Source organism: Mesorhizobium sp. Root552 (genome assembly GCF_001427285.1).
Lineage (GTDB): Bacteria > Pseudomonadota > Alphaproteobacteria > Rhizobiales > Rhizobiaceae > Mesorhizobium.
The window spans coordinates 337206-393944 of the sequence record NZ_LMFV01000012.1; the positions used below are offsets into that span (position 1 = coordinate 337206).

At 63.6% G+C, this 56739-nt stretch carries 54 protein-coding genes (2 of these 54 running past the window's edge); 39 read left to right on the forward strand and 15 right to left on the reverse strand.

Going from position 1 to position 56739, the window contains the following annotated elements; all coding sequences use genetic code 11:
* From ASD50_RS07965 to ASD50_RS07985, 5 genes are all read left to right on the forward strand, one after another.
* A protein-coding gene (locus ASD50_RS07965; RefSeq protein ID WP_082549533.1) for a phytoene desaturase family protein crosses the window boundary here: on the forward strand, positions 1-1084 show its 3' portion. The gene continues 482 nt to the left of window position 1, outside the view; the window shows 1084 of its 1566 coding nt (coding positions 483-1566); its start codon lies off the left edge, out of view; it ends in the stop codon at positions 1082-1084.
* The gene (locus ASD50_RS07970; protein WP_056238529.1) at positions 1081-1566 is read left to right on the forward strand and encodes a MarR family winged helix-turn-helix transcriptional regulator; all 486 of its coding nucleotides are present in this window, start codon (positions 1081-1083) and stop codon (positions 1564-1566) included. Before ASD50_RS07965 ends, ASD50_RS07970 begins: the two co-directional genes overlap by 4 nt.
* 31 nt (positions 1567-1597) lie before the next feature.
* A complete protein-coding gene (locus ASD50_RS07975) occupies positions 1598-3751 on the forward strand; it encodes an indolepyruvate ferredoxin oxidoreductase subunit alpha (RefSeq protein ID WP_056238533.1) in 2154 nt (717 codons plus the stop codon).
* Positions 3748-5322, forward strand: a complete 1575-nt coding sequence (locus tag ASD50_RS07980) for an indolepyruvate oxidoreductase subunit beta family protein (protein WP_056238535.1) — start codon at positions 3748-3750, stop codon at positions 5320-5322. Before ASD50_RS07975 ends, ASD50_RS07980 begins: the two co-directional genes overlap by 4 nt.
* A gap of 282 nt (positions 5323-5604) precedes the next feature.
* Positions 5605-6132, forward strand: a complete 528-nt coding sequence (locus ASD50_RS07985) for a MarR family winged helix-turn-helix transcriptional regulator (protein WP_056238539.1) — start codon at positions 5605-5607, stop codon at positions 6130-6132.
* On the opposite strand, the gene ASD50_RS07990 is transcribed toward ASD50_RS07985, so the two are convergent.
* Complete coding sequence (locus tag ASD50_RS07990; RefSeq protein ID WP_056238542.1) at positions 6110-6349, reverse strand: hypothetical protein; 240 nt, start codon at positions 6347-6349, stop codon at positions 6110-6112. The two genes, ASD50_RS07985 and ASD50_RS07990, sit on opposite strands and share 23 nt — an antisense overlap.
* Between ASD50_RS07990 and ASD50_RS07995 the strand changes: the two genes are divergently transcribed.
* From ASD50_RS07995 to pcaF, 8 genes are read left to right on the forward strand one after another with little or no spacing between them, the layout of a single operon-like run.
* Positions 6348-8672: a bifunctional salicylyl-CoA 5-hydroxylase/oxidoreductase gene (locus tag ASD50_RS07995; RefSeq protein ID WP_056238546.1), complete on the forward strand. Its 2325-nt coding sequence runs from the start codon at positions 6348-6350 to the stop codon at positions 8670-8672. The two genes, ASD50_RS07990 and ASD50_RS07995, sit on opposite strands and share 2 nt — an antisense overlap.
* Complete coding sequence (locus tag ASD50_RS08000) at positions 8669-9448, forward strand: SDR family NAD(P)-dependent oxidoreductase (protein ID WP_056238547.1); 780 nt, start codon at positions 8669-8671, stop codon at positions 9446-9448. The genes ASD50_RS07995 and ASD50_RS08000 overlap by 4 nt, the downstream gene beginning before the upstream one ends.
* A gap of 4 nt (positions 9449-9452) precedes the next feature.
* On the forward strand, positions 9453-10295 hold the full coding sequence (locus ASD50_RS08005; RefSeq protein WP_056238551.1) for an enoyl-CoA hydratase family protein: 843 nt from the start codon (positions 9453-9455) through the stop codon (positions 10293-10295).
* Positions 10296-10298: 3 nt separating this feature from the next.
* Positions 10299-11486: an acyl-CoA dehydrogenase family protein gene (locus ASD50_RS08010; RefSeq protein ID WP_056238552.1), complete on the forward strand. Its 1188-nt coding sequence runs from the start codon at positions 10299-10301 to the stop codon at positions 11484-11486.
* An 11-nt stretch (positions 11487-11497) separates the two neighbouring features.
* The gene (locus tag ASD50_RS08015; RefSeq protein ID WP_056238554.1) at positions 11498-12685 is read left to right on the forward strand and encodes an acyl-CoA dehydrogenase; all 1188 of its coding nucleotides are present in this window, start codon (positions 11498-11500) and stop codon (positions 12683-12685) included.
* 11 nt (positions 12686-12696) lie between these two features.
* Positions 12697-13134: a RidA family protein gene (locus ASD50_RS08020; RefSeq protein ID WP_056238557.1), complete on the forward strand. Its 438-nt coding sequence runs from the start codon at positions 12697-12699 to the stop codon at positions 13132-13134.
* A 7-nt stretch (positions 13135-13141) separates the two neighbouring features.
* On the forward strand, positions 13142-15088 hold the full coding sequence (locus ASD50_RS08025; protein ID WP_056238561.1) for a 3-hydroxyacyl-CoA dehydrogenase NAD-binding domain-containing protein: 1947 nt from the start codon (positions 13142-13144) through the stop codon (positions 15086-15088).
* A gap of 2 nt (positions 15089-15090) precedes the next feature.
* On the forward strand, positions 15091-16296 hold the full coding sequence (gene pcaF, locus ASD50_RS08030) for a 3-oxoadipyl-CoA thiolase (RefSeq protein WP_056238566.1): 1206 nt from the start codon (positions 15091-15093) through the stop codon (positions 16294-16296).
* Positions 16297-16305: 9 nt separating this feature from the next.
* Here pcaF and ASD50_RS08035 read toward each other — a convergent pair whose 3' ends face one another.
* The 5 genes from ASD50_RS08035 to ASD50_RS08060 all read right to left on the reverse strand — a co-directional run bounded on the left by ASD50_RS08035 (position 16306) and on the right by ASD50_RS08060 (position 24080).
* Positions 16306-18756: a GcvT family protein gene (locus ASD50_RS08035; RefSeq protein ID WP_056238567.1), complete on the reverse strand. Its 2451-nt coding sequence runs from the start codon at positions 18754-18756 to the stop codon at positions 16306-16308.
* A complete protein-coding gene (locus ASD50_RS08040) occupies positions 18753-19658 on the reverse strand; it encodes a phosphotransferase (protein ID WP_244484455.1) in 906 nt (301 codons plus the stop codon). The genes ASD50_RS08035 and ASD50_RS08040 overlap by 4 nt, the downstream gene beginning before the upstream one ends.
* Entirely contained in the window at positions 19655-21676 is a 2022-nt protein-coding gene (locus ASD50_RS08045; RefSeq protein WP_082549534.1) for an ABC transporter permease, read from the reverse strand. Before ASD50_RS08045 ends, ASD50_RS08040 begins: the two co-directional genes overlap by 4 nt.
* Positions 21677-21898: 222 nt before the next feature.
* Positions 21899-22912, reverse strand: coding sequence for a quaternary amine ABC transporter ATP-binding protein (locus ASD50_RS08050; RefSeq protein ID WP_056238570.1), 1014 nt, complete (start codon positions 22910-22912; stop codon positions 21899-21901).
* A 202-nt stretch (positions 22913-23114) separates the two neighbouring features.
* Positions 23115-24080 carry an ABC transporter substrate-binding protein gene (locus ASD50_RS08060; RefSeq protein WP_082549537.1) on the reverse strand — a complete coding sequence of 322 codons (966 nt, stop codon included), beginning with the start codon at positions 24078-24080 and terminating at the stop codon, positions 23115-23117.
* A gap of 242 nt (positions 24081-24322) precedes the next feature.
* Between ASD50_RS08060 and ASD50_RS08065 the strand changes: the two genes are divergently transcribed.
* From ASD50_RS08065 to ASD50_RS08100, 8 genes are all read left to right on the forward strand, one after another.
* Positions 24323-25117 carry a DeoR/GlpR family DNA-binding transcription regulator gene (locus ASD50_RS08065; RefSeq protein ID WP_056238836.1) on the forward strand — a complete coding sequence of 265 codons (795 nt, stop codon included), beginning with the start codon at positions 24323-24325 and terminating at the stop codon, positions 25115-25117.
* A gap of 111 nt (positions 25118-25228) precedes the next feature.
* A complete protein-coding gene (locus ASD50_RS08070) occupies positions 25229-25813 on the forward strand; it encodes a cupin domain-containing protein (RefSeq protein WP_056238575.1) in 585 nt (194 codons plus the stop codon).
* 154 nt (positions 25814-25967) lie between these two features.
* Complete coding sequence (locus ASD50_RS08075) at positions 25968-27179, forward strand: acyl-CoA dehydrogenase (protein WP_056238577.1); 1212 nt, start codon at positions 25968-25970, stop codon at positions 27177-27179.
* Positions 27180-27242: 63 nt separating this feature from the next.
* Positions 27243-28634 carry an aspartate aminotransferase family protein gene (locus ASD50_RS08080; protein ID WP_056238580.1) on the forward strand — a complete coding sequence of 464 codons (1392 nt, stop codon included), beginning with the start codon at positions 27243-27245 and terminating at the stop codon, positions 28632-28634.
* A gap of 56 nt (positions 28635-28690) precedes the next feature.
* Complete coding sequence (locus ASD50_RS08085; RefSeq protein ID WP_082549538.1) at positions 28691-29740, forward strand: ABC transporter substrate-binding protein; 1050 nt, start codon at positions 28691-28693, stop codon at positions 29738-29740.
* 348 nt (positions 29741-30088) lie between these two features.
* Positions 30089-31156: an ABC transporter ATP-binding protein gene (locus ASD50_RS08090; protein WP_056238592.1), complete on the forward strand. Its 1068-nt coding sequence runs from the start codon at positions 30089-30091 to the stop codon at positions 31154-31156.
* A complete protein-coding gene (locus ASD50_RS08095) occupies positions 31153-32328 on the forward strand; it encodes an ABC transporter permease (RefSeq protein WP_056238838.1) in 1176 nt (391 codons plus the stop codon). The genes ASD50_RS08090 and ASD50_RS08095 overlap by 4 nt, the downstream gene beginning before the upstream one ends.
* Positions 32328-33122: an ABC transporter permease gene (locus tag ASD50_RS08100; RefSeq protein ID WP_056238594.1), complete on the forward strand. Its 795-nt coding sequence runs from the start codon at positions 32328-32330 to the stop codon at positions 33120-33122. The genes ASD50_RS08095 and ASD50_RS08100 overlap by 1 nt, the downstream gene beginning before the upstream one ends.
* Before the next feature lie 10 nt (positions 33123-33132).
* On the opposite strand, the gene ASD50_RS08105 is transcribed toward ASD50_RS08100, so the two are convergent.
* The 5 genes from ASD50_RS08105 to ASD50_RS08120 form a co-directional block, all read right to left on the reverse strand.
* Positions 33133-33849 (reverse strand): helix-turn-helix transcriptional regulator, encoded by a 717-nt coding sequence (locus tag ASD50_RS08105; RefSeq protein ID WP_056238600.1) that lies wholly within the window; start codon positions 33847-33849, stop codon positions 33133-33135.
* Between the two features lie 75 nt (positions 33850-33924).
* A complete protein-coding gene (locus ASD50_RS08110) occupies positions 33925-34332 on the reverse strand; it encodes a hypothetical protein (RefSeq protein ID WP_056238602.1) in 408 nt (135 codons plus the stop codon).
* Between the two features lie 119 nt (positions 34333-34451).
* The gene (locus tag ASD50_RS23500; RefSeq protein WP_164480441.1) at positions 34452-34625 is read right to left on the reverse strand and encodes a hypothetical protein; all 174 of its coding nucleotides are present in this window, start codon (positions 34623-34625) and stop codon (positions 34452-34454) included.
* A 90-nt stretch (positions 34626-34715) separates the two neighbouring features.
* Positions 34716-36482, reverse strand: a complete 1767-nt coding sequence (locus ASD50_RS08115; protein WP_056238841.1) for an SLC13 family permease — start codon at positions 36480-36482, stop codon at positions 34716-34718.
* A 120-nt stretch (positions 36483-36602) separates the two neighbouring features.
* Positions 36603-38510: a propionyl-CoA synthetase gene (locus ASD50_RS08120; protein WP_056238607.1), complete on the reverse strand. Its 1908-nt coding sequence runs from the start codon at positions 38508-38510 to the stop codon at positions 36603-36605.
* A gap of 170 nt (positions 38511-38680) precedes the next feature.
* On the opposite strand from ASD50_RS08120, the gene ASD50_RS23505 reads away from it, so the two are divergent.
* A complete protein-coding gene (locus ASD50_RS23505; RefSeq protein ID WP_156464971.1) occupies positions 38681-38842 on the forward strand; it encodes a hypothetical protein in 162 nt (53 codons plus the stop codon).
* Between the two features lie 15 nt (positions 38843-38857).
* Here ASD50_RS23505 and ASD50_RS08125 read toward each other — a convergent pair whose 3' ends face one another.
* Complete coding sequence (locus ASD50_RS08125) at positions 38858-39613, reverse strand: sulfite exporter TauE/SafE family protein (protein ID WP_056238613.1); 756 nt, start codon at positions 39611-39613, stop codon at positions 38858-38860.
* Between the two features lie 331 nt (positions 39614-39944).
* Between ASD50_RS08125 and rplS the strand changes: the two genes are divergently transcribed.
* From rplS to ASD50_RS08155, 6 genes are all read left to right on the forward strand, one after another.
* Positions 39945-40484, forward strand: a complete 540-nt coding sequence (gene rplS, locus ASD50_RS08130) for a 50S ribosomal protein L19 (protein ID WP_056238617.1) — start codon at positions 39945-39947, stop codon at positions 40482-40484.
* A 76-nt stretch (positions 40485-40560) separates the two neighbouring features.
* On the forward strand, positions 40561-41379 hold the full coding sequence (locus tag ASD50_RS08135; RefSeq protein WP_056238619.1) for a class I SAM-dependent methyltransferase: 819 nt from the start codon (positions 40561-40563) through the stop codon (positions 41377-41379).
* A 107-nt stretch (positions 41380-41486) separates the two neighbouring features.
* Positions 41487-42284, forward strand: a complete 798-nt coding sequence (locus ASD50_RS08140) for a transporter substrate-binding domain-containing protein (protein WP_056238623.1) — start codon at positions 41487-41489, stop codon at positions 42282-42284.
* A gap of 72 nt (positions 42285-42356) precedes the next feature.
* Positions 42357-43175, forward strand: coding sequence for an amino acid ABC transporter permease (locus tag ASD50_RS08145; protein WP_056238626.1), 819 nt, complete (start codon positions 42357-42359; stop codon positions 43173-43175).
* A gap of 73 nt (positions 43176-43248) precedes the next feature.
* Complete coding sequence (locus ASD50_RS08150; RefSeq protein WP_056238629.1) at positions 43249-43884, forward strand: class I SAM-dependent DNA methyltransferase; 636 nt, start codon at positions 43249-43251, stop codon at positions 43882-43884.
* A gap of 71 nt (positions 43885-43955) precedes the next feature.
* Positions 43956-44504, forward strand: a complete 549-nt coding sequence (locus ASD50_RS08155) for an MgtC/SapB family protein (protein WP_056238631.1) — start codon at positions 43956-43958, stop codon at positions 44502-44504.
* A 3-nt stretch (positions 44505-44507) separates the two neighbouring features.
* Here ASD50_RS08155 and ASD50_RS08160 read toward each other — a convergent pair whose 3' ends face one another.
* On the reverse strand, positions 44508-45221 hold the full coding sequence (locus tag ASD50_RS08160; RefSeq protein WP_056238634.1) for a hypothetical protein: 714 nt from the start codon (positions 45219-45221) through the stop codon (positions 44508-44510).
* A 195-nt stretch (positions 45222-45416) separates the two neighbouring features.
* On the opposite strand from ASD50_RS08160, the gene ASD50_RS08165 reads away from it, so the two are divergent.
* The 6 genes from ASD50_RS08165 (at position 45417) to ASD50_RS08180 (ending at position 52127) form a co-directional block, all read left to right on the forward strand.
* Positions 45417-45974 (forward strand): MarR family winged helix-turn-helix transcriptional regulator, encoded by a 558-nt coding sequence (locus ASD50_RS08165; protein WP_056238637.1) that lies wholly within the window; start codon positions 45417-45419, stop codon positions 45972-45974.
* Between the two features lie 184 nt (positions 45975-46158).
* Positions 46159-46821, forward strand: coding sequence for a hypothetical protein (locus ASD50_RS22980; RefSeq protein WP_156464972.1), 663 nt, complete (start codon positions 46159-46161; stop codon positions 46819-46821).
* Between the two features lie 979 nt (positions 46822-47800).
* Positions 47801-47929: a hypothetical protein gene (locus tag ASD50_RS24055; RefSeq protein WP_274533312.1), complete on the forward strand. Its 129-nt coding sequence runs from the start codon at positions 47801-47803 to the stop codon at positions 47927-47929.
* A 69-nt stretch (positions 47930-47998) separates the two neighbouring features.
* Positions 47999-49423, forward strand: a complete 1425-nt coding sequence (gene leuC, locus ASD50_RS08170; protein ID WP_056238640.1) for a 3-isopropylmalate dehydratase large subunit — start codon at positions 47999-48001, stop codon at positions 49421-49423.
* Positions 49424-49621: 198 nt separating this feature from the next.
* The gene (locus ASD50_RS08175; RefSeq protein ID WP_056238643.1) at positions 49622-50827 is read left to right on the forward strand and encodes a sensor domain-containing diguanylate cyclase; all 1206 of its coding nucleotides are present in this window, start codon (positions 49622-49624) and stop codon (positions 50825-50827) included.
* A 67-nt stretch (positions 50828-50894) separates the two neighbouring features.
* Positions 50895-52127 carry a sensor domain-containing diguanylate cyclase gene (locus ASD50_RS08180; protein ID WP_056238648.1) on the forward strand — a complete coding sequence of 411 codons (1233 nt, stop codon included), beginning with the start codon at positions 50895-50897 and terminating at the stop codon, positions 52125-52127.
* Here the strand turns inward: ASD50_RS08180 and ASD50_RS08185 are convergent.
* On the reverse strand, positions 52111-52464 hold the full coding sequence (locus ASD50_RS08185) for a hypothetical protein (protein ID WP_056238649.1): 354 nt from the start codon (positions 52462-52464) through the stop codon (positions 52111-52113). The genes ASD50_RS08180 and ASD50_RS08185 overlap by 17 nt on opposite strands.
* 202 nt (positions 52465-52666) lie before the next feature.
* Here ASD50_RS08185 and ASD50_RS08190 point away from each other — a divergent pair, with 202 nt between their 5' ends.
* The 5 genes from ASD50_RS08190 to ASD50_RS08210 all read left to right on the forward strand — a co-directional run bounded on the left by ASD50_RS08190 (position 52667) and on the right by ASD50_RS08210 (position 56719).
* On the forward strand, positions 52667-53059 hold the full coding sequence (locus ASD50_RS08190) for a hypothetical protein (protein WP_056238654.1): 393 nt from the start codon (positions 52667-52669) through the stop codon (positions 53057-53059).
* Between the two features lie 222 nt (positions 53060-53281).
* Positions 53282-53686, forward strand: coding sequence for a succinate dehydrogenase, cytochrome b556 subunit (sdhC, locus tag ASD50_RS08195; protein ID WP_056238658.1), 405 nt, complete (start codon positions 53282-53284; stop codon positions 53684-53686).
* 2 nt (positions 53687-53688) lie between these two features.
* Positions 53689-54084 carry a succinate dehydrogenase, hydrophobic membrane anchor protein gene (sdhD, locus tag ASD50_RS08200; RefSeq protein ID WP_056238659.1) on the forward strand — a complete coding sequence of 132 codons (396 nt, stop codon included), beginning with the start codon at positions 53689-53691 and terminating at the stop codon, positions 54082-54084.
* 3 nt (positions 54085-54087) lie between these two features.
* Complete coding sequence (gene sdhA, locus ASD50_RS08205) at positions 54088-55926, forward strand: succinate dehydrogenase flavoprotein subunit (protein WP_056238665.1); 1839 nt, start codon at positions 54088-54090, stop codon at positions 55924-55926.
* A 13-nt stretch (positions 55927-55939) separates the two neighbouring features.
* Complete coding sequence (locus ASD50_RS08210; RefSeq protein ID WP_056238668.1) at positions 55940-56719, forward strand: succinate dehydrogenase iron-sulfur subunit; 780 nt, start codon at positions 55940-55942, stop codon at positions 56717-56719.
* Here ASD50_RS08210 and ASD50_RS08215 read toward each other — a convergent pair.
* A protein-coding gene (locus tag ASD50_RS08215) for a hypothetical protein (protein ID WP_244484456.1) crosses the window boundary here: on the reverse strand, positions 56688-56739 show its final stretch. Its footprint extends 596 nt past the window's final position; the window shows 52 of its 648 coding nt (coding positions 597-648); its start codon lies beyond the right edge, outside the window; it ends in the stop codon at positions 56688-56690. The two genes, ASD50_RS08210 and ASD50_RS08215, sit on opposite strands and share 32 nt — an antisense overlap.

Sequence of the window (56739 nt, forward strand, 5' to 3'; positions counted from 1 at the left end):
GCGTGGCCTTCGCGGCCTCGTCGATTATTTTGGAACGGCGCTTGCGCCGGCGCGCGGCTGGCTGGAAGCCGGCTACGCGTCGCCGCAAATCCAGGCGCTTTATGCACCGTGGACGCTGCATTGCGGCCTTTCGCCCGAAGACACCTATTCCGCCCAGATGGGCAAGGTCGTCGCCTTCGCGCTGGAAGCGGCGGGTGCGCCCATCGTCAAGGGCGGAGCCGGCAAGGCCGCAGCCGCCTTCCGCGCCTTGATCGAGGAGAATGGCGGGGAGGTCAGGACGGGTGCCGATGCCGAGCACATCGTGGTTCGCGGCGGCAGGGCGGTCGCTGTCAGGCTGGCTGGAGGACAGGAAATCGAGGCTGCGAAATCGGTTATCGCCTCAGTTGCGCCGGGCCAGCTCTACGGCCGTCTTCTCGGCAGCGACGCGCCGGCTCCGGCGCGCGAGGCAACGCGCGTCTACCGTCATGGCCGTGGCGATTTCCAACTCCACTATGCCCTCGATCATGCGCCGCGCTGGCGCGCGAGCGGGTTGGAACAGGTCGCGCTCATTCATCTGACCGACGGTATCGATGCCGTTTCCAAGTCGCATAACGAGGCAACGCGCGGCATGCTGCCCGAAACGCCGACGATGTGCGTCGGCCAGCCGGCGGCGCTTGATCCGTCGCGCTGTCCTGAAGGGAAAGCGATCCTGTGGATACAGGTGCCGGACGCACCGCGCGCCATCAAGGGCGATGCGGCCGGTATGATCCCAACGCAAGGCACGTGGGATGAAGTGACACGCGAGGCTTTCGCGGACCGTATCGAGGCCATCCTCGCCAATCATATCGAAGGGTTCCGCGAAACCGTGCTGGCGCGGCGGGCATATTCGCCGGCAGATCTCGAAGCTATGAACGTCAATCTCGCCGGCGGCGACCCTTACGGCGGCGCTTGCACCATCGACCAGTTCTTCGTATGGCGTCCGTTCCCCGGTTCCGTCAATTATCGCACCGCGGTGCAATCTCTCTATCACATCGGGGCCTCCACCCATCCGGGTCCGGGCCTTGGTGGCGGGTCGGGCTTCCTCGTTTCCAAGGAGCTGCGATGAACGACCATACGATCATAGGAGATCAGGCAGAAGGCCCTCGCCTCGGCGAGATCGGATTGCAGCAGTTCGCGCCCTATCTGATGAACCGCATCATGGGGCGCTACAATGCCTCACTGCGGGAGGATCTCGCCAAGCTTGGCCTCACCACGCCGAAGATGCGGGCGCTGGCAGTGCTTTCGGTCATCGAAGGGCCGACGATCTCGCAGCTTGCGGTCTATGCCGTGGCCGAGCAGTCGACGCTGAGCCGGGCGCTTGATTCGCTCGAGGCCGACGGGCTGGTGCGACGCATTGCCGACCCAAGCGACAATCGCGCCACCCGCGTTTCCATCACCGAGGCCGGACGCGCTGCTTTCGAGCAAATGTGGCCGACGATGCGCGACAGCTACGCGCGCATGTTCAAAGGTATCGACGTCGCGGAGCGGACCGCCTTCGTGGCGACGCTTCAGAAGATGCTCCGCAACATCCGCAAGCACGATTTCTGAAGCGCAGGCATGTATCTGAGGAGATGACCCAATGGCCGAGAGATCATTCGCCAAAGAGGTGAAGAAGCTCAAGCTCGGCGCTGGCGAAGAATTCACCGGCGAAGGCATCCTCGCCATTACCAAGGCCCTGTTGCAGTGCGGCGTCGGCTATGTCGGCGGCTATCAGGGCGCACCGATCAGCCATCTCATGGACGTCCTGGCCGACGCGCAGGAAATCCTCGGCGAACTCGGCGTGCATTTCGAGGCGAGCGCGTCCGAAGCAACCGCCACCGCCATGCTGGCGGCTTCCGTGCACTATCCGATCCGGGGTGCCGCGACGTTCAAGTCCACCGTCGGCACCAATGTCGCGTCCGACGCGCTGGCCAATCTTGCATCCGGTGGCGTCACCGGCGGCGCGCTCATCATCGTCGGCGAGGATTATGGCGAAGGCTCCTCCATCATGCAGGAGCGCAGCCACGCCTTCGCCATGAAGAGCCAGGTCTGGCTGCTCGACCCGCGGCCGAACCTGCCCTCCATCGTTGCCGCCGTCGAGCATGGCTTCGAACTGTCGGAGGCGTCGAACACGCCGGTCATGCTGCAAGTGCGCATCCGCTGCTGCCACGTGCATGGCTCGTTCGTTGCTAAGGACAACCAGCGCCCGGCCATGACAGTGGCGGACGCGTTGGAGAATCCGCGCCGCGACACGCAACGCATCGTTCTGCCGCCGGCCTCCTTCCTGCACGAGAAGGAGAAGATCTCCAAGCGGCTGCCGGCTGCTATCGACTACATCAAGCGCCACAAGCTCAACGAGACGTTCGGCGGCTCCGGCAAGGTCGGCATCGTCATGCAGGGCGGCATGTATAACGGTGTCATCCGCGCGCTGCAGCGGCTTGGCCTCGCGGACGCGTATGGCGACACTGAAGTGCCGCTGCATGTGCTCAACGTCACCTATCCGCTGGTCGAGGACGATCTGGTCGGATTCTGCGCCGACAAGGATGCGGTGCTTGTCATTGAAGAAGGCCAGCCCGACTATCTCGAGCAGGCGCTGGGCGCCATGCTCTACAAGGCGGCTGCCACCGTCAGGCTTGAAGGCAAGGGCGTGTTGCCGATGGCCGGCGAATATACCGGCCAGGTCATGCTGGACGGCATCGGCGCGTTCCTGCGCCAGCATGCCAGCGACATGCTGGCACCGGAGGTCCGCGCGCCCAACGTGCCCGCGCCGCCGCTCTACGACGACCTCGCCAAGACCGTTCCGGCGCGTCCGCCCGGCTTCTGCATCGGCTGCCCCGAGCGGCCGATCTTCGCCGCCACCAAGCTGGTCGAGCAGGAACTGGGCAATCACCACATCGCCTCGGATATCGGCTGCCACCTGTTCTCGATCATGCCGCCCTTCGAACTGGGGGCCACGACGATGGGGTACGGCCTTGGCCCGGCCTCGGCATCCGCCTTCAATTCGCCGGACGCCAAGCGCCGTTCGATCTCCTTCGTCGGCGACGGCGGCTTCTGGCACAACGGCCTGACCTCGTCGATCGGCAACGCCGTCTTCAACAAGAACGACGGCGTCATTGTGGTGGTGGACAACTACTACTCCGCCGCCACCGGCGGCCAGGATATCCTGTCGTCGCGCGCAACCAACCGCACCAAATCGACCAGGCATCCAATCACCGAAGCGATCAAGGGCATGGGCGTCAACTGGGTGCGCCACATCGAGCGCACCTATGACGTCGGCGCGATGCGTGCTGCGCTGAAGGAGGCGCTGACCACCGACGAGAAGGGGCCGAAGGTGATCGTCGCCTCTTCCGAGTGCATGCTGAACCGCCAGCGCCGTGAAGCGCCCTTGAAGGCCAAGGCGGCGGCCGAAGGCAAGCGCATGGTCAGGACCAAGTTCGGCGTCGACGAGGACGTATGCACCGGCGATCACGCCTGCATGCGGCTTTCCGGCTGCCCGTCGCTGACGGTCAAGCATCTCGATGATCCGCTGCGAGACGACCCTGTGGCCGCCATCGATGAAAGCTGCGTCGGCTGCGGCAATTGTGGCGAGGTCGCTGATGCCGCGGTGCTTTGCCCCTCTTTTTATCAGGCCGACGTGGTGTCGAACCCGACTGGCTGGGATCGCTTCCGCTTCAACCTGCGGCAAGGCGTGATTTCGGCCTTGCAGCACTGGCGCGAACGTCGCCGCCCTGTCTTCGGGGAGCAGGCGGCATGAAACTCGGACTACCGGAAGGGCCAGATTCCATCGGCGGCATCATCAAGATCTGCATTCTGGCGGTCGGCGGGCAGGGCGGCGGCGTGCTGTCCGGATGGGTGACGGACGTGGCGCAGCGCTCCGGGTGGCACGTGCAGTCAACCTCGGTCGCTGGCGTGGCGCAGCGTACCGGCGCCACCATCTACTACGTCGAGATGATGCCGCGCGACCCGGCCCGGCCCAACGATTTCCCGGTCCTGTCGCTCAGCCCTTCTCCCGGCGACGTGGATATACTTATCGCCGCCGAGCTAGCCGAGGCAGGCCGCGCGGTGCTGCGCGGATTCGTGACACCGGAGCGCACGGCGCTTATCGTTTCCAATCATCGTATGCTCGCGGTATCGGAAAAGATCGTGCCGGGTGACGGGCGCGCCGATTCCGAAACCGTGATCCGCCGCGCCGGCGAGGCAGCGCGCCGCATCGTCCATTTCGACATGGAGACGTTGGCCCGGCAGGCCGGCAGCGTCATCTCCGCCAGCCTTTTCGGTGCGCTAGCCGGTTCGGGCGAACTGCCGTTCCCGCGCGAGGCGTTCGAGGCCACCGTCAGTTCCGGCGGCAAGGGCGCGCGCGCCAGCCTTGCCGCCTTCGCGCTGGCCTACGACCGCGCCGCTGGCGTTCCCGCCGCGGCAACTACGGATGTCGTCGAGGAGGCCAAGGGAGAGCACGGCACCGTCATTCCGCCGCGATTTGCGCAAGCGTGGCAAGCGCTGCTGCGTCGCACAGCCGCGTTGCCGCAGCCGGTGCGCGACATGGCCGATCCCGGCCTGCGCAAGGTGGTCGATTTCCTCGATCTTGCCTATGGCGAGGAATATCTGTCGCAAGTCGAGCGCATAGCCGCCACCGATACCGAAGCGGAGGGCTTCGCCTTTTCACGCGAGGCGGCGAAATACATCGCCAATGCCATGGTCTATGACGACATCATACGCGTCGCCGACCTGAAGACCCGTTCGGCGCGCGGTGATCGCGTCCGCCGCGAGGTGCATCTCGGCGACAGCCAGACACTCGCCACTACGGAGTATTTCCATCCGCGCATGGAGGAGCTTTGCGGCGTGCTGCCAGCCGGTCTTGGTGCGGCCATCGAGGCTCGGCCGAAGCTGATGAAGACGCTGAACCGTTTCGTTGATCGGGGCCGGCGCATCCGCACCGACACCATCCACGGTTTCGGCATGTTGTGGGTCATCGGTGGCCTGCGCCGTTTCCGCCGCCGCCTTTTGCGCCACAAGGTCGAGGCCGCCCATATGCGCGAATGGCTGGCGCTGGCCGAGACCGAGCGGGCGGGCAATTACGCGCTGGGCGTCGAAGTGCTGAAGTGCCGCCGGCTGATCAAGGGTTATTCGGACACGCATGTTCGCGGCCACTCCAAATTCGACCGGGTGCTCGCCTGTCTTTCATTACTGAAGGGCCGCACTGATGCCGCCGACTGGCTGCGCCGCCTGCGCGAAGCGGCTTTGGCGGATGCCGATGGCGTCATGCTGGATGGTGCGATCAAGACCGTGCGCTCCTTTGCAGAAGCTCCGGCTGCCAATGTCAGCTAAAAAATCAGAAGGCCAGTTTCCCATGTGCTGCCGAGCGGCTCTTGCCCTGTCCAAGGCATGCTTTTTATGCTTAAAATATATTCGCGCCGAATACGGCGTTTTGGTCCGGGTGTGGAATGGCGTACCAGACCGGGTCGTGCCACCGGTCGGGCATCTGCGGCATCACGTCATGGTGACGATTGTGCCCGGTAAACTATCCGCTTTCGACAAGGTTTGTCGTGGCGCTACCGAATACGCAGGCAACATCCAGCGGTTTCGACTGTGTGAAGGTTGAGGGATTTCATGAATTCGGAAAGCAGCACAAGCGGCGTTTCGCTCGATTGGGTTGATGGTGAAACCAAGGTCGAGGAAGCGCCGCACGACCATGGCGACGAAACCCGGCTGTGGCTTCGCCTGCTGACCTGCACGACGCTGGTCGAAACCGAAGTTCGACGGCGACTGCGCGAGGAGTTCGACTTCACCTTGCCGCGCTTCGACCTGCTCGCCCAGCTTGAGCGGGCAGAAGACGGCATGGTGCTTGGCGAGGTCTCCAAGCGCATGATGGTGTCGCCCGGCAACCTGACCGCCCTTGTAGAGCGGCTGGTGGAGAGCGGCTATGTCAGCCGCACCGTGTCGCCGAAGGATCGGCGTGTGCAGATCATCGCGTTGACCGAGGCTGGCCGCGCCGCGTTCCGGAACATGGCCGACCGCCATGGCGAGTGGATCGGCGACATGTTCAAGCAACTGTCCGCCCGTGACGGTGCCGCGCTGATGAAGGAACTCGGCAAGCTGAAGAACTCGATCCGGGCTACGCTTTCCAATCCGCAATAGCAGCCTTCGCCGGAGCCTTGGTCCGGCTGGTTGCGTTGCCGGGTTCATCCGCTTTCCACCGCTGCTGCACTCTCGTCCAGGGCTTTGGGGTGGCGACAATCGTTTCCGAAAAAACTTTAAGCTTGAAGTTTTTTTCGATTGAGGCCATTCTGATTTCAAGGGAACAGGCGTGTTCGGCCAGATGCCTTGAATGCTCCATCCCCAGGAGGTCTATCATGCGCATTGTCTGCATCGGGGGCGGTCCGGCCGGTCTCTACTTTGCCCTGCTGATGAAGAAGCAGAATCCCGCCCATCACGTCACCGTCGTCGAGCGTAACCGGGCATTCGACACCTTCGGCTGGGGCGTGGTGTTCTCGGACCAGACCATGCAGTCGATGCGGCAATGGGACCCCGCGACCGCCGCTACGATCGAGGATGCGTTCAATCACTGGGACGATATCGAGCTGGTTTTCAAGGGCCGCAAGATTCGCACCACCGGCCATGGCTTCGTCGGCATCGGCCGCAAGAAGATGCTCAACATCCTGCAGGAGCGCTGCATCGAGCTTGGCGTCGAGATGGTGTTCGAGCATGAGGCAACCGGCGACGAGGAATTCGCCGATGCCGATCTGGTCATTGCCGCCGACGGCGTGAATTCACGCATTCGCGCCAAATATATCGACATCTTCAAGCCCGACATGGTGATGCGGCCGAACCGCTATGTGTGGCTCGGCACCGACAAGCGCTTCGATGCCTTCACCTTCGATTTCCGCAAGACCGAGCACGGCTGGTTCCAGGCGCATATCTACCGCTTCGACGCCGACACCTCGACCTTTATCGTCGAGACGACTGAGGACGTTTTCAACGCACACGGCCTTGGCGAGATGAGCCAAGACGAGTCGATCGCGTTCTGCGAGAAGCTGTTTGCCGAAACGCTCGACGGCCACAAGCTCATGAGCAACGCGCGCCACCTGCGCGGCTCGGCATGGCTGAATTTCGGGCGTCTCATCTGCGAGCGGTGGAGCCACTTCAACGGCAACAGCCATGTCGTGCTGATGGGCGATAGCGCCCACACCGCGCATTTCGCCATCGGCTCCGGCACCAAGCTCGCGATCGATGACGCCATCGAGCTGACCCGGCAATTCGATATTCTTGGCCATGACGCCGGCAAGATCCCGGCTGTGCTTGCCGCCTACGAGGAGGTGCGCCGCGTCGATGTCGCGCGCATCCAGAACGCCGCGCGCAACGCAATGGAATGGTTCGAGGTGGTTGGCAAGCGCTATGCCGACACGCTGGAGCCGGAACAGTTCATGTATTCGATGCTGACCCGTTCGCAGCGCATCAGCCACGAGAACTTGCGCCTGCGCGACAAGACATGGCTGGAGAATTACGAGCGCTGGTTTGCCGAGCGGGCGGGCATCGATCCAGCGCCGAACGGCGCGGTGCCGCCGCCGATGTTCACGCCCTACACGATACGGAACCTGACGCTGCACAACCGCATCGTGGTCTCGCCGATGGCGATGTATTCGGCCAAGGACGGACTGCCGGACGATTTCCACCTCGTCCATATCGGCGCGCGCGCCATGGGCGGTGCGGCGTTGATCTTTCCGGAGATGACCTGCGTGTCGCCGGATGCACGCATCACTCCCGGATGCCTCGGCCTGTGGAACGACGAGCAGGCGGATGGCTTCAAGCGCATGGTCGATTTCGTCCATCGCGAGACGCCCGCCAAGATCGGCATCCAGCTCGGCCATGCCGGTCGCAAGGGCGCGACCAAGGTGGCGTGGGAAGGCACCGACCAGCCGGTAGAACGCGACGGCTGGCCGTTGATTTCAGCATCCGCCATTCCCTATCTCGACCACTCGGACATGCCTAGGGAAATGACCCGCGAGGATATGGACCGCGTCATCGCAGATTTCGTTTCGGCAACGCAACGATCCATGGAAATTGGCTTCGATATCCTAGAACTGCATGCCGCGCACGGTTATCTCTTGTCCTCGTTCCTGTCGCCGCTGACCAATTTGCGAACGGACGACTATGGCGGCAGCCATGAGAACCGGGCGCGTTTCCCGCTGGAAGTCTTCCGCGCCATCCGCGCTGCATGGCCGGCGGAAAAGCCGATTTCGGTGCGCATCTCCACGACCGACTGGCATGAGGGCGGCAACACGCCCGACGATGCCGCAATCTTTGCGCAGATGTTCAAGGATGCCGGGGCCGACCTGATCGACTGTTCGTCGGGCCAGGTCGTCAACGACGACCATCCGGTCTATGGCCGACTGTGGCAGACGCCCATGTCGGACAAGATCCGCAACGAGATCGACGTGGCGACCATCGCGGTCGGCGCCATCTCGGAAGCCGATCATGCCAACTCGATCATCGCCGCAGGGCGCGCCGATCTGTGCGCCGTGGCGCGGCCGCAACTGGCTGACCCGTCCTTCGTGCTGCACGAGGCGGCGAAGATCGGCTATGGCGGGCTCGCCTGGCCGAAACAGTACCGCACGTCGCGTGCGCAGTATGAGAACAATCTGGCCCGCGCGGCCGCCGAAGCAGCGGGCAAGCGATGAGCGCGCCCCGGCACGCTTTCGTCACCGGAGCCGGCACCGGCATTGGCCGCGCCATAGCCGTGGCGCTGGCTGCGAAAGGCCTTGCCGTTTCGCTGGTGGGACGACGTGCCGCGCCGTTGCAAGAGGTGGCGGCAGAGATCAAGGCTGCCGGCGGGCATGGCTTCGTCGTGGACGGGTTGGACGTCACCGATGCCGCCGCCATCGAGCAAGGCATCGCCCGCGCCATCCAAAAATTCGGCGACGTGTCGGTTCTGGTCAATTCTGCCGGCGAAGCGCCTTCCGCTCCGTTCGAAAAGACCAGTCTCGAGGTCTGGAACCACGTTCTCGCACTCAACCTGACCGGCACCTTCCAGGTTACGCAGGCCTTGCTGCCGTCGATCCGCCGCGCCGGCAAGGGCCGCATCGTCAACATAGCCAGCACGGCGGGGCTGACCGGCTATCCTTACGTGTCCGCCTATTGCGCGGCCAAGCATGGCGTCGTCGGGCTGACGCGGGCGCTGGCGCTCGAACTGGCGCGGTCCGACATCACCGTCAATGCGGTGTGTCCCGGTTTCACCGATACGCCCTTGCTGGACAGCGCCGTGGCGACGATCACCGGCAAGACCGGGCGCACGGCGGACGAAGCTCGCGCAAGTCTGGCCAAGGCCAATCCGCAAGGCCGCCTAGTGACGCCGGATGAGGTGACCGACACGGTGTTGTGGCTGGTGGGCGAGGGCGCAAGCGCCATCACCGGGCAGGCCATCGCCGTTGCCGGTGGTGAAGTGATGGGAGGCTGAGAAGATGACCAATGCAATGCAGGCCAAGCGCCGTCCGTTCAAGGGCCACAAGGCCAGCCATTTCCTGTTCGAGACGGATGAGGATGGCCGCGTTGCCACCATCACGCTCAACCGGCCCGAGAAGAAGAACCCGCTGACCTTCGATTCCTACGAGGAGCTGACCGACCTGTTCCGTTCGCTGCAGCGGGCTAGCGACGTGCGCGCCGTGGTGCTGACCGGCGCGGACAACAATTTCTCCTCCGGCGGCGACGTGTTCGAAATCATCGAGCCGCTGACCACCATGAAGATGCCGGACCTCATCGCCTTCACGCGCATGACCGGCGATCTGGTCCGCCAGATCAGGGCCTGTCCGCAGCCGATCATCGCAGCCGTCGACGGCATCTGCGCCGGGGCCGGCGCGATCCTCGCCATGGCCTCGGACTACCGCATCGCCACGCCCGAAGTGAAGACCGCCTTCCTGTTCACGCGCGTCGGGCTCGCAGGCGCCGACATGGGTGCTTGCGGCATCCTTCCGCGCATCATCGGCCAGGGCCGCGCCGCCGAGCTTCTGTTCACCGGGAGGGTGATGACGGCGGCTGAAGGCCATGCCTGGGGTTTCTACAATTCCCTTGCCGAGCGCGGCGCGCTGCTTGGCGACGCACAGAAGTTCGCTCGCAACCTCGCCGACGGGCCGTGGTTCGCCCATTCGATGACCAAGAAGATGCTCGACCAGGAATGGGGCATGGGCATCGAGGAGCTGATCGAATCGGAGGCGCAGGCGCAGGCGATCTGCATGGCCACCGGCGATTTCCGCCGTGCCTTCGAGGCCTTCGCCGCCAAGGCCAAGCCGGCCTTCAAGGGAGACTGAGCCATGGTCGCCGACAGCTCGCCGCAACTCTCGCGCAACCATCTCGACTGGCCGTTCTATGGCGAGGAACATCGTGCGCTGGCAGCGGAGGCCGACGCTTTCATAGCCGGCAAAGGACTAGGCACGATCGACCATCACGACGCCGATTCGGCCTGCAAGGCGTTGGTCGCAAAACTCGGCGCAGGCGGCTTCCTGCGCCATTGCGTGCCGCAAGCCTATGGCGGCGTCGCGCAAGCCATCGACAGCCGTTCGCTGTGCGTCATGCGCGAGACGCTGGCCTATGCCGATGGGCTGGCCGACTTCGCCTTCGCCATGCAGGGTCTTGGCACCGGCGCGATCAGCCTGTCGGGAACCGACGCGGTCAAGCAGGCAGTGCTGCCCAAAATCGCCAAGGGCGAGCTGATTTCGGCCTTCGCGCTGACCGAGCCCGAGGCCGGTTCGGATGTTGCCGCCATGGCCTGCGCCGCACGGCGCGACGGCGACGCCTATGTGCTCGACGGCGAGAAAATCTTCATTTCCAACGGCGGCATCGCCGACGTCTACACCGTCTTTGCCCGCACCGGCGAAGCGCCCGGCACGCGCGGCATTTCGGCCTTCGCCGTCTTTGCCGACACGCCCGGCTTCTCAATCGTCGAGCGCATCGACACCATCGCGCCGCATCCGCTGGCGCGTATCCGTTTCGACAATTGCCGCATCCCGGCCGCGCAGCTTCTTGGGCAACCCGGCGAAGGCTTCAAGATCGCCATGCGCACGCTCGATATCTTCCGGCCTTCGGTGGCTGCTGCTGCTCTCGGCTTCGCCCGCCGCGCGCTGGACGAGGCGCTCGCCCATGCCAAGGCGCGAAAAATGTTCGGCGCGACGCTTGCCGATCTGCCGACCGCGCAAAGCACGCTGGGCGAAATGGCAACGGCAATCGATGCCGCCGCGCTTCTGGTTGCCCGCACGGCATGGCGGCGCGACGTGCAGAAGCTGCCGGCCACGCGTGAAGCGGCCATGGCCAAGCTGACGGCGACCGAAAACGCGCAGTGGGTCATCGACCAGGCACTGCAGATGTTCGGCGGTCGCGGCGTGCGCGTCGGCGAGATCGTCGAGCGGCTCTATCGTGAAATCCGGGCGTTGCGCATCTACGAGGGCGCAACCGAAGTGCAGAAACTCATCATCGGCCGCGAGCTGATGAAAACCGCGAAATAAGGAAAATCCGTATGCACGGCTCGAAGGCCCTTTTCGACTGGCAGGATCCGTTCAACCTCGATGCGCAGCTCAGCGAGGACGAGCGCATGGTGCAGGCAACCGCGCGCGCCTATGCTCAGGATAGGCTGGTGCCGCGCGTGCAGGAAGCGTTTCGCCATGAAAAGACCGATCCGTCGATCTTCGCCGAGATGGGCGAGCTTGGCCTGCTTGGACCGACGGTGTCGGAAGACTATGGCGGGGCGGGCCTCAATTACGTTTCCTACGGCCTGATCGCGCGCGAGATCGAGCGTATCGACAGCGGCTACCGTTCGATGATGAGCGTGCAGTCGTCGCTGGTGATCCTGCCGATCTACACGTTCGGCAGCGAGGACCAGAAGCGCAAATATCTGCCCGGCCTGATCGCGGGCACCAGGATCGGCTGCTTCGGCCTCACAGAACCGGACCACGGCTCCGACCCTGGCTCGATGGCGACCCGCGCCCGCAGGACCGAGGGTGGCTACCTGCTTTCCGGTGCCAAGACCTGGATCTCCAATTCGCCGATCGCCGATGTCTTCGTGGTCTGGGCCAAGACAGAGGATGGCGTCATCCGCGGCTTCATCCTGGAAAAGGGCTGGAAGGGCCTGTCGGCCCCGGCAATCCACGGCAAGGTCGGCCTGCGCGCCTCGATCACCGGCCAGATTGTCATGGACAGCGTGTTCGTCCCGGCTGAAAACATGTTGCCCGACGTCAGCGGCCTCAAGGGTCCGTTCACCTGCCTCAACTCGGCCCGCTTCGGCATTGCCTGGGGCGCGCTGGGCGCTGCCGAATCCTGCTTCGAGACGGCGCGGCAATATGTGCTCGACCGCAAGCAGTTTCGCCGGCCGCTCGCCGCCAACCAGCTCATCCAGAAGAAGCTCGCCGACATGCTGACCGACATTTCGCTCGGCCTGCAGGGCTGCCTGCGGCTTGGCCGGATGAAGGACGAGGGCAATCCGCCGGTCGAGCTCACCTCGATCCTGAAGCGCAATTCCTGCGGCAAGGCGCTGGAGATCGCCCGCACCGCGCGCGACATGCTGGGCGGCAACGGCATTTCGGACGAGTTTCCGGTCGCTCGCCACCTGGTCAATCTCGAAGTGGTCAACACCTATGAGGGCACGCACGACGTGCACGCCCTGATCCTCGGCCGCGCCATTACCGGCATCGCCGCTTTCTCGAATTGAACGGAATTGCCATGAGCATCCCCAAGCCCTCCCATCATCCATCTCCCGCAACGCCGCATCGCGTGTTGCAGCCGGAAGGCTGGGCCAAGCCCATCGGTTATTCGAACGGCATCGAGGCGCGTGGGCGCACACTCTTCGTCGGCGGCCAGATCGGCTGGAACGGCCAGTGCAAGTTCGAGGTGCACGACTTGCCTGGCCAGATCCGGCAGACGCTTGAAAATGTTCTGGCGATCCTGCGCGAAGGCGATGCCGGACCCGAACACATCACCACGATGACCTGGTACGTTACCGACCGCAAAGCCTACTCGGCATCGCTGAAGGAAATCGGCGCTGCCTGGAAGGCCACGATGGGCCGCAACTTCCCGGCCATGGCCGTGGTCGAGGTTTCCGGCCTTGTCGAGGACGAGGCGCTGGTCGAAATCCAGGCCACCGCCGTGGTTCCGGATTGAACCGCATATGAGCGTCACCCTCATCCGCGACGGTAGTGTCGGTGTAATCCTCATCGACAATCCGCCGGTCAATGCTGCCTCACATGCCGTGCGGACGGGATTGATGGAAGCGCTTGCCGAGGCAAATGACGACCCGGACGTGCAGGCGATCGTGCTTGCCTGCGCCGGCAGGACCTTCGTCGCGGGGGCGGATGTCAAGGAATTCGGCCAGCCGCCGCGCGCGCCTTTGCTGCCGGAAGTGGTCAACGCCATCGAGGCGTCGCCAAAGCCGGTGGTCGCAGCGGTGCATGGCACGGCTCTTGGCGGCGGCTTCGAACTGGCGCTTGGCGCGCATGCCCGCATTGCCTCGGCCGACGCGCAATTCGGCCTGCCTGAAGTCAAGCTCGGCATCATTCCCGGCGCCGGCGGCACCCAGCGCCTGCCGCGGCTCATTGGCGTTCCGGCGGCGATGGAAATTGCAGCCAGCGGACGCCGCCTCAGTGCCGCCGAGGCCGTAAAACTGGCTGTGGTCGAACGCATCGCAACGGGCGATCTCGTCGATGATGCAAAGACCTTGGCGCGCGAGCTCATCGGCCAGCCGGTGCGCCGTACGGGCGAACTTGCCGTACCTGCCTTTGACGTCGATGCGGCGGACAAGCAGCTTGCAGCTATCGAGAAGAAGGCGCGCGGGCAGGTGTCGCCGGGCCGGGCTGCGCGCATGGTTCTGCGTGCAGGCAGCACTTCGCTGCAAGAAGGCTTGGCTGAAGAACGCGCCGCTTTCCGGGAGCTTGTCAGTTCCGAACAATCGGTGGCGCTGCGCCATGTCTTTGCCGCCGAGCGCCAGGCGGCCAAGGTTCCGGGCATCGAAGGCGTCGAGCCGCGCCCCGTCCGCATCGTCGGCGTAGTCGGTGCCGGCCTGATGGGTGCAGGCATTGCCGTATCGTTTGCGGATACCGGCTTTTCCGTGGTCGTCGTCGAGCGCGATATGGCCGCGCTCGAAGCCGGTCAGGCGCGCATCCGCGACATCTACCAGCGCATGCTCAAGTCCGGTCGCATCGGCGAGGCGGCGATGACAGAGCGGCTGTCGCGCCTGTCCTATTTCGACGAGCGCAAGGCGCTTGCCGCTTGCGATCTGGTCATCGAAGCGGTGTTCGACGATCTGCAAGTGAAGCAGGAACTGTTTGCCTCGCTGTCCGGCATCGTCCGTCCTGACGCCATCCTTGCCACCAACACCAGCTATCTCGATCCGGACGTGATTGCAGGGGTCGTTACGGGGCCTGAACGCCTGATTGGCCTGCACTTCTTTTCGCCGGCAAACGTCATGCGGCTGGTCGAGGTGGTGCGCACCGCCAAGCTCGCGCCCGACGTGCTGGCGACCGGCCTTGCCGTCGCCAAGAAGCTCGGCAAGCTCGGCGTCGTCAGCGGCGTCTGCGAAGGCTTCATCGGCAACCGCATCTTCACTGCCTATCGCCGCGAGTGCGATTTCATGCTGGAGGATGGAGCACTGCCGCAGGACATCGACGCAGCGCTGGAGGGTTATGGATTCCCGATGGGTCCCTATGCGGTCAACGATATGGCTGGCCTCGATATTTCCTGGGCACGGCGCAAGCGCAATGCCGCAACCCGCGATCCTTCCGAACGCTACGTCGTCATTGCCGACCGGCTGTGCGAGGCCGGCCGTTTTGGCCGCAAGACGGGTAAGGGCTACTACACCTACGAAAGCGGCGAAAAGGCCGTTGATCCTAAAGTAACGGCACTGATCGAAGCGGCGTCGCGTGAAGCCGGCATCGAGCGCCGGTCTTTTTCGGCGTCCGAAATCGTCGAGCGGGTCATGACTGGAATCGTTGCGGAAGGCCGCAAGATTCTTGCCGAAGGCATCGTGCTGCGCGGCTCCGACATCGACCTGGTTTTGATCAACGGCTACGGCTACCCGGCCTGGCGCGGCGGGCCGATGTTCCAGGCGGGAGTGGAGTGAACATGAACAGGCCTGCTTATCTCGTCGCCGGGGTCCGCACCCCCATCGGCCGCTATGGCGGGGCGCTGTCGGCGGTGCGCACCGACGATCTCGCCGCCCATCCGATCAAGGCGCTGCTGGCCCGCTTGCCGAACCTGCCGCCGGAGGCGATCGAGGAGGTGGTTCTGGGCTGCGCCAACCAGGCCGGCGAGGACAACCGCAATGTTGCGCGCATGGCTACGCTTTTGGCCGGCCTGCCGGAAAGCGTCGCCGCCACGACCGTCAACCGCCTGTGCGGCTCCGGCCTCGATGCGGTCGGTTATGCCGCACGCGCGGTGCGGCTCGGCGAGGCCGATCTGGTCATTGCCGGCGGCGTCGAATCGATGTCGCGCGCGCCCTTCGTCATGCCGAAAAGCCAGACCGCATTTTCGCGCGCCGCCGAAATCCACGACACCACCATTGGCTGGCGTTTCGTCAACACGGTCATCGAGAACCAGTACGGCGTCGACTCGATGCCGGAGACTGCCGAGAACGTGGCTGCGGAATTTGCCATAGCGCGCGCCGATCAGGATGCGTTCGCGCTGCGCAGCCAGCAGCGTGCGCTGGCGGCGGAGGCAAACGGCCGGCTGGTCAGGGAAATCGCCCCAATCGACGTGCCGGCAGGCAAGGGCACCTTCGTCACCGTCGACAAGGACGAGCATCCGCGCGCGACCTCGCTGGAAAAGCTGGCATCCTTGCCCGCACCCTTCCGCAAGGGCGGCAGCGTCACCGCCGGCAACGCATCCGGCGTCAACGATGGTGCAGCGGCGCTGCTGGTCGCCTCCGAAGCCGCCGTCGAGCGCTATAACCTTACGCCTCTGGCGCGGATTGTGGGCATGGCGACGGCAGGCGTTCCCCCGCGCATCATGGGCATCGGCCCGGTGCCTGCCGTGCAGAAGCTTCTTGGCAGGCATCAGCTCGCCATTGGCCATATCGACCTCATCGAATTGAATGAAGCCTTCGCCGCGCAGTCGCTCGCCTGCCTGCGCCAGCTTGGCTTGCCCGACGATGCGGCGCATGTGAACCCGAATGGCGGCGCCATTGCGCTCGGCCATCCGCTCGGCATGTCGGGTGCGCGGCTTGCCTTGACCGCGGCAATCGAGCTTGCCGAACGCAAGGCAAAGCGCGCGGTAGCGACGCTGTGCATCGGCGTCGGTCAGGGCATCGCGCTGCTTCTCGAAGCGCCCTGAACCGTCCGGTCAGGCTTTCACCTTGTCGCCAGCCGGATCGTAAAGCGGCTCCATGTGCAGGCGCGCCGGCACCTTCTCGGTAGCGACCACGAGTTCGTAGTTGCCCGATGCGAGGAAATCGTCCGACACGCCGCCTTCGTTGCGGACATAGCCGTAACCGATGTTCTTCCCAACCGTGTAGCCATAGCCGCCGCTGGTCAGGTAGCCGACCGGCTGGCCGTCGCGCAGGATCGTCTCGCGGCCGACCAGCACGATGTCCCGGTCCGCCACCGTGAAGCCGGAAAAGCGCTTCTTCGGCACTGCGCCATTCACTGCCTGCAACGCACGCCGGCCGAGGAAATCGGTGTTCTTCTTCAGCTTCACCGCCCAGCCGAGCCCGGCCTCCAGCGGCGTGTCGTTGGGGGTGATGTCGGAACCCCAAGCGCGGTAGCCCTTCTCCAGCCTCAGTGATTCCAGCGCGCGATAGCCGACCGGGCGAATGCCGTGCGGCTTGCCCGCCGTCAGCGCGTCGAACACCTCGCCGGTCGCCTCGATCGGTACATGCAGTTCCCAGCCCAGTTCGCCGACATACGTCACGCGCAGCGCCCGCACCTTGTGTCCAGCGATATCGATCTCGCCAACATGGCCGAACGGGAAGGCGGCATTGGAAACATCGGCCTTCGTCACCTTGGCCAGCACATCGCGGGCCTTCGGTCCCATCAGCGACAGCGTGCCAAAAGCCTCGGTGACGTCCTTGACGCTGACCTCGGCATCCTTGGCGATGTGGTCCTTGATCCATGACAGGTCATGGGTGCGGAAGCCGGTGCCGGTGACGATGTAGAATTTTTCCTCTGCCAGCCGCGCCACGGTCAAATCAGCCTCGATGCCGCCGCGCGTGTTGAGCAACTGCGTGTAGGTCAGCCGCCCGGCCGGCTTGCTGACATCATTGGCGCAGATCCAGTCCAGCGCCTTCAGCGCATCCGGGCCGGTGAGTTCGTACTTTGCGAAGGACGACTGGTCGAAGATGCCGACCGCATCGCGCACATGGCGGTGTTCCTCGCCAACAGGGCCGAACCAGTTCTGGCGGCCCATCGAATAGAGGTCTTTCGCTTCCATGCCTTTCGGCGCAAACCAGTTCGGCCGCTCCCAGCCGAGCTTGGAGCCAAACACCGCGTTGTGGGCCTTCAGCCGCTCATAGAGCGGCGAGACGATGCGCGGTCGCCCGCTTTCATACTCCTCATGCGGAAAGCCGATGGTGTAGTGCTTGCCATAGGCCTCCAGCGTGCGGTCGCACACCCATTTGCGGTCGCGATGCATTTCGGAAAAGCGGCGGATATCGACGACCCAGAGATCCAGCGGCGCTTCGCCGTCCACCACCCATTGCGCCAGCACCCAGCCCGTGCCGCCGCCCGACGCGATGCCGAAGGCGTTGAAGCCAGCGCCGACGAACATGTTGGAACATTCCGGGGCGGAGCCGAGGATGAAATTGCCGTCCGGCGTGAAGCTCTCCGGCCCGTTGATCATCTGCTTGACGCCGACATTGGCCAGCGCCGGCACACGCTCGACCGCCTGCGTCATGTGCTGCTCGAAATGGTCGTAGTCGTCGTCGAACAGGCGGAACTCCCATTCGTCGGGCACGTCGCCGCCGGCCAGCCCGGTTGCCCAGGCCTGCGGGTTGGGCTCGTAGCCGCCCATCACCAGCCCGCCGACCTCCTCCTTGAAATAGGTGCGGCGGTCGGGGTCGCGGATGGTCGGCGCGTCGGTCGCCAGCCCGTCGATCTTTTCGGTGACGATGTACTGGTGCTTGACCGGCTGCAGCGGCACGCTGATGCCGGCCAAGGCTCCCACCTGCCGCGCCCACTGGCCCGCACAGTTCACCACCTTGTCGCAGGCGATGTCGCCCTTGTCGGTCTTCACCGCTGTTATGCGGCCGTCCTTCATGTCGAAACCGGTGACGCGCACGCCTTCGTGCAGCTTCGCGCCATGCATGCGCGCACCCTTGGCGAGCGACTGCGTGATGTCGGAAGGGCTCGCCTGTCCGTCGGTCGGCAGCCAGCTTGCGCCGACGAGGTCGCCTGTTTCCATCAGCGGCCACATGCGCTTGACCTCGTCCGGCGACAGGAGATGCATGTCCATGCCGAAGCTTTTCGCAGTCGTCGCCAGCCGCTTGAACTCGATCCAGCGGTCGGCATTGGTGGCGAGGCGCAGGCACCCGGTCATCTTCCAGCCGGTCGCCAGCCCCGTCTCGGCCTCCAGCCCCTTGTAGAGTTCGACCGAGTATTTCAGCACGCGCGTGATCGAGGCCGACGAGCGCAACTGGCCGACCAGCCCGGCGGCGTGCCAGGTCGAACCCGAGGTGATGCGGCCCTGTTCCAGCAGAACGACATCGGCCTTGTGGTCGCGGGCGAGGTGATATGCCGTCGAACAGCCGATGATGCCGCCGCCGATGACAACGATTTCGGCATGGGTGGGCAAGGTCATGATTGGGGCTTTCCGTATCTGGTTCGATAGGTGTCGAGCGCGGCTTCAAGCCGGGCCAGGTTTTCGGCCGTGTAGGCGCTGTAGTCGACGCCCGGCGCGTCGAGATGCAGTTCGGAGACCATGCTCCACATCGCCTCGCGTAAAAGCGAGGCGCACTGCATGGCGGCATGCGAGCGCAGCAGCGCGGCATCCGGCGCATGGCCGAAATAGATCGCCAGCAACTCGGCGGATTCCTGTTCCGACATGCCGGCGTTCGAGGCCGCACCGGCAAGGTCGAACATCGCGGTATTGAAGCCGGCATATTCGAAGTCGATCAGCCACAGCCGTTTGCCGTCGTCCATGAAGTTTGCCGGCAACAGGTCGTTGTGGCCGAAGACGATCGGCAGCGGCGCTTGCGCGCGCTCCAGATCGTCGGCAAGGTCGAGGTAGGCCGGCAGGTCGCCGGTGAAACGGCTTTTGCCCGTCTCGAGCGTGCGGGCATAGTCGCGGATCACGTGGAAGACCCAGAACATGAAGCCCGGCCCGGTGACATGGCGCGGCATTTGCTCATGGAAGGCGCGCACCAGCGGCGCGATACGGGCGATGTTCTGGCGCACATCTTCTGCGCCATAGGTCCGCGCCTCGATGAAGGCGCAAACGACGATGCCGTCCTGCGCATGTTCGACGCGCGGCCCGAAACCTGCTTCATGGGCGGCGCGCGCGGTCATCAATTCACGCTCGCGCAACACATGATGGAACAGGAAGTCGCGGCCGAGCCTCGCGACATGCCTGCCGCTTGCGTCGGTCACGAGAAAGTTCTCGTTGCTGAGGCCGCCATCCAGCGGCGTGATCTCGATCGCTCCGTTCCAGAAGGGCAGGGCGCGGATGCGGTCCTGGGCGCTGATCTTTGCCGCGTCCGTCATGCCAGGCCGAGCCTCTGCTTGATGCGCAACGCACCTGCCGAAATCAGCCGGTCGGCGATGATGGCGATGAAGGCCACCGCAAGGCCGGCGACGATGCCGCGCCCGGTGTCGGCCTTGGTCAGCGCGATATAAACCTCCTGCCCAAGGTCGCGGGTGCCGACCAGCGCCGTGATGACCAGCATCGACAGCGCGAACATGATGGTCTGGTTGAGGCCCAGCATGATCTCGGGGAGCGCGAGCTTCAGCTTGATCTTGGTCAGCAGCTGCCACGGCGTGCAGCCCATTGCCTCTCCGGCTTCGATCAGGCGCGGATCGACCTTCTGCAGCCCCAGCACGGTGTAGCGGATGGCAGGCGCCACCGCATAGGCGACGATGGCGATCAGCGCGGTGAAATCACCGACGCGGAACAGCATCACCGCCGGCATCAGGTAGACGAATGACGGCAGCGTCTGCAGCGTGTCGATCACCACCTGCACCCATTGCCACAGCCGCGCGCGTTCGGCGGCAAGAATGCCGACCGGAATGCCGATCAGCGAAGCGAAGATGACGGAAATGCCGCACAGGTAGACGGTGATGGTCGCCTTCTCCCACTGGCCGGTCGCGGCGATGAAGAAGGCGAGAGCGCCGACCAGTGCCGCAAGCTTCGCCCCGCCCAGCCGCCAGCCGGCAAAGGCCAGGAAAAGTGTGACGCCAAGCCACGGCAGGCCGCCGAGCATGCGCTTCAACGGCACCAGCACGTTGAGCAGCACGATGTTCTTCAAACCCTCCAGCGTGTCGAAGAAATTGACGTTGATCCAGCGCACAACCTCGTCGAAGAAGCCGCCGGTCGAGACCTCAAGGCTTTCCGGGTAATGTTGCAGCGCCGGCACGACCAAACCTATCACCCCAGTCGCGATGACGATCGCCAGCGCAGCAAAAGTATAGGGATGGCGCTGCAGGACGTTTCCCGCCTGCAGGGCGGCCCCTTCGCTGCCGGCCTTGATGGCATAGGCCTGCGACAGCCGGTCGAGCGCCACCGCCAGCGCCACGATTGCCATGCCGGCTTCCAGGCCCGCGCCGATGTCGAGGCGGCGAAGTGCCGCCAGCACATCGAAGCCCAAGCCACCGGCACCGATCATCGAGGCGATGATGACCATGTTGAGCGACAGCATGATCACCTGGTTGACGCCGACCATAAGGCTGTCCTTGGCCGAAGGCACCAGCACGCGCCATGTCATCTGCCTGCGCGTGCAGCCGATCATCTTGCCGAGTTCGAGGATTTCCGACGGCACCGAGCGCAGCGCCAGTATGGTGATGCGCGTCATCGGTGGCATGGCGTAGATGAGGGTGGCCACCACAGCTGCGGTCGGGCCGAAGCCGAACATGAACAGGATCGGCACCAGATAGGCAAAAACCGGTATCGTCTGCATCAGGTCGAGCAGCGGCGTCAGCGCGCGTTCGAAGCGCGGATAGCGATAGGCGAGGATGCCGAGCAGCAGGCCGCCGACGACACCGAGCGGCACTGCAACCAGAATGGAGGCCAGCGTCACCATGGCGCTGTTCCACTGGCCGAACACGGCAAGGAAGCCGAAGCAGATCGCAACCAGCAGCGCCAGCCTGCGCCCGCCGGCGTGGTAGCCCATCAGCGTGACGATGGCGATGACGGCAGCCCAGGACAAGGGCGGAAGGATCTCGACCGCGCCCGATCCCTGTCCCGACAGGAACCCGGTCGAAAGCAGGCTCAGCGCAAACTGGTAGGGAAGGTCGATCAGGCGGGCAATGAAGCGGGTCAGGTCGGTGAAGGTGAACAGGCCGAAGCTCGCACTGTCGAGCAGCCATTTCATCGCATTGCTGATCCAGCGCTGCGCCGGCACCTGCCAGGCGCGCGGATAGTCGAATGCCCACTTGGCCAGCGGTTGGCCGTACTGCCAGAAAAGCACAAACGCCGCCCCGGCAACCAGCCACGGCCACGACAGCGCGCCGCCGTCGAGGCGCGGGGCAATCGGGCGGTGCGTGCTGTCGGCGGCGGGCGTGGTCATGCGACACCGCATGTTGCTTGAGTTTGAAAGTCGCGCCCTGCCTTACCCCCCTCTGTCCTGCCGGACATCTCCCCCTCAGGTGGGGAGATCAGCAATTTCGACCCTTGCGCTTCTCCCGGTAGCCTGACGGTTGGCGAGGCTCGCCATGCCAGCCAATCTCCCCCCTTGAGGGGGAGATGTCCGGCAGGACAGAGGGGGGTGTAGAGGGCGGCGATCAAGCTTCTACCCCCGCATCATCAGGGCAACGACATCGGCACGTTCCAGGACGCCAACAGTCGCGCCGCCGGCATCGACGACACGCAGCCGTTCCGTCTTGTCGTCGAACAAGGGTGCGGCCTCGGCAATGGTGGAGCCTTGCGAAATCGACGCCCCGTTCAGTGCCTTGCCCTTGGCGGGTTTCATGGTGCTTGCCACCTTCACCACCTTGGCTTTCGGCACGTTGCGGGTGAATTCGGCGACATAGGCCGTCGCCGGGTTCAGCACGATGTCTTCGGGCGAACCGATCTGGACCACCGCGCCGTCCTTCATGATCGCGATGCGGTCGGCCAACCGGATGGCCTCGTCGAAGTCGTGGGTGATGAAGACGATGGTCTTCTTCAACACGGATTGCAGGCGCATGAACTCGTCCTGCATCTCGCGCCGGATCAGTGGATCGAGTGCGGAAAAAGGCTCGTCCAGGAACCAAAGTTCCGGTTCGACCGCCAGCGAACGGGCGATGCCGACCCGCTGCTGCTGCCCGCCGGACAGCTCGCGCGGGAAGAAATGCTCCTTGTCGGCCAAGCCAACGAGTTCGATCATCTTGCGGGCACGTTCCTCCCGTGTCGCGCGGTCCACGCCCTGCACTTCGAGCGGGAAGGCGACGTTGGCCAGCACGGTGAGGTGCGGCAGCAGCGCGAAATTCTGGAACACCATGCCCATCTGGTGGCGGCGGATCTCGATCATGCGCCGGTCGTCTGCCTCGAGCAGGTTCTCGCCGTTGAACAGGATTTCACCTGCCGTCGGCTCGACAAGGCGCGACAGGCAGCGCACCAGCGTCGATTTGCCGGACCCCGACAGGCCCATGATGACGAAAATCTCGCCGGCGCGGACATCGAGGTTGACACCCCGCACCGCGCCGACGAGACCCCGCGCGCCCAACTCTTTCAGCCCTGCGTTGCCGCCCGTTTCCTGCAGGAATTCCTTTGCCCCGGCGCCGAACACCTTCCAGACATCGCGACAGACAAGTTTCGGGGTCATAGGGTTTGCCAACCCTTGAGCAGACCCCCCTCTGGCCTGCCGGCCATCTCCCCCTCAGGTGGGGAGATCAGCAATTTCGACGCTTGCGCCTTTCCCAAGAGCCTGGCGGTTGGCGAGGTCCGCAACGCCAGCCAATCTCCCCCCTTGAGGGGGAGATGGCCGGCAGGCCAGAGGGGGGTGTTCAAGCGCATGCGCCCAACGCCTACTTCTTGATCCACTCGGACCAGCGCGCCTCGTTGGCGCCCATCCATTCGGCCACCACGTCCTCGACCTTCTTGCCGTCGAGATCGACCTTGGTGATCATCTGGCCCATCTCGTCATTGTCGATGGTGAAGGCTTTGATCGCCTTGTAGGCACCGGGCCACTTGACCTTCACGCCGGCCCAGCCGACCTTCCAGATTTCGCCAAACGGCTTGCCGCAGTCATAGGCCATGTCGGGGTTCGAGCCCGAGGCCGGGTCGGTGTAGCATTCCTTGGTGTATTCGGGGAATTCGACCCATTCGCCCTTGTATTTCGCCGTCGCCCAGTGCGGCGCGTAAATCCACAACAGGATCGGCGCCTGGCGCTGGTAGGCGCTTTCCAGTTCGGCAAAAAGCGCTGCGTCGGTGCCGGCATGGATGACCTCGAACGGCAGGTCGAGCGCCTCGACGCGTTCGTCGTCAAAACCGCCCCACGTCACCGGCCCGCCAAGGTAGCGGCCCTTCGGCGCGGTCTCGGCGGTCGAGAAAGCCTCGGCGCACTTTTCGTCCTTCAGCGCTTCCCAGTTGGGCAGGCCGGGGCATTTCTCCTTCATGTATTCGGGGAACCACCACTCTTCCTTGGCCTTCATGCCGGTCGGGCCGAAATTCTCCACCTTGCCGGTCGCGGTTGCCGCATCCATGGCGTCGCGGCCTGTGGTTTCCCACATTTCCATCGCCACATGCAGGTCGCCGCTTTCCAGTCCGGCAAACTGGGCCAGATAGTCGGCCTGGACGTATTCGACGTTGTCGCCGGCCTTCTTCAGCACCTCGCCCATGATCTGGGTGGTGATGAGCTGGCCGGTCCAGTCATGCAGCGTCAATTTAATGGGGTCGGTGGAGTCCTGCGCCATCACCGGCGTCATGGACAGCGTAGCGCCAAGGGCAAGTGCCCCGAGCGCGGTCGTGGTCATGCGAATGCGCGAAAACATGTCGAGCCTCCTGCTCACCCTCTGAACTTTGTCGTTGGTGTGCCTCAGGTCGTTGCCATCTCCCGCAGCAAGCGCCTCAGGTTCGTCACTTCCGCAGTGTCACGCGGCATGCGCCGGCTTGTCAACGTGGATTTGTGGTTTTCTGTGTTGATTTGCCTGATTTATGTGGCAATCGCTTGCATGTCATTGTCAGATTGCCATAAAAACAGTCACATTAATGGTTGTTCGAGCGCGGACCTGCGATGATCCATTCCAAGCGTCATGGTGAAATCCTGCGCCTTCTCGGCGACGAGGGCACGGTGACCATCGCCAGCCTTGCCGAACGGCTGGGCGTTTCGCTGGAAACGGTGCGCCGCGATGTCAAGCCGCTCACCGACGACGGCATCGTGGTCAAGATGCATGGTGCCATCGGCCTGCCGGCAATGACCGCCGAAGCGCCCTTCGAGCGGCGCATGCGCGAAAACGCCGAAGCCAAGCGCACCATCGCGCGCATGGTGGCGGCGACCATCCGCGACGGCGAATCCATCATGCTCGATACCGGTACGACGACCAGTTTCCTGGCTCGTGAACTGCTTGGCCACCGGCGGCTGACAGTGGTGACCAATTCCTCCGACATCGCGCGCACGCTCGCCACGGTCAACGGCAACAAGGTCTACATGGCCGGCGGCGAACTGCGCAGCGATTCAGGCGCCGCCTTCGGCATCTCGGCCATCGAATTCGTCAGCCGTTTCAGCGTCACCCACGCCATCATCTCGGCGGGCGCCATCGACGAATCGGCCGGCGTGATGGACTACGACCTCGCCGAAGCGGAATTTGCCCGCATGGTGCTGTCGCGCGGGCAGCGCTCGATGGTCATCACCGACAACAGCAAATTCGGCCGCCAGGGTCTCGTCCAGGTTTGCGACCTGTCCGGTTTTGCCGAACTTGCGACCAACCAGGCGCCGCCGCGCGACATAGCGGACGCGCTCGCCTCAGCCGGTGTGCGTCTTGTCGTGGCCGAGGCCGAACCCGCTGGAGCCGGCAGCCGCGCGGGCTGAGCGGCGGCCGGTATTTCCGGCCTGTACAACCGATTTTCGCCTCTTCCATTGCGGCAAAGTGTCAGATATTTTGCGCAAAGTTGAACAAGTCTTGGCGAGCCCGGCAACCGCATGGCAGAGAATTTCGACGTTGGTGCGCGCCTCAAGGCGCTGAGGGTGGGGGCTGCGCTTTCGCAGCGCGAGCTTGCCGCCCGGGCCAATGTCCCGCATGCGCAGATCTCGATCATCGAGAAGAACAAGTCGAGCCCGTCGATCGCGACGCTGCGCAAGATACTCGGTGGCCTCGATGTCTCCATGTCCGATTTCTTCGAGGACGACCAGCGCAAGAAGTTCGGCCCGTTCTTTGGCGTCGACGACCTCAAGGACCTGACCTCGCGCGTTACCGCGCGGGCCATAGACAATGGCGAAGGCCGGCTGACGCTGCGCCAGGTCGGCGATGCGCGCGCCTACAATCTGCAAATCCTGCACGAAGTCTACGAACCCGGCGCCGATACCGGCGAGGCCATGTTGCAGCATTTCTCGACCGAGGGCGGCTATGTCGTCGAGGGCGAACTGGAGTTGACGGTCGGCGACGAGGTGCGGGTGCTGAAGGCTGGCGAATCCTACCTGTTCGACAGCCGCGTGCCGCACCGCTTCCGCAACCCGTCCACCGGCATCACGATCGTCATCTCGGCCTGCACGCCGCCCTATCTATAGCGAAAATTCGCTCAATATATTGAGCGGTATGTTGCGCAGAATTTTGAACGATGCTAACACCCATCGCAGGGATATGATGACCACAGGAGGAGCCGGCCCGCACGGGTGAAGGCTTTGTCCGGTATCTCTTGCGGCAGCTCAGGAGGCGACTGCATTGACCGCTCGGCACGGCAAGACATCTTCACATACGGCAGCCTTCGTCTGGGACGATCCCTTCCTGTTCGAGCAGCAGCTCACGGAAGACGAGCGCATGGTGCGCGATGCGGCGGCGGCGTTTGCCGCCGACAAGCTCGGCCCGCGCATCGAAGACGCCTATATGGAGGAAAAGACCGATCCCGCCATCTTTCGCGAGATGGGCGATGCCGGCCTGCTCGGCATCACCATTCCGGAACAATATGGCGGGCTTGGCGCGGGCTACGTCACCTATGGCCTCGTCGCCCGCGAAGTCGAGCGCGTCGATTCGGGCTACCGCTCGATGATGAGCGTGCAGTCTTCGCTGGTCATGTATCCGATCCATGCCTACGGCTCGGAGGAGCAGCGCAAGAAATATCTGCCGAAGCTCGCTTCCGGTGAGTGGATAGGCTGCTTCGGCCTGACCGAGCCGGACGCCGGCTCCGATCCGGGCGGCATGAAGACCCGGGCCGAAAAGACCGCGTCGGGCTATCGCCTCAACGGTTCCAAGATGTGGATTTCCAATGCCCCCATCGCCGACGTGTTCGTGGTGTGGGCAAAGTCGGCGGCGCATGACAATCAGATTCGCGGCTTCGTGCTCGACAAGGGCATGAAGGGGCTGTCCGCGCCGAAAATCGGCGGCAAGCTGTCGCTTCGCGCCTCGATCACCGGCGAAATCGTGCTCGACAATGTCGAGGTCGGCGAAGAGGCGCTTTTGCCCAATGTCTCCGGCCTCAAGGGTCCGTTCGGTTGCCTCAACCGCGCCCGCTATGGCATTTCCTGGGGCGTCATGGGTGCGGCGGAAGATTGCTGGCACCGCGCGCGCCAATACGGCCTCGACCGCAAGCAGTTCGGCAAGCCGCTCGCCGCCACGCAGCTCTACCAGAAGAAGCTCGCCGACATGCAGACCGAGATCGCGCTTGGCCTGCAAGGTTCGCTGCGCGTCGGCCGTCTCATGGACGAGGGCAAGATGGCGCCGGAAATGATCTCCATCGTCAAGCGCAACAATTGCGGCAAGGCGCTCGACATTGCCCGCCAGGCCCGCGACATGCATGGCGGCAACGGCATCCAGATCGGCTACCACGTCATGCGCCACGCGCAGAACCTGGAAACCGTCAACACCTACGAAGGCGCGCATGACGTGCACGCGCTCATCCTCGGCCGCGCCCAGACGGGCATCCAGGCGTTCTTCTGACAACCACTCCCGATGCCGGCCACACCTCCCTTGGCCGGTCAACCGACTGACTGGAAACGTACAATGACCACCAAGCCCAATTCGATCGAAGCGCGCGACATCGCCTACCACCTTCACGGCTACACCAATGGCCGCAAGCACCAGCAGGTCGGTCCGCTGGTGATCGAAAGCGGCGAGGGCGTCTATGTCACGGACGTTCACGGCAAGCGCTATATCGAGGGCATGGCCGGCCTGTGGAGCGTGGCGCTCGGCTTCGGCGAAAAGCGCCTTGTCGACGCTGCTACCCGCCAGATGGCGAAGCTGCCCTTCTACCACACCTTCACGCACAAATCGCACGGCCCGGTTGTGGAGCTTGCCGAGAAGCTGGTGACGATGGCGCCCGCACCGATGAGCAAGGCCTTCTTCACCAATTCCGGCTCCGAAGCCAACGATACGGCGATGAAGCTGATCTGGTACCGTTCCAACGCGCTCGGCCAGCCCCAGCGCAAGAAGATCATCAGCCGCAAGCGCGCCTATCACGGCGTCACCATCGCTTCCGGCAGCCTCACCGGCCTGCCCAACAATCACCGCTCCTTCGACCTGCCGATCCAGGGCATCCTGCACACGGCAAGCCCGCACCATTGGCGCGACGCGCAGCCGGGCGAGAGCGAAGAGGCCTTCGCCACCCGCCTTGCCGGCGAGCTTGAGGCGCTCATCCTTGCCGAGGGGCCGGAGACCATCGCCGCCTTCTTCGGCGAGCCGGTCATGGGCGCCGGCGGCGTCGTGGTGCCGCCGCGCACCTACTGGGCCAAGATCCAGGCCGTGCTGAAGAAGTACGACATCCTGTTCCTTGCCGACGAAGTCATCTGCGGCTTCGGCCGCACCGGCAACATGTTCGGCTGCCAGACCTATGACCTGAAGCCGGACATGATCGTCTTGTCCAAGCAGTTGTCGTCGTCCTACCTGCCGATCTCGGCCTTCCTCGCCAACGACCGCGTGCTCGACCCGATCCTCGACGAAAGCGAGCGCATCGGTACGCTCGGCCACGGCTTCACCGCCGGCGGCCATCCGGTTCCGGCGGCTGTCGCGCTGGAAACCATCAAGATCATCGAGGAGCGCAACCTGGTCGGCCATGCGGCCGAGATGGGCGAGCTTCTGCTCGAAGGCCTGCGCAAGCTCGAAGGCCATCCGCTGGTCGGAGAGGTCCGCGGCGTCGGCCTGATCGCGGCGATGGAACTGGTGACCGACAAGGCCACCAAGTCGGCGCTTGAAGCGCCCGGCGTGCTGGGCGGCATTTTCAATGCCGAGCTGCAGGAGCAGGGCATCATCTGCCGCAACATGGGCGACGCCATCGCGCTCTGCCCGCCGCTGGTCATCCAGCCGAACGAGGTTCGCTCGATCCTCGACAAATTCGCCAGTGCCCTTGACACCGTTTCGCGCAAGATTTTCGATGGTGCGACCGAGAAAGTGGCCTGACGTCAGTCATCCGGCAGGGCCGGATTCTCGCAACTACAGATAAAGGGGAAGCGAAAATGCGCAAACGGGTAGGAATTCTGGCAATGGGCGGCTTGCTGGCCGTTGGCCTCGGCATGGCGATGCCAGCTGCGGCCCGCGACCTGACCGTGGTGTCATGGGGCGGCAATTATCAGGACGCGCAGCGGGAAATCTATTTCAAGCCTTTTGCCGAAAAGACCGCCAAGCCGCTGCTCGACGAGGCCTGGGATGGTGGCATCGGCGTGCTGCAAGCCAAGGTCAAGGCCGGCAACCCGAACTGGGATGCCGTGCAGGTCGAGGTCGAGGAACTGGCGTTGGGCTGTGCCGACGGTCTCTATGAAAAGATCGACTGGAGCAAGATTCCCGACAAGGACAAGTTCATTCCGTCCGCGGTAAACGAATGCGGCGTTGGTGCGATCGTCTGGTCTACCGCGATCGCCTATGACACCGACAAGATCGCCGATGGCCCGAAGTCATGGGCGGATTTCTGGGACGTGCAGAAATTCCCCGGCAAGCGTTCGCTGCGCAAGGGTCCGAAGTACACGCTGGAATTCGCGCTGATGGCCGATGGCGTCGCGCCGGCGGATGTCTACAAGGCGCTCGCCACGCCTGAGGGCGTCGATCGCGCCTTCAAGAAGCTCGACGAGTTGAAGGCGAACATCGTTTGGTGGGAAAGCGGCGCACAGCCGCTGCAGCTTCTCGCTTCCGGCGAAGTGGCGATGGCGTCGGCCTACAATGGTCGCATCACCGGCATCAACCGCACCGAGAACCGCCATTTCAAGGTGGTGTGGCCGGGCTCGATCTACGCCGTCGACAGCTGGGTCATCCTGAAAGACGCCGAGAACAAGGACGCGGCGATGGATTTCATCGCTTTCGCCAGCCAGCCTGAGAACCAGGCCAAGCTGCCGCAGCATGTCGCCTACGGTCTTCCCAACATGAACGCCGCTACACAGGTTCCGGCAGACCTCCAGGCTGATCTGCCGACCGATCCGGCCAACATGGAACAGGCCCTGTCGCTCGACGTCGATTTCTGGATCGACAATTCGGAAGCCCTGACCCAGCGCTTCAACGCCTGGCTCGCCCAGTAAAGCGGGCTGGCCCGAACGTCGCTGGACGTTCGCCTTTGACAGAAGGTGCGGGATTTTCCGATCCCGCACTTTCGCTTCCCGATCCGAGGCCGCCTGCACCGGCAGGCAAAGCATGATCCCGAAAAGTGGATGCCGGTTTTCGGACAAGGTCATGCGCAGGCAAAGAGCATGATCCCGAAAAGTGGATACCGGTTTTCGGACAGGGTCATGCTTAGACAAGGAGCATGATCCCGAAAAGTGGATGCCGGTTTTCGGACAGGATCATGCGCAGGCAAAGAGCATGATCCCGAAAAATGGGTACCGTTTTCGGGAAGATCGTGCCTAAACATGTAGGTGGTGTGAGAGCCCTTGGTTCAGTCCAACATCCGCTTTGAACAGGTCAACAAGTCATTCGGCACGCTGCGTGTCGTCGACGATCTCAACCTCGTCATCGAGCAGGGCGAGTTCGTCAGCCTGCTTGGGCCTTCCGGCTCGGGCAAGACGACTATCCTGATGATGCTGGCGGGCTTCGAAGCCCCGACCAGCGGCACAATCTCGCTCGGTTCGCAACGCATAGACCAGTTGCCGCCGCACAAGCGCAACATGGGCGTCGTGTTCCAGAACTATGCGCTGTTCCCGCATATGGACGTGGCTTCAAACGTGGCCTTTCCGCTGGAGATGCGCGGTACCCCGAAGGCGGAAATCGGCGAGCGGGTGACGCGCGTGCTCGACATGGTGCAACTCGGTGCGCTCAAGGACCGCAAGCCCTCCCAACTCTCCGGCGGCCAGCAGCAGCGCGTGGCGCTGGCGCGCGCGCTGGTGTTCGAGCCCTCGGTGGTGCTGATGGACGAGCCGCTCGGCGCGCTCGACAAGCAGTTGCGAGAGCAGATGCAGCTCGACATCCGCGCCCTGCATCGCCGGCTCGGCCTGACCATCGTCTTCGTCACGCATGACCAGTCGGAAGCGCTTACCATGTCCGACCGCATCGCCGTGTTCAATCGCGGCAAGATCGAGCAGATCGGCAGCCCGCGCGAAATCTACGACCAGCCGCATTCGCGCTTCGTGGCGCAGTTCATCGGTGAGACCAATCTGGTCGAGGGCACGCTTGCCGAAAACGGCAAGTCAGGTGCAACCGTGGCCTTGCCCGGCGGCGGCCAGATCCGGGTGCAGCCGTCGGGCGCGCAGTTGGCCAGCCAGAAGATACTGGTTTCCGTGCGGCCCGAGCGCATCCGCCTCGACACCGGCAACAAGGCTGACAACAGCTATTCGGCGACCATCACCGATGCCGTCTATCATGGCGATCACCTGCGCATCCAACTCGACGACGATGCCTTCGGCTTCATCGTCAAGGCCGACCGCAAGCAGGCCGAATTGGCGCCGGGCGACCGCGTTACCGTCTCGTTCTCGGCTTCCGATTGCTGGATGCTGCCGGCATGAGCGAGGCAGCGGCCCGCACCCGGCTCGGCGCGTTGGCGCTTGTCGCGCCGCTGGTCCTGTTTCTTGCGCTGTTCTTTGCCTGGCCGCTCGTCTCCATGCTGAAGGAATCGGTGTCCGATCCCGTCGGGTCGCGCGCCTTTCCGCTCACTGCCGAAGCCGCCGCCGGATGGGACCGCCAGTCGGAGCCGCCGGATGCGCTCAAGCAGGCCTTCGTGGAAGATTTGCGCAACATCGACGACCAGCAATTGCTGGGCGATGCCGTGCGCCGGCTGAACAGCGCGCAGAACGGCTTCCGGACATTGATGGGCAAGACCGTGCGCGCAGCACAGGAACAGAGCGGTCCGCTCGATCTGGCTGCCATCGATGCCAAGTGGACCGATGTGCGCTTCTGGCGTGCGGTGGTGGATTCCACCAACCCCTATACAGACCGCAACCTGCTCGCGGCACTCGACTACCAGCGCGATGCCACCGGCAAGGTGGTGGCGCTTCCCGCGGATGCCTCGGCCAACACCGCGATCCTGATCCGCACCTTGTGGATCGGCGCGGTGGTCACCATCGCCTGCGCGCTGATCGGCCTGCCTTACGCCATGCTGGCGGTGTCGCTGACCGGGTGGAAGCGGCAACTTCTGCTCGGCGCCGTGCTGCTTCCGTTGTGGACATCATTGCTGGTGCGCACCGCTGCGTGGTTCATCCTGTTGCAGGAAAAGGGCCTCATCAATGACACGCTGATCAGCCTCGGCCTCATCAGCGGCCCGCTGCCGCTGATCTTCAACCGGCTTGGCGTGGTCATCGCCATGACGCATGTGCTGTTGCCGTTCATGGTGCTGCCGATCTATTCGGTGCTGCTTGCAATTCCGAAGAACCTGATGCCGGCTGCCGCCTCGCTCGGCGCGCCGCCGTGGCGGGCGTTCCTGCGCGTGCTCTTGCCGCTCAGCCTGCGCGGCGTGGTGTCCGGCTCGCTGCTCGTGTTCATGACGGCCATCGGCTACTACATCACGCCGGCCCTGATCGGCGGGGCGCAGGACCAGATGATTTCCTCTGTCATCGCCTTCTATGCCATCGGCTCGGCAAACTGGGGCATGGCGGGTGCGCTCGGCGCCATTCTTCTGGTGGCGACGCTGGCGCTCTACGCCGTCTACGGCCGCCTGTCCTCAGATCGCGGGGGCCTGTGATGCGGCTTATCGATATTGCGCGATTGGTGTTCGGTGTGCTGGCCGTTGTGTTCCTGATCGCGCCGCTCATCGCCATCCTGCCGCTCGCCTTCACCTCCAGCGTCTTTCTCACCTATCCGATCCCGGACTATTCGATGCGTTGGTTTCGCGAATTGTTCGTGGCCGACGTTTGGCGGCTTTCCATCGTCAACAGCTTGATCGTCGGCACCGGCACGACGATCCTCGCCGGCGTCCTTGGAACAATGGCAGCGCTTGGCCTGCGCAACAGCGGCCTCCTATTGCCAGGCCTGTTCCGCACCGCCTTTCTCCTGCCGATGGTGGTGCCGGCGGTGGTGCTCGGCGTCGGCATGCAGGTGTTCTTCGTCCAGATCGGTTTTGCCAATACCTATGCCGGCGTCATCTGCGCCCACACGGTCGTCGCCGTTCCGTTCGTGGTGGTCTCAGTCTCGGCGTCGCTCGCCGGCATCGACCGGCGCGTCGAACGGGCCGCGCTCAGCCTCGGCGCCTCGCCGTTCACCGTCTTTCGCCGGGTCACTTTTCCGCTTGCCTTGCCGGGCATCCTGTCCGGTGCGGTGTTCGCCTTCGCCACCTCGCTCGACGAAGTGGTGCTCACTCTGTTTGTCGCCGGGCCCAACCAGCGCACTCTGGCGCGTCAGATGTTTTCCACCATCCGCGAGAACATCAGCCCGGCCATCGCCGCCGCCGCCTTCCTGTTCATCGTCGGCACGCTTCTGGTGGCTCTCGTCGCCCTGTTGATCCGCAGGCGCGCTTCGCAGGCCAAGCAGCCGGCCTGAGCGCCAGAATTCACATGCCGCGTGCGGACGGCCCCATGCCGTAGGATTCGCTGCGCTCGACGGCGCGGTAGAAATCGGCAAGCTGCTTGCCGCGCTCCGGCTTGAAGGTGCGATCCGCCTTGACCAGCGAGGAGATGCGGTCGATGCGGAAGGCGCGGAAATCGTTGCGCATCTCGCACCACGCAACCAGCGTCCACACCTTGCCCCAGAACCACAGGCCGAGCGGGCGGACGTCGCGGGCGGTCGAGCGCCCGGCCTCGTCGCAATAGTCGATGGTCAGCACCTGCCGCTTCTCGACCGCGCGTTCGATGACGTCGATCGATTCGCGCGCGCTGTCGCTCACCACCCACATCGGCGTATGGATTTCGGTGCGTGCGATGCGGTCGCGCTCGGCGTCGGGCAGCACCGCGCCGATCTTGACCAGCGCCTCGTCGGCAGCCCGCGCCATCGCCGCGCCGCCGAAGGCGCGCACCATGCGCGCGCCTGCGACCAGCGCCACGATCTCGTCACGCGTGAACATCAAGGGTGGGAGGTCGAACCCCTCCCGCATCATGTAGCCGACGCCCGCCTCGCCGTCGATCGGCACGCCCGTCGACTGCAGGTCGGCAATGTCGCGATAGATGGTGCGTTCGGAAACCTCGAGCCAGGTGCCGAGCTTCTGCGCGGTGACCAGCCGGCCGCCACGCAGATGCTGCACGATCTGGAAAAGCCTGTCGGCGCGCCGCATATAGTGCTCCCTCGGCGTTTGTCTTTTCATGCAATCCCGGATGGCAGCGCAGTTCCTGCCTGTCCAAGCCTTCCTTTAAGGTTCCAGCCCTTCGCGCTCGCGCTGCTCTCTCACAAACGCTGCGCCGAAGGAAAGCCTTCCCGTCGTCGGCGTCTTTCCGTCCAGCACACGCCAGAACGGCGTCACGTCGGCAATCGCCATGCCGCGCTCGATATCCTCGTTCGCGGCCTCGGCGACGGTCCTCAGATGATAGCCGATTGTCACCGGGCAGGTAACGTCCGCGCCATGCCGTCTTGCCAGCCCCGAGCGCAGTTCGCGCACGCTCAAGGACTGGCCAGTCGGGATGGTGCGGATGAAGTCGTCGACCTGGCGCGGCGTCGGCACCAGCATCGGCTGGCCCTCGACGACGTCGCCCATCGTGCGCGGCGTCGCGCGTATCCCATTCACACCCGGCGTATTCAGCCTGTCGGTCCAGCTTTTCATGGCAATCGGCTCTCAACCGTCCCGGTGCGATTTCGTCTGTGGGCATCTGCCTAGCCTCTACTCTCGCACGATGCTCCTGACAGCATAGTGTCAGGAGATGGCAACAATATCCAATCCCTTCAAGACAGGTTCAGCCTGTTGTCCTCGCCGCGGTGCATGTCGGGCCAGCCGATATCGGCGCGGATTTCCGGCGGCAGCGAATTCAGCAGGCGGACCGTGCGGATCTCGTTGCGGATGGTGCGGACCTTGCCGACATAGTGCTTCATGGTGTTGAAAATCCCGGTCGTATGCATGACGGCGCTCCTCTTTTTGTGAACGCCGGCATCATCGCACAGGCCTGCTGACAGCAGTCTGTCAGGACGTTTCCAAAACGTTCCGGGATACTATCTGAGCGGCCACACCATCATCAGCATCGGCACGGCGACGGCAATAACCAACAGCGACAGCGGCAGGCCGAGCCGCTGGTAGTCGGAGAAGCGGTAGCCGCCCGGCCCCATCACCAGCGTGTTGCACTGGTGGCCGATGGGCGTGAGGAAATCGCAGCCCGCGCCGATCGCCACGGCCATCAGGAAAGCTTCCGGCTGGTAGCCGAGCGTGGTGGCGAAGCCGGAAGCGATCGGCGCCATCACCAGCACGGTCGCGGCGTTGTTCAGGAACGGCGTCACCATCATCGCCGCGATCAGGATCAGCGTCAGCGCACCATATCCTGGCAGGACCTGGCCGAACTCGGCCAGCAAGGTGGCGATCAGGCCGGTCGCGCCAGTGGAGCGCAGCGAGTCGCTGACCGGGATCAGCGCCGCCAGCATGACGAGGATCGGGCCGTCGAGGGCGTTGTAGACATCGCGCACGGGAATGACGCGGGTCAGCACCATCATCACCGCCGCGCCGAAGAAGGCGACCGTCACCGGCAGGATGCCGAGCGCCGTCGATCCCATCGCCGCGATCAGGATCAAAAGCGGCACGATGCCGTTCCTGACATTGCCCAGCAGCAAAGGCCGCTCGGCCAGCGGCAGAAGCGCGAAGTCGCGCAGGAACTGCGGCAACGCGTTGCGTTCGCCCTGGATTACCACGACATCGCCGAAGCGCAGGGTGATCGCGCCGAGGCGCTGGTTCAGCCGTTCGCCGCTGCGGCTCACCGCCAGCAGGTTGATGTTGAAGCGGTCGTAAAGCAAAAGATGCTTGGCCGACCAGCCGATCAGGCTCGAGCGCTCGGTGATGACCGCCTCTACCGCCACGGTTTCGGCGGTGCTGTCCGGCGTTCGCTCGTCGCCGAGCTTGAGCTTCGCCTGCGCCACCAGCCGGTCCAGCGCTTCCGGACCGCCTTCGATCAGCAAGATGTCGCCGACCTTCAGCACGGCATCGGGCAAGGGAGCGATGCGCAACCCGGCGCCGCGCAGGATCGAGGTGATCACCGCTTCGCCCGCCGAGACTTTCAAGAGATTGGCCAGAGGCTTGTCGGCAACGGTCGAATCCTGGGTCACCCTAGCCTCGGCCGAATAATCCTTGATTGCGACGGCTTCCTGCAGCGAGGCTTCCTGCCGCTCGCGCTGCGGCACCAGCCAGTAGAACAGGGTCAGGAACACGCAGCCCGCCACCGTCAGCGCCAGTCCGACCGGGGTGAAGTCGAACATGGAAAACGGCGTGCCCGTCAGTTCGTCGCGCAGCCGCGATACCACGATGTTCGGCGAGGTGCCGATCTGCGTCATCAGCCCGCCCAGCAGCGAGGCGAAGGCCATCGGCATCAGGAACGTCGAGGGCGAGACATTGGCGCGCCGCGCGAACTGGAAGGCGATGGGGATCATGATTGCCAGCGCGCCGATGTTCTTGACGAAGGCCGACAGCACCGCGACCGTCACCACCAGCAGTGCAAGCTGGGCGCGTACGGAGCTGACATTGGGCGCGAAGCGCTGGATGGCGAATTCCATGATGCCGCTGCGCGCCACGCCGGCACTGACCAGAAGCGCGCTGCCGACAATGATGACGATGTCATCGCTGAAGCCCGAAAATGCCTTGTCGAATGGAACGATGCCAACGGCTATGGCCAAAAGCAGCGAGCCGGTCGCGACGAGGTCGTAGCGCACGCGGCCCCAGACGAACGCCCCCATCATCAGCGCTATGACGGCAAAGGAAAGGATCTGGGGCAGCGTCAGCATGAAACTCCCGGCATGGGATCGAGAAACATCGCCGCCAGCTTTTGGTTGCAGGCGGCGAGGTGATTCATGCTGGGTTTCTTACGGCATGGCAGGGCGGCTGTTTAGTGCCGAATTTTTCTAGACCCCTATGCCGCGCGCCTTCAGCGCCTCGGTGATCTCGTCCAGTATCGCCGGATCGTCGATGGTCGCCGGCATCTTCCACTCTTCCTTGTCGGCGATCTTCTGCATGGTGCCGCGCAGCACCTTGCCTGAGCGCGTCTTGGGCAGGCGCTTGATGGTCACCACCGTCTTGAAGGCGGCAACGGGGCCGATGCGGTCGCGCACCAATGCGATCGCTTCCTTCTCGATTGCAGAGCGGTCGCGCGCCACGCCGGCATTCAGCACGACGAGGCCAAGCGGCGATTGTCCCTTCAGTTCATCGGCGATGCCGATCACCGCGCATTCGGCGACGTCCGGGTGTTCGGCCAGCACTTCCTCCATCGCACCGGTGGAAAGCCGGTGGCCGGCAACGTTGATGATGTCGTCGGTGCGAGCCATCACGAACAGGTAGCCGTCATCGTCGAGAATGCCGGCGTCGGCGGTCTTGTAGAAGCCGGGGAACTCGTCGAGATAGGCTTGGTGGAAACGCTTGTCGGCATTCCACAGCGTCGGCAGGCAGGCCGGCGGCAACGGCAGTTTCAGCACCACGTTGCCCAGCGTGCCGTTCGGCACTTCGTGGCCGGCATCGTTCAGGATGCGGATGTCGTAGCCCGGCATCGGCACGCCGGGCGAACCGTATTTCACCGGCAGCATGCCCAGTCCCACCGGGTTCTGGGTGATCGGCGCGCCGGTCTCGGTCTGCCACCAGTGGTCGATCACCGGAACGCCCAGCCTCTGCTCGGCCCACTTGATCGTTTCGGGGTCGGCGCGTTCGCCGGCCAGGAACAAGGTGCGGAATTTCGACAGATCGTATTTCGGGATGAACTCGCCCTTGGGGTCCTGCCCCTTGATGGCGCGGAAAGCGGTCGGCGCGGTAAACAGCGCCGCCACGCCGTGCTGCTCTATGACGCGCCAGAAGGTGCCGGCATCGGGCGTGCCCACCGGCTTGCCTTCGAACATCACCGTCGTGCAGCCATGGAGCAACGGGGCATAGACGATGTAGGAATGGCCAACGACCCAGCCGACATCGGAAGCCGCCCAGAACACTTCGCCCGGCTTGATGCCGAACTCGTTGTCCATCGACCATTTCAGCATCACCATGTGGCCGCCATTGTCGCGGATCACGCCCTTCGGCTGGCCGGTGGTGCCGGAGGTGTAGAGCACATAGAGCGGATCGGTGGAGGCGACGGCCACGCAATCGACATTGGCTCCAGCCGCCTTTTCGCGCGCTACCGCGTCGGCATAGTCGATGTCGCGGCCTTCGATCAGGTCGCAGCGCAGTTGCTCGCGCTGGACGACGATGCAGCGTTCCGGCTTGTGGCTGGCAAGCTCGATCGCCTCGTCGAGCAAGGGCTTGTAGGCAATGGTGCGGCTCGGCTCGATGCCGCAGGAGGCCGAGATCACCGCCTTCGGCTGGGCGTCCTCGATGCGGGTGGCAAGCTCGCGCGCGGCGAAACCGCCGAACACCACGGAGTGGATGGCGCCAAGGCGGGCGCAGGCCAGCATGGCGAAGGCCGCTTCTGCGATCATCGGCATGTAGATGATGACGCGGTCGCCCTTGCCGATGCCCTGGTTCTTCAAGACCGAGGCCAGCGCCACCACTTCGCGCTTCAGTTCGGCATAGGTGAACTTGCGCACCGTGCCGGCAATGGCGCTGTCATGGATCAGCGCAAGCTGGTCGGCCCGCCCGCCGGCGACGTGGCGGTCGACCGCGTTGTAGCAGGTGTTGCAGGTGGCGCCCGGAAACCAGCGGCCATAGACGCCGCTCTGCGCCTCGAAGACCTTTTCGAAGGGCGTGAACCAGTCCACCTCGCGCGCGGCTTCGGCCCAGAATGCGTCGGGATCACGCTTCCAGTCGGCGTAGACCTGATGATAACGCGATTGCATGCCTGTTCCTCCGAGCGGCCTTGATAGTCGACCCTATCTAGCGGCTCGGCAAGGCCATCGTCTATCTGACTTAGGTTTAGGCTTTTATGGCGCGAGGGCTTGCATCTTCTGGCTTTGACAGTTCGCCGCGATGCTGCTCAAAGGCTGGATCGAAACGGCAGCATTCTAAAATGACCAAAATCCTCGCCTTCGTCATCCTCGCCCTGATGGTCATCCAGTTGATCAAGCCGCTTGGCTGGCCGGGCCTCAAGCGCCGTTCCGATTTCTGGAAGCTGGCGCTTCTGGCAATCGCCGCGATTTCATTTGCCGCGGTGGCCGGGCACTGGTCCTGATCTTTCTGCGGCCGCTCAGCCGTTGACGAAATAATAGGCGGCAAGCAGCAGGCCGACGACGATTACGATGCCGCGCACCACCGATTGCGGCACGCGCCGCGCTGTCCACACGCCGGCATAGCCGCCGACGGCGACGCCCGGCACCATGGCGGCAGCCTGCAACCAGGCGATGACGCCGCCCGACACGAAGATGACGATGGCGACGCTGGCGATGATGATCGACAGCATGTTCTTCAGGGCGTTCATGCGGTGATAGCTGCCGCCTTCGGTCAATCCGAGCGTGGCCAGCATCATCACCCCCATGCCGGCGCCGAAAAAGCCGCCATAGATGGCGGTGAAGAACTGGACGATGCGTCCGGCAAGCGTCGGCTTTGCGTCGTCGCTCTGATCGTCGCGCGCGGCGGGGCGCAGCCACGGGCCGACGGCAAAAAGCGCCGTGGCGGCAATCAGAAGCCACGGCACCATGGCGCTGAACGACTGGTTGTCGAGGGCGAGCAGGATCAACGATCCGATCAGGGCTCCGATGATCGAGATCACGGCGAAGGCGATCGCGCCGCGCCACATGCGCTTGATGTCTTTCCAATAGGCCAGCGTGGAGGTGACATAGCCCGGCAACTGCGCGATCGACGAGGTCGCATTGGCAACGATCGGCGGCATTCCGACCAGCGTCAGCGCGCCGAAGGTCAGGAAAGTGCCGCCGCCGGCAATGGCGTTGACGATGCCTGACAGAAGGCCGGCGATGAAAAGGATGAAAGCGTCGAGAAATGTCACGGAAAAAGCCTGCTATGCGGTATATGCTCGTGGTGGTACGGCGTGCGCGCGACAATGCGTCACCGACGCCAGGGAGGCCATGCGCCTTTCGTCTGCGGGAGGCAAGGCGATAAAAGTTCGGCATCGCTGGTGACAAAGCCGTTGCAATGGTGTATCGCCGCGCCCGTACTGGAAGAAAAATCTTCCGGATTGCAATAACCCGTCAACGATTGGCGGTGCAATCGCCCCTGCCGGATGTCTTCGGATAGATGGCATAGCCAAGCGGTCATTTGAACTGCAAGGCGAGAGCAGGGCGCTCTGACTGTCGGAAGAACAAGAAGTGGATAAAACGATGGATATCATCCGTCAGCTCGAGGCCGAACAGGCCGCCAAGATCGAAGCCAAGCGCAAGCTGCCTGAATTCCAGCCCGGCGACACCGTGCGCGTCCTGGTGCGCGTCACCGAAGGCTCGCGTACCCGCGTCCAGGCCTATGAGGGCGTTGTCATCGCCCGTTCCGGCTCCGGCTTCCAGGAGAATTTCACCGTCCGCAAGATTTCCTACGGCGAAGGCGTGGAGCGCGTGTTCCCGGTCTACTCGCCGATGGTCGAGGGCGTCGAGATCGTGCGCCGCGGCAAGGTGCGCCGCGCCAAGCTCTATTACCTGCGTGACCGTCGCGGCAAGTCGGCCCGCATCACCGAAAACACCGGCGTTCGCGCCCGCAAGCTGAACGATGCCGAGCGCGATGCGCTGAACGCCGAGAAGGCCCGCATCGAAGCCGAGAAGATCGCAGCCGCCGAGGCGCTTGCCGTCGAGAAGGCTGCACAGGACGCCGCCGAGAAGAAGGCTGCAGAGGCAGCCGCCGCGGAAGCCGCTGCCGCCACCGCGGAATAAGCTTCTTCGCTGATCTCTTGAAAAAGGCGGCTTCGGCCGCCTTTTTTATTGCTGCCGCTTTTGCTGGAGGGACGACATGGACGATTTCTTGCGCGCCAACCGGCTGAACTGGGACAATCGCGCCGAGCTTCACGCCACCGATACCACCGGCAGCTATCGCATTGCTGCCGTGCTTGGCGGCGGCTCCTCCCTGCATGCGCTGGAAGCCGGCGAGATCGGCGACATCGCCGGCAAGGATATCGTCCATCTGCAATGCCATATCGGGCTCGACACGCTGAGCCTCAGGCACCTTGGCGCGGCAAGCGTCACCGGGCTCGACTTTTCGCCCGCCGCCATCGCCGCCGCGCGCGGTTTCGCCGCAAAAGCCGGCACAGAGGCGCGTTTCGTCGAGGCGTCCGTCTATGATGCCGCTGAGGCGCTCGGACAGACCTACGACATGGTGTTCGTCACCTGGGGCGCGATCAACTGGCTGCCGGACATCTTCCGCTGGGCGAAGGTCGTCGCCTCTTTGCTCAGGCCCGGAGGCCGGCTCTACCTGCTCGAAGGCCATCCGATGATGAACCAGTTGGAGGCGCGGGACGGCCACCTCGACATCGAGTTCGGCTGGCGCACGCCGCTTGCCGATCCGCTCGCCTTCGACGATGTGCAGACCTACACCGGCGACGAGCGGGCGCTGTCGCACACGCGCTGCTACGAGTGGATCCACCCGCTGTCGGATATCGTCAACGCGCTGCTTCAGGCCGGCCTTTCGCTCGATTTCCTCAACGAGCACGAGGTGGTCGTATGGAAGGCATTCCCCTTCGTCGTGGAGACGGGCGAGGACCAGTTCGAGCTGCCGGCGGGCATGCCGCGCATTCCGATGTCGTTCTCGCTCGGCGCCACCAAACGAGCCTGACACGGGAAAAGCGGTTTCCCCTTACCGGCGGTTGTGGAACGGGCCGTCTTGCAAGGTGCGGTCAGGCGGATAATGTTACCCGGTTTATTGCTGCTGGGGAGCGCGCCATGCTGAAATCGAAGCTTGTCCTTGCCGGCCTGTTGGCCGTTTTCCTCGTCCCTGTCGCCGCGTTTGCGCAAAGCCTGCCCGATCTCGGCGGCCGCACCGTGTCGGTCGTGGCGGAAAACGCCTATCCGCCGCTGCAGTTCGTCGATCCCAAGACCGGCGACCAGAAGGGCTGGGAATATGACGCGATGGACGAGATCGCCAAGCGCCTCAACTTCAAGATCGAGTACAGCGCGACCTCATGGGACGCGATGATCCAGGCGGTCGCAGACAACCAGTACAACATCGGCATGAACGGCATCACCATCAATGACGAGCGCAAGGCCAAGGTCGATTTCTCCGACCCCTACATGCGCTCCGAGCAGTTCATGCTGGTGCGTTCCGACGAAACCCGCTTCACCGACGCCAAGACCTTCGGCGCGTTCAAGGACGGCCTGATCGGCGCACAGGCCGGCACCACGCCCTTCTACACCGCCGTCTACAGCGTCCTCGACGGCAATGAGCAGAACCCGCGCATCAAGCTGTTCGAGACCTTCGGCGCCAGCGTTCTGGCGCTCATCTCGGGCGACGTGGACACGGTCCTCACCGATGGCACAGCCGGCAAGGGCTATGTCGAGAATTCCGGCGGCGGGCTGAAGCTGATCGGCGGGCCGCTCGGCACCGAGGATTTCGGCTTCATCTTCCCGAAGAACTCCGACCTCGTCGCCCCCATCAACGCCGCAATCGCCGAACTGAAGAAGGACGGCACCTTGGACGCTTTGACCAAGAAGTGGTTCCTCGACTACAAGCTCGGCGAATGATCTTCGAGCTGGTTCCAATTCATGATCGCCATTGAGGGCCTTGCACCGGGAATCCGCGCGGGTTCCCGCTAGATGCCGCAACCCCTGAAGCTGCAAAAGCCGGATTTCCCGTGGTGGCTAGTTGCCGCCGGGCTTCTGGCCGCCGCCGCCGCCCTATCCATCGCGGAGAGCGATCTCTATTCGCAGGTGTTCGCCACCGTCGCCAAGGGCATCGGCATCACCATCTTCGTCACCACGGTCGCCTTCGTCCTGGCCTCCGCTATCGGCCTCGGCATCGCGCTGATGGCGCTGTCGGGCTCGCGGCTGCTTCGTCAGGCAGCGCGCTTCTATGTCGAGATCATCCGCGGCATACCGATGCTGGTGCTCCTGTTCTGGATCGCCTTCGCCGGTGCGCCGGCGCTGGTCGCCGCGTGGAACTTCCTCACGCTTCCGCTCCAGCACGCCGGCTTCTTCGAACCGCTCCTGGTGCGCGACGTCTCCTTGTTGTGGCGAGCGATCATCGCGCTCACCGTCGGCTATTCCGCCTTCATCGCCGAGGTCTTCCGCGCCGGCATCCAGGCGGTCGATCAGGGCCAGGTCGAGGCGGCCAAGGCGCTCGGCCTGACGCCGTTCCAGCGCTTCCGCCTGATCGTCCTCCCGCAGGCGATCCGCACCATCCTGCCGCCGCTCGGCAACGATTTCGTCGCCATGGTCAAGGATTCGTCGCTGGTCTCCGTCCTCGGCGTCGCCGACATCACGCAGATGGCCAAGATCTATGCGTCGGGCTCGTTCCGCTTCTTCGAAACCTATTCCATCGTCGCCTATATCTACCTCATCCTCACCGTCGGCCTGTCGATTGCGCTGAGGGCGCTGGAAAAGCGCATGCGGCGCGGCCACGACCCTGCGCGCTAGCCTGCCGCATTTGCCTCTCGCCCTGCACCGTCATAGGCTGTCCCGATCCGAGGGCTGGTGGAGGACCGGTGCGATGGATCTGGACAAGGCAAACGCGGCGCTCTGCTCCGTCTATTCGGCGTCCTCGCCGGACGAACTCGCCAAGGCCTATGCCGACTGGGCCGCGACCTATGACAGCGAGACCGCCTCGCTCGGCTATCTCTTGCCCTTCCTCATCACCGCCTGGGTGGCGCGCTATGTCTCGGCCTCTGAAGGGCCGCTGCTCGATGCCGGCTGCGGCACCGGGCTCTCCGGCCCGTCGATGAAGGCGCTCGGCTACCATCGCCTCGCCGGCCTCGACCTGTCCGCCGACATGCTCAAGATCGCCGAAAGCCGCCAGACCTATGACGACCTGCGCCAGGGCACGCTCGGCGAGACGCTGCCGTGGCCCGACGGCCATTTCCGCGCCTTCTTCTCAACCGGCGTGTTCACCATGGGCCATGCGCCGGCCTCCGGCCTCGACGATCTTGTTCGCATCACCAGAAGCGGCGGCCACGCCATCTTCACCGTGCGCGACCAGGTGTTCGACAGCGGCGGCTTTGCCGGCGTCATCGCCACCCTCGAGAAAGAGGGCAAATGGCGGCTGGTCGAGGAAAGCCCCTGGTTCCGCTGCTATGCCGTGACCGAGCCGGAAGCGCGCGTCAAAACCTTCGTGTTCGAGGTTTTGTAAGCCGGCGCGGAACCGCCCGCCGCCCGCGGCGTTGCTTCGACGACAAAACGCCAGGAGCAGGAAAGCGCGCGATGGAACAACTCGTCGAGGAATTCGGCCACCCCACCTTCACCTCCTTCCCGGTCATCGTCGCCCGGCTGGCGCTGGCAGCCCTCCTCGGCGCCGCCATCGGCTTCGAGCGGGAGTGGCAGGCGCGGCCTGCCGGCCTGCGCACGCATATGCTGGTCTGCATCGCCGCCGCCACCTTCGCCATCCTGACCATCGAGATCGTTCATGCGCCGATGTTCACCACCGACGCCATGAAGGAAGCGGTCAAGGTCGATCCGATCCGCGTCGTCGAGGCGGTCACGGCCGGTGTCGCCTTCCTCGCCGCCGGCATCGTCATCTTCACGCGCGGCGAAGTGCATGGCCTGACCACGGGTGCCGGAATGTGGCTGGCCGGGGCCATCGGCGTCGCGGCAGGGCTCGGCCTTTGGCAGATCGCTGCCCTTGCCACCCTCATCGCGCTTGTCGTGCTCAGCGTCCTGCACGTTTTCGAACGCCGCCTGGAGATCGGCAGACCCCCAGGCGGCGAAGCCCCGGCCTCAGGCGGCAAGGCCGGGACCAAGCGTTCGCCTTGAACGCTATTGCTTCATGATCTTGCCCGGCAGGGTGAGGTCGCCGGAAGCGACATCATGCACGCCGGTCACGCACAGAAGCGGGGCCTTGCCCTCGGCGTTCACCTGCAGTTCCGCCGTCACCGCGTCGAAGGAAACGCCTTCGCTGCCCTTCACCGGCACGGTGATCTTCGCAACCTTGCCTTTCAGGCTCGGCGACATGCCGGGGCTGTCCAGCGCCAGCGGCAGCATCGGGGCGGTCGGCGGCAGGAGATCGATGCCCGGCGAAACGTCGAGCACCTTCAGGCCCGCGCCGCAGCCGTCGTCCTTGCCCAGCACCACCCAGTGCGAATGCCAGTCGGCGCCGTCATTGGCCGGGTCGCCGTCGCCGTTTTCGTCGAACAGCGGCGTGTCGTCGAAATCCGGATGCGCGGTGATCGCAAGCGCCAGTATGCCGGACTTTTCGGCAAAGCCCACAGCAGAGGGGTCGAAGCCGGTCGGCCAGACATAGGCCGCCACCTTGGCGCCCTGCAACTTGCCGGTCGCTTCCGGCTTCACCGATCCGGCCTCGCCGGCCACCTCCATCATGAAGGTCGAGAGCCGGCCGTCGGTGGTGGCCGAGGCGGAGGTTATGTCGAACGCCGCCGGCTTCGACGGGTCGATTGCGCTTTCTATGCCGTGGGCGAAGGCCGTCTGGCCAAGCGCCAGCAGCGCTGCCGCCGCCAGGAGAGAGGTTTTCATGGTTTTGTCTCCGATGGTATTGAGTCGATACCATATTGGCATAGCAGGCCGGATTGCGCATTGCAAGATTGGTAGTGTTACGATACTAAGATGCATGTCTCCCGAAAGTGGGAACCGGTTTCGGGACAAAGACATGCATGGAAGGAGCTAAAGCGTGAGAAGCGAAGCAGAAGTCCGCGAGACGCTTTGACAGCAATGCGAAATGACGGCGAAACCATTGAACTGATCGAGCGGCTGGCGCGGCTGGTCACCAACGAGGGCCACGCGCATGGCATGAAGCCGGCGCAGTGGGAGGCGTTGCGCTTCCTTGCCCGCGCCAACCGCTTTTCGCGCACGCCGGGCGGGCTCACCGCCTATCTCGGCCTCACCAAGGGCACGGTGTCGCAAACGCTGATGTCGCTGGAGCGCGCCGGCCTCGTCGAGAAAACCGCCAATCCGGGCGATGGCCGCTCTGTGCGTCTCGACCTGACCGAAAAGGGCAGGGCGCTGTTGCCGCTCGACGGCATGGCGACGATCAAGCAGGCTTTCGAGGCTTTGCCGCTGTCTCTGCGCGCTTCGCTGGGCGATGGTGTCGCGGCGCTGGTCACGTCGGCGCTTGCGGCGCGCTCAGGCCGCGCCTTCGGCATCTGCCGGGATTGCCGCCATTTCGCCGCCGATGCGCGCGGATCGGGCCAGCACTACTGCCGGTTGCTCAAGCAGCCGCTGGAAGACGCCGAAGCCGAGCAGATCTGCCAGGAGCAGGAAGCGGCGTGAGGATGAAAGTCTTGTGCAAATCTGGTGCAAGCAACTATCCCAGCTAAAGTAATCGACCCTGTGAACACCGGGTATGGATGGCATTAATTCTTGCCGGAATTTTTCTTTTTCTGTTCTAGTTGAAGTGAGGGACGAATCGGAAGCTCGCCGCTAGTTGATGCAACAAAGCCAGAAGCCTTTCGCCATGGATTCGCGAGCAATTGAAAAAGCCAAAAGTCGCCTTCGCGTTGCAAAGAAGGCTCTTGCTAACCTACGAACGAGCGAGACGTTTAGGGATTTTTCCGACAATTGGTACGTTTTCCTGACATCGGCAAAAAACATCTATACGGTTCTTGACCAAGGGGCGAAAACTTCACCCCAATCTCGCCAATGGTTCGGTGCAAAGAAACAAATTCGTAAAGATGATCCGCTCCTCCAATATCTGTATGAGGCGCGGAATGATGATGAGCACGGCCTTGGTTCATCCGTGTCATTGAAAGCAGAAAAGCATGAGATAGGCGTATCTTTGCCCGGATATAGCAACTCAATAGTTTTGAATGGAGGGCCATTTAGAAACGTAAGGATCAGTGGTTTTGGCACGGCGGTCGTTTTTGAGGGCGTGTCTCCACCACGTGATTTGAAGGTAACTTCGCTAGATGGAAAGCCCATACTCGCAAGACGGACACCTGCCACGACAGTTTTGGCAGAAATTGCCGCGCGAGGAGATCGCAAGTATTCGCCTCCAACAAGCCACTTGGGTAAAGAAATTCCAGACGCCTCACCAACCGGCGTTGCAGATATGGCAATTTCCTATCTGGAAGGGCTGCTGAAAGAGGCAGAACGCCTAACACAATCTACGCAGGGCTAACGCGCTCAGGCATACGGCCCATTTGCCTATCAAATCCGCTTCAGTGCAGAAGTCTGTCCCGTGTTTTAGGTCGCGCATGTGTTTGAGGAGATCGTAGAACAACTCAGCGCGCTGCCCCAGCAATCCCAACCACTTAACCCCTTTTCTATTCACGCCCTCAAAACCTCCTTCATACTCCGTCGCAGTTTCTCTCTTGGGAAAGCGGTGTCGCGACGGCGCAATCGTGGGAGAGGAACCGGCGCCTCGGAGGCGGGCTAACGTGGCTCGCGCCGGGGAGGTTTGGTCTGCCCCCCACGAAGGGACCGGTTGCGTCCTGTGCAGCGTTGAAAGGGGACGCGCTAGGCTGGCCGAGCGTTGCCCTCACCTTAGCAGCGGCATCTTCTAGGAGAGCCTGTGAGGGGACACGGCAGTTGATGAAAGCGGGCGGATTTGAAATCTTAAAACGCCGGACGGGCGGTCAGGGGACCGCACATACCTACTAAAACGAGCGATCGCCTGACCGCCCGTCTTCCCGACCTCACAACAGGGGTCAGTTCTTTGACAATGGCCAGACGCGAAAGCGGGCGTGGCAATGATAAAGTGCAACCTTGGTCAGCCGTCCGGCCATTCCTCGGGTTCCCCGCCAGCGACGAGCGAAGCGAGCGAGCTTAAAGGCGGGGCAAAGACTCCCAGACGGCTTTAGCCGGGCGTGGCAATGAACAAGCACACCCGTCTCTTCGTCATCCTAGGGCGGAGCAGGCCCGAAGGCCGTCGCGGAGACCCTAGGATCCATGCCGTTACGAGGCGGCAGTGCGCAAAGGGTGAAGAAGACGGCTCTCATTTTGAACCCCTACACATGTCCCAACCCTCACGGCATGGATCCTCGGGTCGCGCCTTTCGCTACGCTCAGGCTTGCCCGAGGATGACGAAGGCAAAAAGACGTTCCATGCAATGATGCCCCCCATCCAGCCGGCAATTGCCGAGGGCGGAAAAGATTGATATGAGCGAGGCCATGGAAGAGCTGTTCGGAGACCCGTCCTACAAGGGCTTCGTGCTGCAGGACAAGAAGCGCCTGCCAGCGCGCTTTTTTGCGTGCATTTCGGGCGCGCTCGCCAGCCGGCTTTCCTGAGCCGGTCCGCCTTCATGCCGGCGCAGCCGGTTTTCGCTTCCAAACTTTGACATCGACGGATTTACGCACATGAGCGCCCCTTCTGAACCCAAATTGCGCACCCTCTACGACAAGATTTTCGACGATCACGTGGTTGACCGGCAGGACGACGGCACCTGCCTGCTCTACATCGACCGCCACCTCGTCCATGAAGTGACCAGCCCGCAGGCGTTCGAAGGCCTGCGCATGACCAACCGCAAGGTGCGCCATCCCGAGCGCACGCTGGCCGTGGTCGATCACAACGTGCCGACCTCGCCGGACCGCGTCAACGGCATCAAGAACGAGGAAAGCCGCATCCAGGTCGAGGCGCTGGCCAAGAACGCCGCCGACTTCGGCGTCGAATATTATTCCGAGAAGGACCGCCGCCAGGGCATCGTCCACATCATCGGGCCGGAGCAGGGCTTTACCCTGCCGGGCATGACCATCGTCTGCGGCGACAGTCACACCTCCACCCACGGCGCGTTCGGCGCGCTGGCGCACGGCATCGGCACGTCCGAGGTCGAGCATGTGCTGGCAACGCAGACGCTGATCCAGCGCAAGGCCAAGAACATGCTGGTGCGCGTCGATGGCCAGTTGCCGGCCGGCGTCACCGCCAAGGACATCATCCTCGCCATCATCGGCGAGATCGGCACCGCCGGCGGCACCGGCTACGTCATCGAATATGCCGGCGAAGCGATCCGCTCGCTGTCGATGGAAGGCCGCATGACCATCTGCAACATGTCGATCGAAGGCGGCGCGCGCGCCGGCCTGATCGCGCCGGACGAAACCACCTTCGCCTATGTCAAGGACAAGCCGCGCGCGCCCAAGGGTGCTGCGTGGGACATGGCGCTCGACTACTGGAAGACGCTCCAGACCGACGAAGGCGCGCATTTCGACAAGGTCGTGGTGCTCGACGCTGCCGCGCTGCCGCCCATCGTCACCTGGGGCTCGTCGCCGGAGGACGTCGCCTCGGTGCTCGGCACCGTGCCCGATCCCAATGAGATCGAGGACGAGAACAAGCGCAATTCAAAGATCCGCGCGCTCGAATATATGGGCCTTTCCGCCGGCACGAAGATCACCGACATCGAGGTCGATCGCGTCTTCATCGGCTCCTGCACCAATGGCCGCATCGAGGATCTGCGCGCCGTTGCCGCCGTCGCCAGGGGCAAGAAGGTCAATGCGCGCGTCAACGCCATGATCGTGCCGGGTTCGGGCCTCGTGAAGGAGCAGGCCGAGGCCGAGGGTCTCGACAAGATCTTCATCGAGGCCGGCTTCGACTGGCGCGAGCCGGGCTGCTCCATGTGCCTTGCCATGAACGACGACCGGCTGAAGCCGCATGAGCGCTGCGCCTCGACCTCGAACCGCAATTTCGAGGGCCGCCAGGGCTTCAAGGGCCGCACCCATCTGGTCTCGCCGGCCATGGCTGCGGCAGCCGCGATTGCCGGACATTTCGTCGATATCCGCGACTGGCAGTAAGTAAAGCCGGCTACAAGGCCGGTCGCAAAGCTCCGGGACTTCGCCGTCCCGGAGCTTTTTACTTTCAGGAAATAAAGTAGAGCGGCAAAGGAAAACCGTAAAACGGCGATCTGATGCATCTTCTGTTTGAACTTAACCCGTTGTTTGCGCTTCGGGTCTAAGGGTTTCGTCACGGAACCGGTGGAAGATGCGTCTAGAGTGGATACTAGCCTGTTCATAGCGTTGCTCAATCCGGCAATCGCGCTCGTGCTGGCGGCGGCATTCCTCGCGCTCTGGTTCTATCTGCGGCAGTACCATCTGGCGCTCATGGCCGGCGGCTATGGCCTTTCGGCGGTCGGCTTTGTCCTGCAATCCTTCGCCCTGCCGTTGGGCTTCGACCTTGCCAGGGCCATTGCAGGCGGCACCTTTTCGCTGGCGGTCTGCCTTGTCGGCGCTGCTGTCATCCTGCGTTTCGGCCGCGTGCGCACCCTTCCGGTGGTCGCCGCTCTGGCCACCTTCGGCTTTGTCGCGCAGCTGTGGTTCATGTTCGTCGATCCGGACATGACCAAGCGCATCCTGTCGCTCAATTTCGCCTTCGGTGCGGTTTGCCTCGTCATTGCTGCCGATCTCTGGCCAAGCCGGGCGCGCAGCATGGCCGAATATTTCCTGTTCGGCATAGCGGTGCTTACGGCGCTCAACTTCATCGCCCGGCCACTGGTCATCCTTGCCATCTATGGCCCGGTCGCCAGTCCCGAAGCCTTCTTCACCTCGATCTACTGGCGCTCGGCAATGCTGTCGCATGCGCTGTTTGCTCTCCTCATCTCGCTTTGCGTGTTTGCCGCCGCTGCCCTCGACATGGTTTCGGGCTTGACGCACGTATCGCAGACAGATGCCTTGTCGGGCCTTCTCAACCGGCGCGGCTTTGACCTCTCCGCACAGCGCCTTCTCGACCAGTGCGCTGAGGCCGGTTGCCCGGTCACGCTGGTTCTCGCCGATCTCGATCACTTCAAATCGATCAACGACCGCTACGGCCACGCCACCGGCGACCGCGTCATCGCAACCTTTGCCGACAAGCTGCAGGCTGCCGCCTCCGGTGCGCGCGGCGTTGCCGGGCGCATCGGAGGCGAGGAGTTCGCCGTACTGCTGCCATGGGCGGACCTTGCCGCCGCGCGTTTGCTCGCCGAAGCGGTCCGCGTGCTGTTTTCGAACGGGGACATGGTGGGCTTTCCGCCGGGGCTGCGGGTAACCGCCAGCTTCGGGGTCACGGGCAGGGCCGGCAGCGAGCATCTCGCGGCCTTGATGCTCAGGGCCGACGAGGCGCTCTACAAGGCCAAGCAGAATGGCCGCAACAGCGTGCGCATGTCCTACGAGAGGCCGTCGGAGTATCAACCGGGCGAGATTTCACTGGCGTCTTATCCACGCTGATCGCGTGGACGTTAATATGTTCTTCGTGCCTCCGTGATTGTTTGGATAGGGGCGCATGAGAACGGAAATGACGAGCGCAACCTTCATCCTTGCCATCAATCTGTTCGCAGCAGCGCTTCTGGCAGCATCCTTTCTGACACTCGCCGCACTCGGTGCGCGGCGTAGTGCTGCGCATTGGCTGGCCTTCAGCTATGTCATCGGCGTGGGCTATCTGCTCATCGAAGCCAGCATTCCGGCGTTCACCGAACCCCGCCTTCCGGTCACCGCGGCGTTTGCCGTTTTCCTGGCCGCGACCATCGCGCTCAATATCGGGCTTGCCCACAACTACGATGTGGCGGCGCCACGCCTCGCCATGCTGCTCTTTCTCATCGTCGCCAGCCTTGTGGTCTATCTGGTGCAGGATATGCCGAGGCAGGCGCTCGGCCGCATGATGGCGTACCAATTGCCCTACGCCGCGATGCAACTCGTGGCGCTCGGCATCGTGTGGTCATCGAAGCGGCGGCAATCCGTGCTCGACCGATTGCTCTTGATTGTGCTCGGCCTCAGCGCGCTGCAGTTCGCGAGCAAGCCGTTCCTCGCCCATGCTCTCGGCGGATGGGGAGCAAACCCGCAAAGCTATCTGCAAAGCAATTACGCAATGGTCTCCCAGACGATGGGCACCATATTTGCCCTGGCGGTTGCCTTGCTCCTGCTCGGCATATTGATGCGCGACACGCTTGCGGAAGCTGCCTTGAAATCCGAGGTTGATGCCCTGTCGCGACTGCTCAATCGCGGTGGCTTCCAGGCTCGCGCCGGCATCGCGCTGCGCTCGGCCCGCAAGCAGGGTGTGCCGGTGTCGCTCGTCTTGGCCGATCTCGATCATTTCAAAGCCATCAACGACAATTTCGGACACGCATCGGGCGACCGCGTCATCGAGGTGTTTGCCGGCTTCCTGCGCGATACGGTTGCGCGCAATCATGTCGTCGGGCGCATCGGCGGCGAAGAATTCGCCATCCTTTTGCCGGGCACCAACCTGACGTCGGCGCGGCTCTTCGCCGAGGGCATACGCAGCGCCTTCAGCGCCTTGCCGATAGACGGCCTGCCGAAGGATCATCGCTGCACGGCAAGCTTCGGCGTCTCCGAATTCCAGCCGGAAGAAGGCCTGGCCGATCTTATGCGCAGGGCGGACGATGCCCTCTATGGCGCCAAGAAGGCCGGGCGCGATCAGGTCAAGGTGTCGGGCAGCCCGCTTGGCCTCGTCAAATCATCGACAAGCCCATCGAACGGGCCGTCCGGCTTGAACTTCAACGGCAAGGGCTGAGTTCCGGCATCTCGCCATCCGAGAGGCCGTACATATAGCTGCGTCCCTTGACGAACACAGGCGTGCGATAGCAATCCGCCCACGGTCCGGCATCCCGGTTGAAGTAGATCACCTTGGGCTTGCCGGCCTGTTCCGTATAGCCGGCCATCTTCTTCGCCATATGGCCTTCGCCGACGAGAATGCGCTTGTAGCCGGCGGCGCTGTCGATGACGAGATTGCCGAATGAATCGGAATAGACGCGGTCCTGGTGGCGCGACCATGCAGATGCCGGCGCGGCATAGCCGACGGCAAGCAGGGAAAGCACTGCGAGGCTGGATAAGCCAAGGCTCGAACGCATGTTGTTGCTCCGTGTGTGAGGCAAGCCTCCTCGAATCACGAGATTAACGATTTCTTAACCATTGTTAATAGACTGCACCGCATCCGGGCCCGCCATCGGCAAACATGGTTAACGGCCAAACACGCAAAGCTCTGCACAGATTTGCCACCCTCTTGATCGTTGGGGTGTCGGGCAGCTAGTTTCGCGCTCTGGAGGAAAATGTATGGCGTTTCGCCTCACGGCTTCGGTGGCGATCATCCTGCTGCCGGTCTTCGTCTGTACAGCGTGCGTTTCCAGCCCCGGCGGGAAGGGTGTCGCAACCGCGCTTGATACAGGGTTTGGCGACGGTTCTTCGGCAATGTCGATCGTTGCGGACGAGGAAACCTCGCAGCCCGGCACGGCGACCTACAATTGTGCCGACGGCGGCATGATGACCATCCAGAATCTTGGCACGTCCGTGCGTATCCTGGGGCCGGACGGCGTCGCCGAGGAATTGCCGGCCTCGCCTTCGAATCAGCGCAGCCGCTACGGCCAGGCGCATGACGCAATCGTGCTTGACGGACGTGAAGCGCTGGTGGTGAAGGCCGGCCAGACGCCGCTGCCTTGCACGCGTTGATAAAATTCCCTATAGTTAAATATGTTTCCTGATGAGATAATTGACCACTTCAATCGTTTGAAGCGCAAATATGTGATTTCATCAGACTAAATTATGAATCGGAAACGGTTTTCTGACTTTGACGCGGTGCAAAAAGCGTTCTAGAAACCGCCATCCAAAGTCGCATTCGGAAACTGCGGTAGCGCTTTCAAACCGCATGATCCGGTGCTGAACGGGGGAGCCATGAGCAGATCACCAGCCACCCGAGACAGGCCGCTATCGCCGCATCTGACGATCTACCGGCCTCCCATCACCATGACCATGTCGATCGTGCACCGAATTACCGGCGGCGCGCTCTATTTCGGCACGCTGCTCGTGGCCTGGTGGCTGACTGCCGCGGTCGGGCCGCAGGCCTATTTTGATTTCGTCAACGGCATTTTTGGCTCGCTCATCGGACGATTGGTCCTGTTCGGCTACACCTGGGCACTGATGCACCACATGCTGGGCGGCATCCGCCATCTGGTCTGGGATACCGGCGCAGGTCTCGAAAAGCACACGGCGTCCAAGATCGCCTGGGCGACGCTGGTCGGCTCCGTCGTGCTCACGCTCGCGATCTGGATCGTCGGCTATCTCGTAAGGGGGGCCTGACCATGAGCGCTGGCAAAAACGATATGCGCACGCCTTTGGGCAAGGTGCGCGGACTGGGCTCGGCACGCGAGGGTACCCAGCATTTCTGGCGGCAACGCCTCACGGCGATCGCCAACATTCCGCTGACGCTGGCCTTCGTCGGCCTACTCATCTGCCTGAATGGCGCAAGCTACGAGGACGTGCGGGCAACGCTTGCCAATCCGGCTGTGGCGCTGGTCATGATCCTGATGCTGCTCTCGGGCCTCTACCACATGCGGCTCGGCATGCAGGTCGTCATTGAGGACTATGTGCATGGCGAAGGCAGCAAGCTCGCGCTTCTGGCACTCAATACATTCTTCACAATAGCGGTTGGCGTGGTTTCTATCTTCGCTCTGCTCAAGCTGTCATTCGGAGGCTGAGCCTTGGCCAAGGACGCAAAAACAACAAGCGCGGCTTCGGCCTACACCTATGTCGATCACCAGTTCGACGTCGTCGTCGTCGGCGCCGGCGGGTCTGGTCTCAGGGCAACGCTCGGCATGGCCGAGCAGGGCCTGAAGACGGCCTGCATCACCAAGGTTTTCCCGACCCGCTCGCACACGGTCGCGGCGCAGGGCGGCATCGCCGCATCCTTGAAAAACATGGGGCCGGATCACTGGCACTGGCATCTCTACGATACCGTCAAGGGCTCGGACTGGCTGGGCGACACCGATGCGATGGAATATCTGGCGCGCGAAGCGCCCGCCGCCGTCTATGAACTCGAGCACTACGGCGTGCCGTTCTCGCGCACCGAAGAAGGCAAGATCTACCAGCGGCCGTTCGGCGGCCACATGCAGAATTTCGGCGACGGTCCGCCGGTGCAGCGCACCTGCGCTGCCGCTGACCGTACCGGCCATGCCATCCTGCACACGCTCTATGGCCAGTCGCTGAAGCACCACGCCCAGTTCTTCATCGAGTATTTCGCGCTCGACCTCATCATGGACGAGGACGGCACCTGCACCGGCGTCGTCGCCTGGAACCTCGATGACGGCACCATCCATCGCTTTTCGGCGAAGATGGTGGTGCTGGCGACGGGCGGGTATGGACGCGCCTACTTCTCCGCCACCTCCGCTCACACCTGCACCGGCGACGGCGGCGGCATGGCGGCGCGTGCCGGTCTGCCCTTGCAGGATATGGAGTTCGTGCAGTTCCACCCGACCGGCATCTATGGCGCCGGCTGCCTGATCACCGAGGGCGCGCGCGGCGAGGGCGGTTATCTTGTCAATTCCGAAGGCGAACGCTTCATGGAGCGTTACGCGCCGTCGGCCAAGGACCTCGCTTCCCGCGACGTGGTTTCGCGCTGCATGACGATGGAAATCCGCGAGGGGCGCGGCGTCGGCAAGAACAAGGATCACATTTTCCTGCACCTCGACCACCTCGATCCGGCGGTGCTTGCCGAACGGCTGCCCGGCATTTCGGAATCGGCCAAGATTTTTGCCGGCGTCGATCTGACCAAGGAGCCGATCCCGGTCCTGCCAACGGTCCACTATAACATGGGCGGCGTGCCGACCAATTACTGGGGCGAAGTGCTGAACCCGACGGCAAAGCAGCCTGACAAGGTTTCGCCCGGCCTGATGGCTGTCGGCGAGGCGGGCTGCGCCTCCGTTCACGGTGCCAACCGGCTGGGGTCGAACTCGCTGATCGATCTCGTCGTGTTTGGCCGCGCCGCCGCAATCCGCGCCGGCCAGGTCATCGACCGCAAGTCGGCCGTGCCGTCGCTCAACATGGCTTCCGTCGACAAGATCATGGACCGCTTCGACCGGCTGCGCCACGCCAATGGCGGCACGCCGACCGCCGTCATTCGCGAGCGGATGCAAAAGGCCATGCAGGAAGACGCCGCCGTGTTCCGCACCCAGGAATCGCTCGAAAACGGTTGCGAGCGCATCAGCGCGATCTGGCATGAGCTCAGGGACATCAAGGTTTTCGACCGCTCGATGATCTGGAACTCCGATCTGGTCGAGACGCTTGAACTGGAAAACCTGATGGCCAATGCCATTGCCACCGTCTATGGCGCGGAAGCGCGCAAGGAAAGCCGTGGCGCACATGCGCGCGAAGACTTTTCCGCTCGCGATGACGCCAACTGGCGCAAGCACACGCTTGCCCATGTCAGCGACGAAGGCAAGGTTACGCTGACCTATCGGCCGGTTCACACCGATCCGCAGATCAAGCCGGAAGACGGCGGGATCGACCCGAAGAAGATCGCGCCCAAGGCGCGGGTGTATTGAGGACCTGACACAAATGGTCGAACTCGCACTCCCCAAGAACTCGCAGATCAGGCAGGGCAAGACCTGGCCGAAGCCGGAAGGCGCCACGAACCTGCGCGAGTACCGCATCTATCGCTGGTCGCCGGACGATGGCGAGAACCCGAGCATCGACACCTATTTCGTCGATATGGACGATTGCGGGCCGATGGTGCTGGACGCTCTGCTCTACATCAAGAACAAGATCGACCCGACGCTGACGCTGCGCCGCTCCTGCCGTGAAGGCATTTGCGGCTCGTGCGCCATGAACATCGATGGCTCCAACACGCTTGCCTGCACCAAGGGTTGCGACGACATTTCCGGTGCGATCAAGATTTACCCGCTGCCGCATATGCAGGTCGTCAAGGATCTCGTTCCCGACCTGAATAACTTCTATGCGCAACACGCGTCGATCGAGCCGTGGCTCAAGACAGTGTCGCCGGAGCCTGCGAAGGAATGGCTGCAGAGCCACGAAGACCGCGAGAAACTCGACGGCCTCTACGAGTGCATCCTGTGCGCCTGCTGCTCGACGGCCTGCCCGAGCTACTGGTGGAACGGCGACCGCTATCTTGGGCCTGCGGTGCTGTTGCAGGCCTATCGCTGGCTCATCGATTCCCGCGACGAGGCGACCGGCGAGCGGCTCGACAATCTCGAAGACCCGTTCCGGCTCTACCGCTGCCACACCATCATGAACTGCGCGCAGACCTGCCCCAAGGGCTTGAACCCGGCAAAGGCGATTGCCGAGATCAAGAAGCTGATGGTCGAGAGAAGGGTCTGACCCTTCTCAGCCTTGGCTCA

Excerpts from the sequence above, each read along its gene's own strand:
- ASD50_RS07970 (WP_056238529.1), top strand. The coding sequence starts at position 1,081 with ATGAACGACCATACGATCATAGGAGATCAGGCAGAAGGCCCTCGCCTC.
- ASD50_RS07975 (WP_056238533.1), top strand. The coding sequence starts at position 1,598 with ATGGCCGAGAGATCATTCGCCAAAGAGGTGAAGAAGCTCAAGCTCGGC.
- ASD50_RS07980 (WP_056238535.1), top strand. The coding sequence starts at position 3,748 with ATGAAACTCGGACTACCGGAAGGGCCAGATTCCATCGGCGGCATCATC.
- ASD50_RS07985 (WP_056238539.1), top strand. The coding sequence starts at position 5,605 with ATGAATTCGGAAAGCAGCACAAGCGGCGTTTCGCTCGATTGGGTTGAT.
- ASD50_RS07995 (WP_056238546.1), top strand. The coding sequence starts at position 6,348 with ATGCGCATTGTCTGCATCGGGGGCGGTCCGGCCGGTCTCTACTTTGCC.
- ASD50_RS07990 (WP_056238542.1), bottom strand. The coding sequence starts at position 6,349 with ATGATAGACCTCCTGGGGATGGAGCATTCAAGGCATCTGGCCGAACAC.
- ASD50_RS08000 (WP_056238547.1), top strand. The coding sequence starts at position 8,669 with ATGAGCGCGCCCCGGCACGCTTTCGTCACCGGAGCCGGCACCGGCATT.
- ASD50_RS08005 (WP_056238551.1), top strand. The coding sequence starts at position 9,453 with ATGACCAATGCAATGCAGGCCAAGCGCCGTCCGTTCAAGGGCCACAAG.
- ASD50_RS08010 (WP_056238552.1), top strand. The coding sequence starts at position 10,299 with ATGGTCGCCGACAGCTCGCCGCAACTCTCGCGCAACCATCTCGACTGG.
- ASD50_RS08015 (WP_056238554.1), top strand. The coding sequence starts at position 11,498 with ATGCACGGCTCGAAGGCCCTTTTCGACTGGCAGGATCCGTTCAACCTC.
- ASD50_RS08020 (WP_056238557.1), top strand. The coding sequence starts at position 12,697 with ATGAGCATCCCCAAGCCCTCCCATCATCCATCTCCCGCAACGCCGCAT.
- ASD50_RS08025 (WP_056238561.1), top strand. The coding sequence starts at position 13,142 with ATGAGCGTCACCCTCATCCGCGACGGTAGTGTCGGTGTAATCCTCATC.
- pcaF (WP_056238566.1), top strand. The coding sequence starts at position 15,091 with ATGAACAGGCCTGCTTATCTCGTCGCCGGGGTCCGCACCCCCATCGGC.
- ASD50_RS08035 (WP_056238567.1), bottom strand. The coding sequence starts at position 18,756 with ATGACCTTGCCCACCCATGCCGAAATCGTTGTCATCGGCGGCGGCATC.
- ASD50_RS08040 (WP_244484455.1), bottom strand. The coding sequence starts at position 19,658 with ATGACGGACGCGGCAAAGATCAGCGCCCAGGACCGCATCCGCGCCCTG.
- ASD50_RS08045 (WP_082549534.1), bottom strand. The coding sequence starts at position 21,676 with ATGACCACGCCCGCCGCCGACAGCACGCACCGCCCGATTGCCCCGCGC.
- ASD50_RS08050 (WP_056238570.1), bottom strand. The coding sequence starts at position 22,912 with ATGACCCCGAAACTTGTCTGTCGCGATGTCTGGAAGGTGTTCGGCGCC.
- ASD50_RS08060 (WP_082549537.1), bottom strand. The coding sequence starts at position 24,080 with ATGTTTTCGCGCATTCGCATGACCACGACCGCGCTCGGGGCACTTGCC.
- ASD50_RS08065 (WP_056238836.1), top strand. The coding sequence starts at position 24,323 with ATGATCCATTCCAAGCGTCATGGTGAAATCCTGCGCCTTCTCGGCGAC.
- ASD50_RS08070 (WP_056238575.1), top strand. The coding sequence starts at position 25,229 with ATGGCAGAGAATTTCGACGTTGGTGCGCGCCTCAAGGCGCTGAGGGTG.
- ASD50_RS08080 (WP_056238580.1), top strand. The coding sequence starts at position 27,243 with ATGACCACCAAGCCCAATTCGATCGAAGCGCGCGACATCGCCTACCAC.
- ASD50_RS08085 (WP_082549538.1), top strand. The coding sequence starts at position 28,691 with ATGCGCAAACGGGTAGGAATTCTGGCAATGGGCGGCTTGCTGGCCGTT.
- ASD50_RS08095 (WP_056238838.1), top strand. The coding sequence starts at position 31,153 with ATGAGCGAGGCAGCGGCCCGCACCCGGCTCGGCGCGTTGGCGCTTGTC.
- ASD50_RS08100 (WP_056238594.1), top strand. The coding sequence starts at position 32,328 with ATGCGGCTTATCGATATTGCGCGATTGGTGTTCGGTGTGCTGGCCGTT.
- ASD50_RS08105 (WP_056238600.1), bottom strand. The coding sequence starts at position 33,849 with ATGCGGCGCGCCGACAGGCTTTTCCAGATCGTGCAGCATCTGCGTGGC.
- ASD50_RS08110 (WP_056238602.1), bottom strand. The coding sequence starts at position 34,332 with ATGAAAAGCTGGACCGACAGGCTGAATACGCCGGGTGTGAATGGGATA.
- ASD50_RS23500 (WP_164480441.1), bottom strand. The coding sequence starts at position 34,625 with ATGCATACGACCGGGATTTTCAACACCATGAAGCACTATGTCGGCAAG.
- ASD50_RS08120 (WP_056238607.1), bottom strand. The coding sequence starts at position 38,510 with ATGCAATCGCGTTATCATCAGGTCTACGCCGACTGGAAGCGTGATCCC.
- ASD50_RS23505 (WP_156464971.1), top strand. The coding sequence starts at position 38,681 with ATGACCAAAATCCTCGCCTTCGTCATCCTCGCCCTGATGGTCATCCAG.
- rplS (WP_056238617.1), top strand. The coding sequence starts at position 39,945 with ATGGATATCATCCGTCAGCTCGAGGCCGAACAGGCCGCCAAGATCGAA.
- ASD50_RS08135 (WP_056238619.1), top strand. The coding sequence starts at position 40,561 with ATGGACGATTTCTTGCGCGCCAACCGGCTGAACTGGGACAATCGCGCC.
- ASD50_RS08140 (WP_056238623.1), top strand. The coding sequence starts at position 41,487 with ATGCTGAAATCGAAGCTTGTCCTTGCCGGCCTGTTGGCCGTTTTCCTC.
- ASD50_RS08145 (WP_056238626.1), top strand. The coding sequence starts at position 42,357 with ATGCCGCAACCCCTGAAGCTGCAAAAGCCGGATTTCCCGTGGTGGCTA.
- ASD50_RS08150 (WP_056238629.1), top strand. The coding sequence starts at position 43,249 with ATGGATCTGGACAAGGCAAACGCGGCGCTCTGCTCCGTCTATTCGGCG.
- ASD50_RS08155 (WP_056238631.1), top strand. The coding sequence starts at position 43,956 with ATGGAACAACTCGTCGAGGAATTCGGCCACCCCACCTTCACCTCCTTC.
- ASD50_RS08160 (WP_056238634.1), bottom strand. The coding sequence starts at position 45,221 with ATGAAAACCTCTCTCCTGGCGGCGGCAGCGCTGCTGGCGCTTGGCCAG.
- ASD50_RS08165 (WP_056238637.1), top strand. The coding sequence starts at position 45,417 with ATGCGAAATGACGGCGAAACCATTGAACTGATCGAGCGGCTGGCGCGG.
- ASD50_RS22980 (WP_156464972.1), top strand. The coding sequence starts at position 46,159 with ATGGATTCGCGAGCAATTGAAAAAGCCAAAAGTCGCCTTCGCGTTGCA.
- ASD50_RS24055 (WP_274533312.1), top strand. The coding sequence starts at position 47,801 with ATGAGCGAGGCCATGGAAGAGCTGTTCGGAGACCCGTCCTACAAGGGC.
- leuC (WP_056238640.1), top strand. The coding sequence starts at position 47,999 with ATGAGCGCCCCTTCTGAACCCAAATTGCGCACCCTCTACGACAAGATT.
- ASD50_RS08180 (WP_056238648.1), top strand. The coding sequence starts at position 50,895 with ATGACGAGCGCAACCTTCATCCTTGCCATCAATCTGTTCGCAGCAGCG.
- ASD50_RS08185 (WP_056238649.1), bottom strand. The coding sequence starts at position 52,464 with ATGCGTTCGAGCCTTGGCTTATCCAGCCTCGCAGTGCTTTCCCTGCTT.
- ASD50_RS08190 (WP_056238654.1), top strand. The coding sequence starts at position 52,667 with ATGGCGTTTCGCCTCACGGCTTCGGTGGCGATCATCCTGCTGCCGGTC.
- sdhC (WP_056238658.1), top strand. The coding sequence starts at position 53,282 with ATGAGCAGATCACCAGCCACCCGAGACAGGCCGCTATCGCCGCATCTG.
- sdhD (WP_056238659.1), top strand. The coding sequence starts at position 53,689 with ATGAGCGCTGGCAAAAACGATATGCGCACGCCTTTGGGCAAGGTGCGC.
- ASD50_RS08210 (WP_056238668.1), top strand. The coding sequence starts at position 55,940 with ATGGTCGAACTCGCACTCCCCAAGAACTCGCAGATCAGGCAGGGCAAG.